This is a genomic window from Brevibacterium pityocampae, from assembly GCF_039541555.1.
Lineage (GTDB): Bacteria > Actinomycetota > Actinomycetes > Actinomycetales > Brevibacteriaceae > Brevibacterium > Brevibacterium pityocampae.
Genome location: NZ_BAABGL010000002.1, coordinates 230,687 through 285,896, shown reverse-complemented (window position 1 = coordinate 285,896; position 55,210 = coordinate 230,687). Strand labels below are relative to the sequence as shown.

Genomic DNA, 55,210 nt, shown 5'->3' with positions numbered 1-55,210 from the left:
GCCGGGGCCACGATCGCGACCACCGCACTCAAGCCCTGGGCCAACTGGATCACCCCTCCCGGGCGCACCCGCCGCTTCGACACGTACTTCTACGTGGCGCGCGGCGACGAGATCGGCGATCTGCGGCACCAGACCACGGAGGCGACGAACTCCGAGTGGATGAACGTCGAGCACATCCTCGCCGAGGAGGCCGCCGAGCGGCTCAAGCTCATGCGTCCGACCCTCGTCCTCCTCAACGAGGTGCACTCCTTCGGCAGCGTCGAGGCACTCATGGCCGCCGAGCGCGACATCGAGCCGGTGCGGCCGGCGATGCCCGGCAAGCACGGCTGACGCGCGCGATCGGGATACAGCCCAGCCCCACCCGGCGGGGCCCCACCCCAGGAGCACCGACCCTCACCCGTCATCCGTCCGCTGTGCGCCCACGTGGCCGCACAGCGGACGGACGGTGAAATCTCAGCGCCGTCCGAGCCACAGGCCACGGAGCGCACAACCTGCGCTGATACCCTCAATGAGATCCACATCACACCAGCGCGAAAGGGTCGCAGGTGCATTCTTCGCCCCAGGCTCACTTCTCCGATTCCACGAGCTCCACCTCGTCGGCCCCGCCGACGCCCCCTACGACACCCGCGCGTCCCGCGCCGCCTGCGCCCGGTTCCTCCGCACCTGAATCCTTCGCACCGAGCGGCTCCGCCGGCCCCGCGGCGGACCTCGGCGCGGTGTGGTCCCGGGCGGTCGCCTGCCGCGGCACCGCTCCGTTCCTCACCTTCATCACCGGCACCGGTGACTCGAACACGTGGTCGTACCGCCAGTTCGCCCAGCTCGTCGGGCTCACCGCGCAGCGCTTCCGGGCGCTCGGCGTCGCACCGGGCACTGCAGTCCACCTCAATCTCGAGAGCTCGCCGGCCTTCATCATGAGCTGGCTCGCCTGCGCCTCGCTCGGCGCCGTCGCCGTGGCGAGCGATCCCGAGGCCGAGGTGCCCGCCCTGCTCCGGGAGCTCTCCGGCACCCACCCCGTGCTCGGGGTTGTCGGCCTCCGCCGTCGCTGGACCTACCGCAACGCGGTCAGCCGCTCCGCGACCCCGGAGTTCCCCGTCATCGAGGTGTCCGAGGACGAGCCCGACACCCTGGCGGGCTCCCCGCTCTTCACCCCCGGGCCCGTCTTCGGCGCCGTCCGACGCCGCGACAGCGCGGGTCGATCCGGACACCCGCCCCGCCCCGCCGCGGGCTCCCGGGCAGCCGAGCGTCCCCGGCCCTGCGGTCCCACCGCCGCGGCCGCCGGCTCCCTGCCCGAGTCCGTACAGATCCGAGCACTCCCGGCCGGTGCGCTGAGCATCGTCGTCGGCGCTGAATCGGCTCACGACCCGACCGCAGCAGGGGCGCACCTCCTCACCCATGCCGACGGCCTCAGCGAAGCGCACGAGGCAGCGGCCGCCGCCGGGCTCGGCCAGGACCACCGCTGGCTCATCACCGGCGATCTCCACACCCTCGCCGCTCAGGCACGCGAGCTCACCGCCGTGATCACCGCAGGCGCCACCGTGGTGCTCGCTGCCCACTTCGCTCCCGAGGCCTGGCTCGAACAGGTGCGCACCCACGCGGTGACGCACACGTGCCTGACCGCGGACCGGGCCCGCGAGGTGCTCGGCGACGAGTCTGCCGGTGAGGATCTCGATCGCCTCGCAGCGCGCACCGGCATGCGCATCGGACGCGTCGCGTCGGACCCCGCAGTCGGCACGACATGGGCACTCGCCGCGCCCGACGCCGTCGTCGCCGTTCCCGCCGGTCTCTGAGCCGGGCCGGCTCGCGCCGGAGCCCCGGTCACGAGCGAGGCGGGGATCCGGCCGTCAGGTCAGCGGCAGGCCGCCCGGTCACGGGGCCAGCCGGTCAGCCGGTCAGCGGCAGGGTCCCCGCCTCGAAGTCGAGCACCCACTGCTTCCGGTCGTGGCCGCCGCGGTAGTTCCCGAAGCTGCCGTCGCTGCGGACGATCCGGTGGCACGGGAGGATCAGCGGGATCGGGTTCTTCGCGCACGCCGTGCCGACGGCCCGCACCGCCTTCGGGTTCCCCAGATGCGCAGCCATCTCCGCATAGCTCATCGTGCTCCCGAAGGGGATGTCGGCGAGCGCCTGCTGGACCTCGGCCCGGAAGCCCCGGGTGAGTCGGAGGTCGAGGGCGATGTCGAAGGACCTCCGCTCCCCCGCGAAGTACTCCCCGAGCTCCGCCACCACCGTCCGGGTCATCCCGCTGTCCTCGACGACCACGGGTCCGACCGCCTCGGCGACCTCGGTGAGAACGGCGGAGAGCTCCTCGGTGTCGAAGCCGATCCGGAGCAGGCCGCGGTCGGTGACGACGACGACGAGTTCGCCCATGGGCGAGGGCATCCGGGTGTAGGCGGCATCGACGAGCCCGGTGGCGTCACCGCGGGCGAGGACCTCGGCGTTGAGGGCAGCCACCATCGATTCCTCGAGCGCCGACGCGGGTCCGGAGAGCCGGTCCTCCGGCACGGCGCCCCCTGTTCCGGGACCCGGCTGCGAGTCGAGCCCGGCCGATGCGAATCCCTCGGGTGGTCCCGGGGTAGTGGGCACGGTGCGCGTCATGAGTGGTGCGCGGGTCATGGTCTCTCCTCCTCGATCATCCGCCGCAGTGCCGCGATCCCGTCCGCCGCCGCCCGGCGGGCGGCCGCCGGTGTGCCGCCGACCTGGGCAGCGACCTCGGCGTAGGGCAGCCCCCACACGTGGTGGTAGGCGACCGCCTCCCGCTGCCGGTCGGTGAGCCGCCACAGCAGAGCGAACACGTCGATCTCGCCCTCGCTCCCCCGGCCGGGGTTCTCCGGCCGGCCGCCGAGCGAGAAGCCGCCCGACCAGGTGCCGCCCGGCCCGGTGCCCACCGGCTCCGGCAGCTGCTCGACGGGGACCGCCCGCCGCGCGTTGCGCCGGTGCACGTCGATGCAGGCATGGCGTGCGATGGTGATGAGCCAGGCCTCGAGGTTGGCGTCCTCGGGCAGGGATGCGTATCCGCGCAGCGCGGCGAGGAACGCCTCGGAATAGGCGTCCTCGGCGTCCGCCGGCTGCGCGTGCATGGACCGGCAGAACCGCAGGATCCGCACCGAGTGCGTGCGGACGAGCTCGTCGAACGGTGGCTTCTTCATCATCCTGCAGACGTTGGGGAGGCCCGGAACGTGAGGTCGGTGGAGAGGTTTCTCACTCCTCGCCGAACAGCGCGCGGCCCACCGCGTCGGAGATCTCCCCGGAGCCCACCTGGGAGAGCCCGCCGTCGACGAGGAACTGCGCGCCGGTGACGTAGGCGCCGAGCGGTCCGGAGAGCACCGCGGCCATCGCCCCGATCTCCTCCTTCTCCGCGTAGCGGCCCAGCGGCACCGCCTTCTTCCACATGTCGTCGCCGGTCGGCCCGGCCAGCCGCGACATCCCCTCGGTGCCGGACACCGGGCCGGGGACCAGGGAGTTCGAGCGGATCCCGTGCCGGCCCCATTCCACCGCGAGATCCTTCATGAGCATCTCGATGCCGGCCTTCGCGGCCCCGACGTGCGCCTGGTAGCGGGTGGCCTTGAAGGCCTGGGAGGCGGAGATGAAGAGGATCGAGCCGCGGGTGCGCTGGAGGTAGGGGAACGCGCAGTGGGCCGTGTGGTAGGCGCCCATGAGGTCGATGTCGACGACGGTGCGGAAGGCGTTGGAGCTCATCTCCTCCGCCTTCGCGAAGAAGTTCCCGGCGGCACCGGCGACCGCGATGCTGATGTCGCCGAGTTCGGCGGCGGCATGGTCCATGGACGCCTGGAGGGCGTCCATGTCGCGCACGTCCGCGGCCCGGTAGGCGACCTTTGCACCGAGCGCGGCGAGCTCCTCGGCGGCGGCGGCGAGCTTCTCCTCGGTCCGGCCGCAGATCGCGACCGCGGCACCGCATCGGGCGAAGGCCTTGGCGATGCCGAGGTTGATGCCGGATCCGCCGCCGGTGATGAAGGCGACCTGCCCGGCGAGGAGATCGGAGGACAGGTGCCCGATCGGGTCATGGGCGGACTCGGCGCCGTGCGGCGCGGTCCCCTGCCGGCCGGTCATCACTGCGCTCCCTTGCGTGCGGCGAGAGCGGCGAGTCGCTTGTCGACGGCCTCGATCTGCTCGGGCCCGCCCATGAGCTCGGCGATGACCTCCTGCTCCGCATCGAATCCCTCGGCGAGGTCCGCGGTGGCGGCGAGGTCGATGAGCATCTTCGACCTCACCAGCGCGGTGCGGGACTTGTCGGCGATGGCGCGGCCCACCTCGAGCGCGCACTCGACCGGGTCGTCGACGACCTCGTCGGCGAGCCCGATCTCCCCGGCCCGGGCGCCGGAGAAGACCTCGCCGGTGAAGATCAGCAGCTTCGCCCGGGAGGGGCCGACGAGCCGCGGCAGCAGCTGGGTGCCGCACATGTCCGGGGCGAGGCCCCAGTTGATCTCCATCATCGACAGCTTGGTGTCGGGTGCCATGATCCGTACGTCGGCGCCCATCGCGATCTGCAGGCCTCCGCCGAATGCGACGCCCTGGACGCCGGCGATGACGGGCACCTCGAGCAGCTGCCAGATGTGCACAGCCTGCTGCGCGATCGCACGGGCCGAGCCCAGCCGCTCTCCGAGGGCCACCGCGGGGTTCTTCTCCCCCGACTTCATCTTGCCGAACTCGCCGAGGTCGAGGCCGGCGCAGAACGCGCGCCCGGTGCCGGTGAGCACGACCGCGGCGACGGAATCGTCGCCCCGCAGTCGCGTGCCGATCTCGACGAGGTCCTCGAAGACCTCGCGGGTGAGGGAGTTGAGCGTGTCGGGGCGGTTGAGCTCGACGCGGGCGAGGCGGTCCTCGATCGTCAGGGTCACCGTGCCATGGGAGGCGGTGTCGGTCATCATGCTCCTTCGCAGTGATGGTGCGGGTGCGGCGCCGCGCGGGCGGCCTGATCGGGCGTGATCAGGCCGGCAGGATCGTCGGACGGATCGGATCGGATCGGGCCGGGTGGATCGGATCGCTCCGGGCGGGGCCGGCGGCTCCTCCTACTCTAAACCGAAACCGAACGCTCGTTAAGAGGTGGGGTGCGCGCCGCACCGACCCGCACCTCTCCCACCCGCTCCACCGGTGCGCGACAATGGCACCGCACGCACCCGTCGTTTCGAAGGAGAGACCATGCGCGGCACCACCGTCGTCCTCGCCGAGCCCGGCCGCATCGACTACCAGGAGTACGAGGCCGTCGCGCCCCCGCCCGGCGGCATCCTCATGCGGATGGTGCGCGCGAACGTCTGCGGTTCGGAGATCCACATCCTCAAGGGGCACCATCCACTCGTCCGGCCCGGCTGCGTGCTCGGACACGAGGGCGTCGGCGTCGTCGAGGCGCTCGGCGACGGGGTGGACTCGGATTTCACCGGCGCACCCCTGGCCGTCGGCGACCGGATCGTCACCACGTACTTCCAGGCCTGCCGACGCTGCCCCGAGTGCAACAACGACACTCCGCACATCTGCCGCAACGCCTACACCCTGTGGGGCACCCCGGCGGTGGAGGCTCCTCACTTCAACGGCACCTTCGGCACCTTCTGCGCGATCGGCCCGAACCAGGCCGTGTTCAAGGTCCCGGACTCGGTGACCTCGACCGCGGTGTCCTCGGCGAACTGCGCGCTGTCGCAGGTGTACTTCGGCTGCGAGCTCGGCGAGGTGTCGCTCGGCCAGAAGGTCGTCGTGCTCGGCGCGGGCGGGCTCGGCGTGTGCGCCTCGGCCGTGGCGAGCCGCATGGGTGCCGAGGTGTTCGTCGCGGAGATGGCGCCGGCCCGCCTCGACAAGGCGCTCGAGTTCGGGGCGCACCACGGCATCGACCTGTCGCAGGCCGAGGACTCCGCCGGCCGGGTGGAGCTCATCCGGGAGGCCACCGCGGGCTCCGCCGACGTCGTCATCGACCTCACCGGGGTGCCGGACGGGTTCACCGAGGCGGTCCGCTCCACCCGCGCCGGCGGCATCATGGTGTCGATCGGCAACATCAGCCCGAACCGCTTCACCGAGTTCGACCCCGGTCTGTTCACCCGCTCCGGCGCGCAGATCCGCGCGGCGATCCGCTACCCCGGGGCCACCCTCGGACGGTCGGTGCAGTTCATCGCGGACACCCCGGAGCTCGACTGGGAGCACCTCGTCGACAAGGACTTCGCGTTCGACGACATCGGCTCCGCGCTCGAGGCGGCAGAGTCCCGGGCCGTCACCCGCGCCGGGATCGTCATCGACCCGAGCCTCTGAGACCGGGGCTGCAGCCCGCGCCTCCCGCAGATGCACAGGATCGCAATCTTCGAAGGTTTCGTTCTGGTGGTGTCAAGCTTCTAACGCATCAGGAACCTTCGAAAATTGAGTACTGGGGGTCAATCGACGTCGATGTCGAAGGGATCCTCGACGGGCCCGCCGGACACCTGCGCGGCGAGGCTGAGGAACCCGTGCGCGATGTGCTCGCTCACCGTGCGCGCGGCGGCGGCCGGATCCACGGCCCGCACCGCCTCGACGATCGCGAGGTGCTCGCCCTTGACGTCACTGAGCCGCTCGGCGCTGTCGAGCGTGAGATCCCAGGGGAAGGCGTGCCAGCGCGCCTCGATGTCGTCGCGCAGCCCGGGCAGCCCGCAGCGGTCGTAGAAGAAGAAGTGGAACTCCATGTTCTTCGCGTTCCGGGCCGCGGCGTCGCCGGCGGCGGAGGCCTCGTCGAGCTCGTCGAGGAGGCGCTCGGCCGTGCGCAGCTCGTGCCTCGAGATCCGCGGGGTGGCGCGCTCCATGGCATAGGCCTCGGTGAGGCGCCGAGTGATGTAGAGCGCCTTGAGGTTCTCCATCCGCACACCGGCGACGCGCACACCGCGGTGCGCCTCCGAGGTCACCAGCCCTTCGGCCTCGAGCGCCCGCAGCGCCTCGCGCACCGGGGTGATCGAGGACTCGAACCAGGCGGCCACCTCGTCCTGGCGCAGGCGCGCGCCGCGCTCGAGCTCACCGGCGAGGATCCGCCGGCGCAGCCCGGCGACGATGAGGTCGCGCTTCGTGGCGCCCCGGGTCGTGGTCGGCGCTGCGCCCATCGTGGGTCCTCCGCTGTGGGTCTGGATGATGTGAAGAATGGATGATCCGCGACAGATGACATCATCGACTCCCGTCGCGGCATGCAGTCCTCCCAATCTACCGCACAGTCACCCGATTCCAATACTGTCGGAGCCGGACTGTTGGAATCATGCATGATCTGTGCGATCATGTTTTCATCCGGATTCCGCATCCTGCGCCCGCGTCGGGACGCCCGCCTCCGGGCCCGCGCCCCATCACTTCCGTCCGTCACACCGCCGTGGAGGCACGATGAGCACCGCTCTCCCGCTCGCCGGGATCACCGTCGTCAGCTGCGAACAGGCCGTCGCCGCCCCGTTCGCCACCCGCCAGCTCGCCGACCTCGGCGCCCGCGTCATCAAGATCGAGCGGCCCGGCGTCGGAGACTTCGCCCGCGGCTACGACACCACGGTGCACGGCCAGTCGAGCCACTTCGTGTGGCTCAACCGGTCGAAGGAGAGCCTCGGCCTCGACCTCAAGGCCCCGGAGGCCGCCGGAATCATGGACGACCTCGTCCGCGAGGCCGACGTGTTCGTCCAGAACCTCGCCCCCGGTGCCGCCGAGCGCCTGGGCCTCGGAGCCGAGCGCCTGCGCGAGCTCAACCCGCGCCTCATCCACGTCTCCGTGTCCGGCTACGGCTCCGACGGTCCTTACCGCACCGCCAAGGCCTACGACGCGCTCGTGCAGTCCGAGGCCGGCCTCGTGTCCGTCACCGGGACGGAGGAGTTCCCGGCGAAGACCGGCATCTCCACCGCCGACATCTCCGCCGGCATGTACGCCTACTCCGGCATCCTCACCGCGCTCTACACCCGCGAGCGCACCGGTGAGGGCGCCGCGCTCGAGGTCAGCCTGTTCGACTCGCTCGTCGAGTGGATGGGCTTCCCGCTCTACTTCACCCGCTACGGCGGCTCGCGGCCGGTGAGGGCGGGCACCTCGCACGCGGCGATCGCCCCCTACGGCACGTTCGCGTGCGGCGACGGCGCCCAGGTCGTGCTCGCGATCCAGAACGAGCGCGAATGGCAGCGGTTCTGCGAGACCGTGCTCGGCCGCCCCGAGATCGCACTCGATCCGCGCTTCGACCGCGCCGCCCAGCGCTTCGCCCATCGCGAGGAGCTCGAGGCCGTGATCGACGAGGTGTTCGCCGGGTACTCCGGGGACGCGTGCGAGAAGCTCCTCCTCGAGGCGCAGGTCGCCCATGCCCGGCAGCGCGACATGTCCGAGGTCGCCGCTCACCCCCAGCTCGTCGACCGCGGCCGCTGGACCTCCATCGACACCCCGGCCGGCCCGATCGAGGCGGTGCTGCCGCCGGTGACGATGTCCGGCGTCGAGTACCGGATGGACCCGATCCCCGCCGTCGGCGAGCACAGCGACACGATCCTCGCCGGGATCGGCCGGACGCCCGAGCAGATCGCCGCCCTCCACGCCGAGGGCACGGTCTGATGAGCACCCCGACCGCCGACTTCCGGTACTCGGAGATCCTGCCGACCGGGCCCGCCGCGGTGCCCATGCGGCGGCTGGACATCGACGGGGTGGACATCGCCCGCGCCGAGGTGGCCGGCACCGAGCGCACCTTCCTCACCATCGCCCCCCACGTGTTCTCCGAGCTCGCCCGCACCGCCTTCACCGAGATCGCGCACTTCCTGCGGACCGACCACCTGGCGAGCCTGCGCCGCATCCTCGACGACCCGGAGTCGAGCGACAACGACCGCTACGTCGCCCTCGACCTGCTCAAGAACGCCGTCGTGTCCGCCGGCCGGGTGCTGCCGATGTGCCAGGACACCGGCACCGCGATCATCACCGCCAAGCGCGGTGCGGACGTCCTCACCGACGGCGCGGATGCCGAGCACCTGAGCCGCGGGGTGCACGCCGCCTTCCGCGACCTCAACCTCCGCTACTCGCAGCTCGCTCCCCTCTCCCTGTTCGAGGAGACGAACACCGGCACCAACCTGCCGGCGCAGATCGACATCGGGCTCGATGCGCACGGCGGCTACGAGCTCCTGTTCATGGCCAAGGGCGGCGGCAGCGCGAACAAGTCCTTCCTCTACCAGGAGACGAAGGCGATCCTCGACGAGCAGCGCCTGCTCGACTTCCTCGCGGAGAAGATCTCCTCGCTCGGCACCGCGGCCTGCCCGCCGTACCACCTCGCGATCGTCATCGGCGGGACGACCGCGGAGGCCGCGCTCAAGACCGCGAAGCTCGCCAGCGCCCACTCCCTCGACACCCTGCCGGAGACCGGCGATGCCGCGACCGGCCACGGGATCCGCGACCGCGCCTTCGAGGACAGGGTCCTCCGGCTCACGCAGACGCTCGGCTTCGGCGCTCAGTTCGGCGGCAAGCACTTCTGCCACGACGCCCGCGTCGTGCGGCTGCCGCGCCACAACGGCTCCCTGCCGGTGGCGATCGCGGTGAGCTGCTCGGCCGACCGCCAGCTCGTCGCCCGGATCGACGCCGACGGGGTATTCATCGAGGAGCTCGAGCACGACCCCGCCCGCTTCCTGCCGGCCGCCGGCACCGTGGAGGAGATCGAGTCCGGAGAGGTCACCCCGATCGACCTCGACCGGCCGATGGACGCGATCCGCGCCGATCTCTCCGCACGGGCCGTCGGCGACCGCCTGTCGCTCACCGGCACGATGATCGTCGCCCGCGACATCGCCCACGCCCGGCTCCGTGCGACGCTCGAGGCCGGTGAGGAGCTGCCGTCCTATTTCCGTGACCACCCGGTGTACTACGCGGGTCCGGCGAAGACGCCCGAGGGCATGCCGAGCGGCTCCTTCGGCCCCACCACCGCGAGCCGGATGGACGCCTATGTGCGCGATTTCCAGGCTGCCGGCGCCTCGCTCGTCATGCTCGCCAAGGGCAACCGCTCCGTCGAGGTGACGGAGGCCTGCCGCGAGCACGGCGGGTTCTACCTGGGATCCGTCGGCGGCCCGGCCGCCCGGCTCGCCGCGGAATGCATCACCGAGGTCGAGGTGCTCGACATGGCCGACCTCGGGATGGAGGCCGTGTGGCGCATCCGGGTCGAGGACTTCCCCGCCTTCGTCGTCGTCGACGACAAGGGCACCGACTTCTTCGCCCGCACCCGCGACGCCGGCCTGTCGCTCGGCCGCACCCGCACCGCGGCCCGGGACGGCACCCTGATCTGACCTCCGCACCACCGCCCAGCCCGAATACCGAACCCCACCCCCGTAAGGAGCTCCCATGACCATCAGCAGCGAAGAGACGATGATGATCACGACCGTCGCGGACTTCATCGACCGCGACGTCCGGCCCACCGTCAACGAGGTCGAGCACGCCAACGAGTACCCGACCCAGTGGATCGAGCAGATGAAGGAGATGGGCATCTTCGGGCTCGCGATCCCCGAGCCCTGGGGCTTCGGCAAGGTCTCCACCGAGGCCTACGTCCACATCACCCAGGAGCTCGCACGCGGCTGGATGTCGCTCGCCGGCGCGATGGGCGGCCACACCGTCGTCTCCAAGCTCATCCTCGAGTTCGGCACGGACGAGCAGAAGGAGAAGTACCTGCCGCGCATGGCCACCGGTGAGATCCGCGCGACCATGGCGCTCACCGAGCCCGGCGGCGGCTCCGACCTCCAGGCCATGCGCACCGTGGCGAAGAAGGACGGCGACGACTACGTCATCAACGGCACCAAGACCTGGATCACCAACGCGCGGAAGTCCGACCTCCTCGCGCTGCTGTGCAAGACCGACCCGGAGGCCGAGCCCCGTCACCGGGGCATCTCGATCATCCTCGTGGAGAAGGGCGAGGGCTTCAGCATCTCGCAGGACCTCCCCAAGCTCGGCTACAAGGGTGTGGAGAGCTGCGAGATCTCCTTCGACGGGCTGCGCCTGCCGCAGTCCCAGCTGCTCGGCAGCACCGAGGGCGTGGGCTTCAAGCAGATGATGAAGGGCTTGGAGATCGGCCGCATCCAGGTGGCCTCCCGCTCGCTCGGCGTGGCCCAGGCCGCGCTCGACGACGCGGTGAAGTACGCGCAGGAGCGCGAGTCGATGGGCAAGCCGATCTGGAAGCACCAGTCGGTGGGCAACCACCTGGCGACGATGGCGACGAAGCTCGAGGCCGCCCGCCAGCTCGTCCTCCACGCCGCCCGCACCTACGACTCCGGTGAGCGCGTGGACATGGAGGCCGGGATGGCGAAGTACTTCGCCTCGGAGATGGCCGCCGAGGTCGCGCTCGACGCGATCCGCGTGCACGGCGGCTACGGCTACTCGACGGAGTACGAGGTCGAGCGCTACTACCGCGACGCCCCGCTCATGATCGTCGGCGAGGGCACGAACGAGATCCAGCTCGGCGTCATCGCCAAGCAGCTCGTCAGCCGCAACAAGATCTGACACCCCCGCCCCTGCCAGACAGCACTATCCTGTGGTTCCTGAGAATGGATCCGCAGGATATTGCTGTCTCAACCAGGCGCCGGGCGGGCCCGCAGCCGGCGCCGACCCCGCGCCCACCTCGCACCTGGCGCGTGGCCCGGGTCCGCCAGGTCGACGCCCTGCCCGCGCCTCGCACCTCGCGCCCGGCCCCGTGATCCGAGCGGCTTCCCGCACCCCCGAGTAGGGGAAGCCCCAGTGCCCGCGCGCGGCGCACGGAGAAGAATCGAAGCACGAGGAACCGGGAGATCGACCCGGATCCCCACCCGATTCGAGGAGCTCCGATGAACACCCCGACCTTCCCTCCCTCCGTCGACCCCCACCCCCGCGCCACCCCTCCCGCCGGAGCCGGCCCTGACGGATACGGCGCCGACGAGGAGCGGATCCACACCATGTACACCGCCGGCGGGCCCGAGGGGCGCGTCACCCACCATCCGCTGCCGCAGACCCACCCGGGCGCCGGGTTCCAGCCCACCCCCGGGACGGTCGGCGCCCGGGACCACCACGGTCAGCGCTCGTTCCTCACCGCGGCACTCCTGTCGATCCTCGTCGGCAGCTTCGGCGTCGACCGGTTCTACCTGGGGAAGATCGGCACCGGCGTGCTCAAGCTCGTCACCCTCGGCGGCTTCGGCGTGTGGTGGATCATCGACGCGATCCTCCTGCTGACGAACAGCACCCGCGACGCCGAGGGCCGCGAGCTCCACGGCTACGCGGAGAACCGGACGATCGCCTTCGTCGTCGCCGGGGTGGTCGGCGGGCTCACGCTGCTCAACGGCTTCTGGTTCCCCGTCTTCCTGTTCTGACGCCCCGCCCCCGGCGCCACCGCCCGAGCGGCCCGTCCCGCAGCACTCCTCCCCAGGCACCCGGCACCGGCACCCCTCCCGAGGCGCCCTCCGGCATCCCCGCCGGCGGGCGCCTCGGCCTGTGTCCGATTCCACGACGCCGGGGTCGGGACTGCCGCATCGGTGTGATCGGGTCCACAATGGTGGGACGCAGGTACCGTCGCCGGCCGCGCCCCCACTGCTGCGGGCCCCACAGAAGGACGCACCATGACCCACCCCGGAACCCCGCGCGATCAGCAGCCCACCACCGGCGAGCAGGCACCCACCGGCGGCCACCAGACCGCCGACCCGTACACCCGGGCCGCCGCCCGCGCGGCCGAGGACCCGGAGGGCTTCTGGCTCGAAGCCGCCGGGCTCATCGACTGGACCACGCCGCCCACCCGCGCGCTCGACGACAGCCGCGCCCCGATCTACCGCTGGTTCCCCGACGGCGAGCTCAACGTCTGCTACAACGCGCTCGACCGCCACGTCATCGCCGGCCGCGGGGACGACGCCGCGCTCGTCTACGACTCCCCGGTCACCGACACCGTGCGCACCTACACCTACGCCGAGCTCACCGAGCTCACCGCACGCTTCGCCCGGGTGCTCGCGGACCGCGGGGTGGGCAAGGGCGACCGGGTGATCATCTACATGCCGATGATCCCCGAGGCGGTCATCAGCATGCTCGCCTGCGCGCGCCTCGGAGCCGTCCACTCGGTCGTGTTCGGCGGCTTCTCCGCCCACGAGCTCGCCGTCCGGATCGACGACACCGCCCCGAAGGCCGTGATCTCCACCTCGTGCGGGATCGAGCGCAGCCGGGTCATCGAGTACAAGCCGCTGCTCGACCGCGCGCTCGAGCTCGCCGAGGCGCGCCCGGAGTTCACCGTCATCGTCCAGCGCCCGCAGCACCCCTGCACGCTGGTCGAGGGCCGCGACCTCGACTATGCCGAGCTCATGGACGCCACCCCGGAGGGCGCGCCCTGCACCCCGGTCAAGGCGACCGACGAGCTCTACGTGCTCTACACCTCGGGGACGACCGGCAGGCCCAAGGGGATCGTGCGCGACTCCGGCGGGTACGCCACGGCGCTCGCCTGGTCCCTGCCGAACCTGTTCGACCTCCACCCCGGGGACACGATGTTCACCGCCTCGGACGTCGGCTGGGTCGTCGGCCACAGCTATATCGTCTACGCCCCGCTCATCGGCGGTGTCACCACGGTCCTGTTCGAAGGCAAGCCGATCGGCACCCCGGACGCCTCGACGTTCTTCCGCGTGGTCTCCGAGCATCGCGCGAACGTCTTCTTCGCAGCCCCGACCGCGATGCGCGTGATCCGCAAGGAGGACCCGGAGGGTGCGTTCATGCAGCAGTACGACCTGTCGAGCGTCCGCGGCTGGTTCCTCGCCGGCGAGCGGCTCGACCCGGACACCTACGCCTGGACGACCGAGAAGCTCGCCGCAGCCACCGGCCGCGACATCCCGGTCATCGACAACTGGTGGCAGACGGAGACCGGCTGGCCGATCGCCACGAACCCGATCGGGCTGCACCGCTTCCCGCTCAAGGCCGGTTCGCCCACCAAGCCGGTGCCGGGGTACCAGGTGGAGATCGTCGATGCCGGCGGCGAACCCGTGCCGGCCGGGCAGGACGGCCTCGTCGTCATCCGCCTGCCGCTGCCACCGGGCACCATGGCTACGGTGTGGGGCGACGACGAGCGCTTCGTCTCCTCCTACCTCTCCGCGTTCGAGGGGTACTACCTCACCGGCGACGGCGGCTACCTCGACGAGGACGGCTACGTCTACGTCATGGGTCGCACGGACGACGTCATCAACGTCGCCGGGCACCGCCTGTCCACCGGCACCATGGAGGCCGCGATCGCAGCCCACCCGGCGGTCGCCGAGTGCGCGGTGATCGGCGTCCACGACGAGACGAAGGGCCAGGTGCCGCGCGCCTTCGTCGTGCTCGCCGACGGGGCGGACACCGATGCCGAGGCGCTCGCCGGGGAGCTCGTCACGCTCGTCCGCAGCGAGGTCGGCCCGGTCGCCGCCCTCAAGCGGGTCGACATCGTGCCCGCGCTGCCGAAGACCCGCTCCGGCAAGATCCTCCGCAAGACCATGCGAGAGATCGCCGACCACCGCTCCGACGTGGTCGTCCCCTCGACGATCGAGGATCCCGAGGTGCTCGAGCGCATGCGCGGGGCGCTCGAGGGGTGAGCGGCGCGCCGGGCGCACGCCGGGGTGACGACGATCGGCCCTCGGCGGATGCGACCGACCCGTTCGAGGTGACGAGCGCGTTCCCGGAGCCGGTGTCCTTCGCCGAGTTCCGACGCCCGCACCCGCCGGTCCCGTCGCCCGGGCCCGAGGCACCTGCCCCGGACCCCGGTCCGGTCGCCTCGGCATCCGAGGTGCTCTCTCCGGAGCCGGCCGCTGCGGCGGCCTCCGGGGGCCGGGCCGAGCCCGTGCTCCCGGACTTCTCCGCGCTGGCCCGGGAGCCGCGCATCCGGGAGTCGGCTCAGGACCCGGATCCCGCCTCGCCCGCGGTCGGGTCCGGTCGGAAGCCGGCGAAGGTCCCGCTCCGACACCCGGACGGCCGTCGGCACATCCCCCAAGCGGAACGGGACCGGCCGGGTGAGCGGAAGCTGTCGTTCGTCGAGTTCGTGATGTGGGCCGTGCTCGGGTCGATCATCGTCTTCATCCTGGAGCAGATCTTCGGGGTGCTCTGATCCATCGCGGCGACGGGTCGCCGCGCCGTTCCGCGGCAGCACCGCACCGCACCGTCCCGGAATCGCACCTCGGCGTGCCGCGACCGCACCGAGAGACAGATTCACCACAGATGACCGGTCAGAGCATGAGGATGCCGCGCACGAGCGCCACCGCACCGCCGGCACCGGCGAGCGTGATCGCGAGCCGCCGAGCGACGTGCGTCGGGACGCGCCGGGAGAGCCATCCGCCGATCCGGATCCCGAGGACCACGGTGACGACGATCGCCCCGAACAGCTGCCAGGGCGGCAGCTGATCGAAGGTCGTGGCCCCGACGGCGACCTTCGTCCCGACGGAGAAGATCCCCATCGTCATGAAGGTCGGCTGCATGGTGGCGGCGAAGGAGCGCTGGTCCCAGCGGGCGAACCGCGAGTAGATGACCATCGCAGGTGCGGCGACCCCGGCGCTCGTGTTGAGGAACCCGCCCACGAACCCCGCCGTCCCGGTGAGTGCCGGCGACTGCACGTGCGGCACCCGCGGCATCCCGAAGGTCAGGCCGAGGGCGAGCAGCACGACGCCACCGATGACGATGTTGAGCCAGGCGGCGTCGAGCTCGCGGACGAGGAGCGCGGCGGGGACCGCGCCGAGCAGCGCGGTGGGGGCGAAGATCAGGTAGCGCTTCCAGTCGACCTCACGGATGACGGCGAGCATGATGAGGAAGCCGGAGACGATCGTCGTCGCGTTCGTCATGAACACGCCGAGCGCCGGTCCCAGCAGCAGTGCGAGCACGGGAGCGACGACGAGCCCCACCCCGGTGCCGGACAGCCGCTGGAGCACCGCGCCGACGAGGATCGCGGCGAGCGCGATGAGGATGACGGGGGTGCTCACCGGCGGACCCCGCGACGGGGCAGGGGCCGGTTCCGGGCGGGCACCTCGGGCGTGGTCAGCATCGTCTCGCAGTCTAGCCGCGGCGTGCGCGCAGGTGGGTGGCGTGCGACCGGACGGCCACAGCACTTTCCGACATCGGAGCAGATCCGCGTGCAGCGCTCGGTCGATCGCTCGTAGCGTGGAACCGAGCGATCAGAGGAGGTCTGCCGCGATGAACGAGAAGAACGACGAATCGGATCCCTTCGAGGTCTCCACCTCGTTCCCGGAGCCGCCGTCCTTCGACTCCATCGGTCTCCCGGCCGCGGGGCCCGGACCGGTATTTCCGCCGAACACCGAAGCCGAGTCCTCGGTCCCCTCCGACGAGCCTGCTCCGGCTCCCGGCGGTGAGCCCGCGACCGTAGAGCCGCCACCAAAATCCGACCCGACCGTCCGGCGAGGGCCCGGAGATGAGGAGCCGGGGCCCGATCCCGCTGATCCGACGACACCGGATCCGCCGCTGTCGTACTGGGATCGATGGTCGCGCGCGTTCGAGGCCAGCAGAACCGAGGCCAATCAGATCACCACCGCGCACACCTTCATGGGCCTGTTGCTCCTCTGGTTCATCCTGGGGGCCTTCGGGGTCTTCCGCTGAGGCCACCGGTCCGGCGCGAGCGGGACGGGCGAGGTGTGATGCGACAGACCTACCGGCCGGGAACACGCGGACCCGGGAATCGATTCTCCCTGGTGGAGGGCGACACTACGGCCGCCCGATCCCGATTCTCGAGGAGTGATTCGACATGACCGATCGCTATGCAGGCAAGTCCATCATCATCACCGGTGCCGGATCCGGTCTGGGCCAGGCGGTCGCGGAGCGTCTCGCCGCCGAGGGCGCCCAGCTCGTCCTCGTCGACCTCAACGCCGAGGGGCTCGAAGCGACGAAGCAGCTCGTCCTCGACGCCGCCCCGCAGGTGCAGGTCGAGGTCATCACCGCAGACGTCACCCGCGAGGAGAACGTCAAGAAGTACGTCGACGCGACGGTGGCGAAGTTCGGCAAGATCGACGGCTTCTTCAACAACGCCGGCATCGAGGGCAAGCAGAACCTCACCGAGGACTTCGGCGCCGAGGAGTTCGCCAAGGTCATCGCCGTCAACCTCAACGGCGTGTTCCAGGGCATGGCCCACGTCCTCAAGCAGATGCGCGAGCAGGGCTTCGGCTCGATCGTCAACACCGCCTCCGTCGGCGGCATCCGCGGCGTCGGCAACCAGTCGGGCTACGCGGCCTCGAAGCACGGCGTCATCGGCCTCACCCGCAACTCCGCCCGCGAATACGGCCAGTTCGGCATCCGGATCAACGCGATCGCCCCGGGCGCGATCATGACCGCGATGGTCGAGAACTCGCTCAAGCAGATGGATCCCGACAACTGGGAGTCCGCCGGCGAGCAGTTCGTGTCGGTCAACCCGATGAAGCGCTTCGGCAAGCCGGAGGAGGTCGGCGGCCTGGTGAGCTTCCTCCTCAGCGAGGACGCCGGGTTCATCAACGGCACCGTCATCCCGATCGACGGCGGCCAGCACGCGATGTACTGAGTTCCACCGCGGGCTGAGGCCCGCAGCGGGAAGAATCCCGCGGCACTCCTCGCTGAGTGCCCCGGCGGCCGCCGACCCCTCACGGGTCGGCGGCCGTCGTCGTGGCACAGGCGTTCAGGTGCCGGCGTCCCCCGCCGAGGCGCCCTCACCTCTCGATCCGGCGCACCATCTCCGGGGTGAGCTCGGACAGGTCCGCCGCCCCCATCAGCTGCATCGTCACCCGCATCTCCCGCTCGAGGATCTCGAGCACCTTGCGCACCCCGGCCTCACCGGCGGCCATGAGGCCGTAGAGATAGGCGCGGCCGATGAGCGCGAAGTCCGCCCCGAGCGCGAGCGCGGCGATGACATCGGATCCGGTCATGATCCCGGAGTCGAACATGATCTCGACGTCGTCCCCGGCGGCGGCCCGCACCTCGGGCAGGGCGTCGAGGGTGACCGGGGCCTTGTCGAGCTGCCGGCCGCCGTGGTTGGACACGATCAGGCCGTCGGCGCCGGTGTCGAGCGAGCGGCGGGCGTCGTCGGCGGTGAGCACGCCCTTGACGAACAGCTTCCCCGGCCAGATCTCCCGGATCCAGGCGAGGTCCTCGATGCTCAGCGTCGGGTCGAACATCCCGTTGATGAGCGAGGCGAGGTCCGAGGTGCTGCCCGACAGCGAGGCGAAGGTCAGCGGGTCCGTGGTGAGGAGGTCGAACCACCACTGCGGCCGGTACGAGGCGTCGAGCACGGTGCCGGCGGTGAGTTTGGGCGGCACCGTCATGCCGTTGCGGGTATCGCGCAGCCGCAGGCCTGCGACCGCGGTGTCGACGGTGACGAGCAGGGTGTCGAATCCGCTCGCCCACGCCCGCTCGATGAGCGCGCGGGACGCCTCGTGGTCGCGCCACAGGTAGAGCTGGAACCACTTCGTGGCCGCCGGGGCCGCGGCGGCGACGTCCTCGACGGACCGCGTGCCCATGGTCGACAGGGTGAAGGGCACGCCGGCGTGCTCGGCGGCGCGGACCCCGGCGACCTCGCCCTCCGTCTGCATCATCCGGGTGAACCCGGTGGGCGCGATCCCCACCGGCAGAGCGGACCGGCGGCCGGCGATCGTCGTCGACAGGTCGACCTCGGCGTTGCCGGCGAGGATCGCCGGGGTGAGCACGAGGTCGTCGAAGGCCGCGCGGTTGCCCTGGTGGGTGCGCTCGGCCCCGGCCGCCCCGTCGACGTAGTCGAAGGCCGCCCGCGGCGTGCGGCGGCGGGCGATCGTGCGGAGATCGGCGATGTCCCCGACCCGGCTCAGGCGTGCACGCCGACGGTTGAGGGTGAGATCGAACTGCAGGAGCGGGGCGAGCTCCTGCCAGCGCGGAAGGCGACGGGTGACGGCCATGATCCTCCGATACGGCGGCGGTGGGCGCCGGCGATGCCGACGCAGGCACCGGACCGGGCGGCCCGGGCTGCGGCCCGCGACGGTGCGGACCTCCTCCCAGCCTACGACCCAGTCGGTCCCGGTCCGCATCCCGCCTCCCGCGCCGGGTCCGCTCCTCGTCCGGGTCCTGCCGGACCGGGCCGACCGCCGTTGCGCGGGCCCGCGGCGTGGGCGAGGATGAGCCCATGACCACTGTCGTTCTCTTCCACTCCGCCGTCGGCCTCAACGACGGCATCCGCCTCATGGCGCGCGTCCTCACCGATGCGGGGCACACCGTCCATACCCCCGACTACTACGACGGGCACGTCTTCGAGACCCCCGAACCGGGGATCGCCTACCGCGACGAGGTGGGCTTCCCGGAGCTCGCCCGGCGCGCTTCGGCGCTCATCGAGGATCTCGAGGGGCCGCTCGTGTTCGGCGGGTTCTCGCTCGGCGCGGCGATGGCGCAGTCGATGGGCAAGCGCGACCCGCGCGCCGCGGGCTCACTGCTGTTCCATGCCGGCGGGGTGCCGAAGCCCACGAGCTGGCAGCCCCACGTGCCGCTCGAGATCCACCACAGTGTCGGCGATCCGTGGATCGAGCAGTGTGCGCCGCAGCGGCTCATCCGCTCCGCCGCAGAATCCGGCGCCCAGACCGCGCACTACGTCTACCCGGGCAGCGGGCACCTGTTCGCCGACCCGACGAACCCGGAGTACGACGAGGCGAGCGCGGCCCTAATGTGGCGCCGCGTGCTCGCCTTCCTCGACGACCTGCGCTGACCGGATCCCGCGAGGCGGGACACGATCACCGGCGGCACCCGGCAGGCGGGCGTCCGCCGGCCGCAGAACACGGCTCCCCGGTCGATCCAGTGCGGTCGACGCCCGGAAACCGCACTGCAGTGACCCCGGAACCGGACGAACCGCACTGGGACGGCCCCGGAGCAGCTCGCAGCTCAGTCCATGACGAGGCCGTTGTCGACCACGAGGTTCTGCCCCGTCACGGCCCGGGAGGCGGGCGAGGCGAAGAACGTGATCGCCGAGGCGAACTCCTCCGGCGTGGTGACGTGGCCCAGGGGCGTGCCGGCCGCGATCGCGTCGAACACCTCCGCCGGAGTGGCCGAGGAGGCGTCGGTGGTGCGCAGCAGCCCGCCGGACACCATGTTCACGCGCACCCCGGACGGGCCGAGGTCCTTGGCGAAGGTGCGGGTGAGCGACAGCAGGGCCGCCTTCGCCGCGGTGTAGTCGTGGTAGGGCACGACGGGGTTCTGGAACAGGTTCGTGCCGACGTTGACCACACGACCCGAACCGATCTCGCGGAACCCGCTCATCGCACCCTGGATGACGTTGAGCGCACCGCCCACCGTGCCGCGGTACTGCGCCTCGAGCGCGGCGTAGGAGATCTCGTCGGCGCCGTCGCGCTCGTCGCCGTTGAAGGAGAAGTCGACGAGCGCATTGTTGATCACCGTGGACACCGGCCGGTCGAACTCCGCGCGGGCGGCGTCGAACATCGCCACGACGGCGCGGAAGTCGGTGACATCGGCCTCGACGGCGAGCGCCTGGCCGCCGCGGGCGCGGATCGCCTCGGCGAGCTCGTGCGCGGCATCGGCGCTGTGCCGGTAGTTGATGACGAGCGCGGCGCCCTCCTGGAAGAACGCCTTGACGACCGCGGCCCCGAGGCCCCGGGCGCCGCCGGTGACGAGGACGACCTGCTCGGCGATCGGCAGGGCGCTGGTGGTGTGGGCGTGGGCGTTCGTCATGGCGACTCCTCCGGTTCTCACTTCCGCCCTGCTCACAGCCTCGTGCGCAGGGGCGCGTCTCCTCTCGAGCCTACCCGGCCCGGGACCCCGGCGGGGCCTGCGCGCACACCGGCCGCCGCAGGGTCCGGTGCGGGCACGGCGAACCGCGGACGGGGAGCCGGATGGGAACCTGCGGGGAGCCGTCGCCGAGGCGCGGGCCGGCCCGTGCTCGCACGCCGGCCGGGAGGTGTCTGTCAGCGGCGGCGGCGCTCGGCGCGCAGCCGCTCGCGGCGCGAGGCGAACACGACCTCGGCGGGAGAGTCGTGAGCCGCACCGGGCTCTCCTTCGGCTTCGTCCTCACGAGCCGCACTGCCCGGCCCGCTCCGCGGAGCCGTCGCCGCGGCAGGTCCTCCCTGGCGGCTGCGCCGTGCCGCATCGGCCCAGGTCTCTCCGGCAGGGAAACCCAGGGCCCGGCCCGGGGCGGTGAGCGGGGTGAGGACGACGAACCACAGGATCACGAGGAGGGCCGCACCGATGAGCACGTTCGCCCAGGCCGGCAGCCCGAGCACGGTGGACTGCAGCCACGACGCGACGGTCATCGAGAGCACCTCGGGCACTCCGATGAGCCCGTTGGTCAGCATGAAGACGAGGCCGACGGCGATGAACACGAGGCCGCCGATCACCTGCGTGGAGTGGAACTCCCGGCCGCCCACGGTGATCCTGCGGCCGCGCAGCCAGCGCAGGCGGGAGGCGCCGAGCCGCTGCCACACCGTGGCGATGACGAGCATCGGAGCGGCGATCCCGAGAGCGTAGACGAACAGCAGGAGCAGACCGGATGCCGCGGTGCCGGCCGAGGCCGCCATGGTGAGGACCGCTCCGAGGATGGGTCCGGTGCAGAAACCGGCGACGCCCGACACGATGCCGAGCACATAGGAGCTCAGCAGCCCGGGGACGCCCCCGGCCCGATCGGCTGATCCGGTGCCCCCGGCCCGATCGGCGGGCTCGGCGCCCCCGGCGGTACCGGACAGCCCGGTGTCCCGGCGGGCACCCCGCGGACCGGCGCTCGCCGTCGCAGCACGCGCACCGCCGGGAAGGCGGGCGCCCAGGTCGAAGCCGATCCCGAGGATCTGGAGGATCCCGAGGACGACGAGCACGGCCCCGGAGACGAGGATGAGGGTCGAGCGGTGCTCGGTGAGCAGGCTGCCGATGAGACCGGCACCGGCTCCCATCGGCAGCAGGATCGTGAGCAGGCCGAGGAGGAAGATCCCGGTGCGCAGGAGGAGCCAGCCGGCGCCCGCGGTGGTGAACGCGAAGAACGCCGGGACGAGGAGCGCGCCGCACGGGCTGAGCAGGGCGAGCACGCCTCCGAGGAAGGCCGCGATGATGCCGATGGTCATCGGATCGACCTCAGCCCTCGGACGCCGGAGCGGACCCGGCACCCGAATCATGACCTGATTCAGGGCCCCCGCCCGCCGGGTCGTAGGGCGCGGCCTCAGCGGCGAGCTCGATCGCGGCCTCGAACTCCTCGGCCGGCAGCGCCCCGGCCAGGGGCTGGCCGTTGATGAGGAAGCTCGGGGTGTTGAAGGCGCCGATCGAGCTCGCCTCCTCGACGTTCGCCTCGACCCAGGCGGAGGCCTCGGCGGATTCCATGTCCGCCCGGAAGGCCTCCTCGTCCAGGCCGAACTGCTCCGCCACCGCGACGAGCTCCTCCTCGGTGAGGTCGGCCGGACCCAGCTGCTCGCCGTCGCCGAACAGCGCCCCGTGGTACTCGCGGTACATACTCTGCCGGCCCGCCGCCCAGGCCGCCCGCGCGGCGCGGTTCGAATCCTCGCCGAAGAAGTCCATGTCCCGCCACTCGATGCGCAGGGTGCCGGCGTTGACGTACTGCTCGATGAGCGCGATCTCCGTCGTCGCGGCGTGCTGCGCGCAGTACGGGCACTGGCCGTCGGAGTAGACGACCATCGCGACCGGCGCATCGACCTGTCCGAGCGCGCAGGGGTCCTCGGCATCGCGCCGCGCGGTCGACTCGATCCGCTGGACCTCGTCCGCCCGGGGCCCGGCCTCGGCCGTCGCAGAAGCCTCGCCTCCGGCGACCGGCGCCTGCCCCCCGCCGTCCTCGTCGATGGCGAGGATGCCCACGGTGATGAGGGCGATGATGACGATATTGACAGGAATCGCCCAGAACCAGAACGGCCGGGAGGAGGGATGCATGTGCTCGATCCGAGATCGGGGACGGGGCCCCTCCAGGCTACGCCCCCGCGTCCACGTCCGCCGCTGGGCCCGCGTCGCCGTCCCGTCTCCCGCCGCCGCGCCCGGCCGGCGCGTGGCCCAGGTCACGTTCCGACGCCCCTGATTCCGGTAGTGCCCATTGTCTCAACGAATGCCGTGTCCGGCATGTTCTCCGGGGTATTAGGATGAGGGAGGCTCGCACCCGACCATCACCTGCATCGAACGGACCCTCTTGAACGGCAACTCGACTTTCCGGCATGACAACGTCGCCCTCCTCTCGATCACCGAGGTCACCGCACCGATCGAAGTGAAGTCCGAGGTCTTCGACGAGACCCTGGCGGACACCCTCGCGGAGCTCCGCCTCCCCAAGGGCCTCCTCCAGCGCGTCGCCGGCGTCCACGCCCGCCGCAACTGGGAGAAGCCCGGCGACTTCGCCACCGGCTCCGCCGAGGCCGGCCGCGCCGCCCTCGCGCAGGCCGGGATCTCCGCCGACCAGGTGGGTCTGATGATCAACGCCTCGGTCAGCCGCGAGAACCTCGAGCCCTCCGTCGCCACCCGCGTCCACCACGAGATGGGCCTCGGCCCGCAGGCGATGAACTTCGACATCACCAACGCGTGCTTGGGCTTCGTCAACGCGATGACTGTCGCCTCGACGATGATCGACTCCGGCCAGCTCGACTACGCCGTGGTCGTCGCCGCCGAGGACGCCCAGCGCGTGCAGCGGGCCACCGTCGAGCGGCTCGCCCGCCCGGGCATCACCCGGCACGAGTACCTCAACGAGTTCGCCTCCCTGACTCTGGGCTGCGGCGCCGCCGCCGCGGTCCTCGGCCCGGCCGATCGCCACCCGGAGGGCCACCGCGTGCTCGGCGGGGTGACCCGCGGCGCGACCTGGAACCACGAGCTCTGCGTGGGCGGCTTCGACGGCATGTTCACCGACACCAAGGGACTGCTCGACAACGGCATGGAGCTCGTCACCTCCGCCTGGCACGAGGCGCTCGCCGACGGCTGGGACTGGCAGCACATGGACCGCTACATCATGCACCAGATCTCCGACGTCCACATGAAGTCGGTGGCCACCGCCGCGGAGCTCGACACCACGCGCATCCCGAAGACCTACCCGCAGCTCGGCAACGTCGGCCCGGCCTCGCTGCCGATCACCCTGGCCCTCGAATCGGAGAAGCTCGAGCGCGGCGAGCGCGTGCTCTGCGTGGGCGTGGGCTCCGGCCTCAACACGGCGATGACGGAGATCGTCTGGTGAAGTTCGCAGCCGCACCCGCCGCCCTGCCCGGTCCGCTCCCCGAATGGGACCCGCAGTGGTCCCGGCTGGTGCGCGCGGACACCGTCGACGGCGAGCACACCTTCCACGTGCTCGACACCCTGCCCGCGCTCCGGGCCGCCGGACGCGAGCCCACCGGGACGATCCTCGCCCTCCACGGCAACCCCACGTGGTCCTACCTGTGGCGCCGCCTCGCCGCGGCGAGCCTGCGTTCGACGACCGGCCGCACCTGGCGCGTCATCGCCCCCGACCAGCTCGAGATGGGCTTCTCCGACCGGCTCGCACACGATGCGCTGCCGACCACCCACGGGCCCGGCTACCGCCGCATCGCCGAGCGCGTCACCGATTTCGACGCCGTCGTCCGCACCCTCCTCGCCGAGGTGCCCGCCACCGCCGCGGCCTCCGGTGCCGCGACTGAGCCCGCGACCCCATCGCCCACAGCCGGCTCCCCCGCCGCCGAGGCGCCCGCGCGGGAGGCCGGAACCGCGCCCGCCGGCGACCACCCGATCGTCACCATCGGCCACGACTGGGGTGGCGTCCTGTCGCTCACCTGGGCCGCCCGGCACCTCGATCTCGTCGATGCCGTGATCAGCCTCAACACCGCCGTGCACCAGCCCGAGGACGCGCCCCTGCCGGCGCCTCTCCAGGCTGCGCTCGCCGGGCCGATGCTGCCGACCTCGACGGTGCTCACGGACCTGTTCCTGCGGATCACGCTCGGCCTCGGCCAGGGCCCCATCCGCAAGGAGATCAAGGAGGCGTTCCGCGCCCCCTACCGGACCGCGGCCGACCGCCGCGGGATCGGCGCCTTCGTCGCCGACATCCCGGCGCAGGACACCCACCCGAGCCGCGCGGAGCTCGAGCGGCTCGGCGCGGACATCGCCGGCATCGACGTCCCCGCCCTCCTCATCTGGGGACCCAAGGACCCGGTGTTCCTCGAGCGCTACCTCCGCGACCTGCGCGGCCGCCTGCCGCACGCGGACATCCACCGCTTCGAGAAGGCCTCCCACCTCGTGTCCGAGGACGCCGACGTCGCCGGGCTCGCACTGCGCTGGCTCGAGAACCGCTTCCCCGCCGCCGAGACGCCGGCCGCGGATCCGACGCACGCCGCCTCCCGAGCCGCTGCCGGCACTCATGCCGCCTCCGGAGCCGCGGCAGAGTCCCCCGCCGCCGGCTCCCCGGACACGGAAGCCCCCGGCACCGGGGCTCCCACCGCCGCTCAGTCCTCCACCGACTCGCCGCTGATGTTCGACGCGCTCCTCGCCCGCGCCGGCGACCGCTCGATCGCGAGCGTCGACATGTCCCAGCAGCCGCCGCAGTCGGTCACCTGGGCCCAACTCGCCGCCGTGGTCGACGGGATCGCCCACGGCCTGCGCGACCTCGGGCTGCACCCCGGCGACCGGGTCTCCCTGCTCGTGCAGCCGGGCAACAACCTCACCGCCGCGCTCTACGCCGTGCTCCGTGCCGGCGGCGTCGCTGTCGTCGCCGATGCCGGGCTCGGCGTCGCCGGGATGACCCGCGCGATCAAGGCCGCCGACCCCCAGTGGATCATCGGCCAGGTCCCCGGCCTCACGCTCGCCCGCACCGCTGGCTGGCCCGGGCGCCGGATCTCCGTCAGCCCGCTCGACGCCCTCGAACGGACCGCGCTCGGTGTGGAGACGAGCATCACCGAGCTGTCCCGCACCGTCCCGAGGGCCCCGCTGGCCCGCCCGGACGCCGACGACGACGCCGCGATCCTCTACACCTCCGGCTCGACCGGCCCCGCCAAGGGCGTGCGCTACACCCATGCGCGGCTCGGGGCGCTCGGCCGGAAGCTCGCCGACCACCTCGGCGTGGAGCCCGGCTCCGGACTGGTCGCCGGATTCCCGCCGTTCGCGCTGCTCGGACCCGGGATCGGCGCCACGAGCGTCACCCCGGACATGTCGGTGACGAAGCCGCGCACGCTCACCGCCACCGCGCTCGCCGACGCGATCCTCACCGGCGACTGCACGATGGTCTTCGCCTCCCCGGCCGCGTACCGCAACGTGTGCGCGACCGCCGGCGAGCTCAGTGCGGAGCAGCGCGGCGCCTGCGCCTCCGTGGAGCTCGTGCTGTCGGCCGGCGCCCCGGTGCCGCTGCGCCTCATGGACGCGCTCGCCGAGCTGTTCCCGAACGCCGCGATCCACTCCCCCTACGGCATGACCGAGGGCCTGCTGCTCACCGACATCGACCGCCACGGGGTCGCCGCCGCCGCGGCGCAGTCACGCGACCACGGCGTCTGCGTCGGCACCCCGGTGCCGGGCGTGTCGCTCGCGCTCGCCCCGATCGACGCCGCGGGCCGGTCCTCCTCGACCCTGCTCACCGGGGCCGAGGCCGTCGACGTGCTCGGTGAGTTCGTCGTCTCCGCGCCCCACGCCAAGGCCGGATACGACCGGCTGTGGCTCACCGATGCGGACTCCAAGCGCGACGGGCTCGACGGCCGCATGTGGCACCGCACCAACGACATCGGGCACATCGACCCGGAGGGCCGGGTGTGGCTCGAGGGCCGCCTCCAGCACCTCCTCACCACCGCGGACGGCCCGCTCGGCCCCGGCGGCATCGAGGCGGTCGTCGACGAGGTGCCCGGCGTGCTGCGCTCCGCGGTCGTCGGGGTCGGCCCGCGCGGCACCCAGGCCGTGGTCGTCGTCGTCGAACCCGACGCCGAGGCGCCCGCCGGCGCCCGGCAGAAGCCCGGCCTCGCCGACCTCGAGCTCACCGACGCGGTGCGCACAGCGGTCGCCGGCCACTTCGCCGCCGACATCGCCGCCGTCCTCATCAGCCCCACCTTCCCCACCGACATCCGCCACAACTCGAAGATCAACCGGGAGCGCCTGGCCGGGTGGGCCGACGCCGTGCTGCGCGGCGAGCCCGTCGGCAAGCCCTGAGCCGGCAGGCGGGGCCTGCCCCCGCACGCCGTCGCCCACCCCGTTCCCGCGATCCGCAGGAGGCACACATGAAGGTACTCGTCACCGGTGCCTCGGGCCTGCTCGGCTCCTCGGTCGCCGCCGCGCTGCTGGCCGAGGGCCATGCCGTCACGACGCTGCAGCGGCGCGCCTCCGGCGTCACCGGTGCTCTCGACGTGCTCGGCAGCGTCACCGACCCGGGGCTCGTCGAGCAGGCGACGGCCGGGCAGGACGCGGTGATCCACCTCGCGGCGAAGGTCGCGATGACCGGGGACCCGGCGGCCTTCGAGGCCGTGAACATCGAGGGCACCCGCACCCTGCTCGCCGCCGCGCAGGCCGCCGGCGTCTCCCGCTTCGTCCACATCTCCTCGCCGTCCGTCGCCCACGCCGGCGACTCGCTCGTCGGCGAGCCCGCCGGGCCGGCCGACCCGGAGCACGCCCGCGGGGAGTACGCGCGCACCAAGGCCCACGGCGAGCTCCTCGCGCTCGCCGCCGATTCCCCGGCCTTCCCCGTGCTCGCGCTGCGCCCCCACCTCATGTGGGGCCCCGGCGACACCCAGCTCACCGAGCGCATCATCGACCGCGCCCGGGCCGGCCGGATGCCGATCCTCGGCAGCGGTGCAGCCCTGGTCGACACGCTCTACGCGACGAACGCCGTCGATGCGATCCTCGCCGCGCTCACCGCCGTCACCCGCACCCACGGCGAGGCGCTCGTCGTGACGAACGGGCAGCCCCGGCCGATCGGCGAGTTCATCACCCGGCTGGCGCTCGCCGGCGGGGCGTCCGCGCCCGGCCTGCGCATCCCGGTGGCTCCCGCGCTCGTCGCGGGAGCGGCGGTGGAGAAGGTCTGGGAGCTCGGCGAGCACGACGACGAGCCGCCGCTCACCCGCTTCCTCGCCGAGCAGATGTCGACCGCGCACTGGTTCGACCAGCGCCGCACCCGCGAGGTCCTCGACTGGACGCCGCGGGTGAGCATCGCCGAGGGCATGGCCGCGCTCGCCCGTCACTACAGCGGGACCTGAGCTCAACCCCTTTTCAACTCTCTCGAACGATCGCTAGGATGAGTCCGATGTCCGGGCCCGCCGCCCGGGCGCGATCGGCCGGACGACGGAGTTCACCCATGCCACCCGCACCGCATTCGGCGAGCGCGCTCGCCGCCGACACCCGCGCCCTGCTCGCGGAGTTCCCGCCGGAGGAGGTCCGCATCGAGGAGGACCGCTTCACCTTCCTCGAGGCCCGCTACGACGCCGGCCTCGCCGCGGTCCACTACCCGCCGGGATACGGCGGGCGCGGACTGCCGCGCGAGCACCAGGCCGAGGTCGACGCGATCCTCGCCGCGGCCGGCGCCCCGGACAACCGCCCGGCCCACATCATCGTCAACCTCGGCATGGCCGGCCCGACGATCCTCGGCGCCGGGACCACCGAGCAGAAGGACCGCTTCATGCGGCGTCTGTGGACCGGCCGCGACCGCTGGTGCCAGCTGTTCAGCGAGCCCGGGGCCGGCTCCGACCTCGCCGGGCTGTCCACCCGGGCCGTGCGCGACGGCGACGACTGGGTGGTCTCGGGGCAGAAGGTGTGGACGACGCTCGCGCACCTCGCCGATTTCGCGATCCTGCTCGCCCGCACCGACCCGAGCGTGCCCAAGCACCAGGGCATCACGTACTTCCTCCTCGACATGCGCTCGGCCGGGGTGACGGTGCAGCCGCTGCGCCAGATCACCGGCGAGGCGGAGTTCAACGAGGTGTTCCTCAACGAGGTCCGCATCCCGGATGCCATGCGCCTGGGCGAGGAGGGCGAGGGCTGGGCGCTCGCCAACCTCACCCTGTCGAACGAGCGCTCCGGCTCGATGAAGCGCCCCGAGCGCGAGGGCGGGCCGATCCGCACCCTCCTCGACACCTGGCGGGAGACCCCCGTCGAGGAGCGCGACCCCGCCTACCGGGACTCGATCGCGCGCGCCTGGGTGCGGGCCGAGGCGGTGCGGCTGGCCGGCATCGCGATCCAGCGCGCGATGGCCCAGGGTGATCCCACCCCGGAGGCGAGCGCACTCAAGCTCGCGAGCGCGGAGACGAGCAAGGCGATCGCCTCGCTCGCGCTCGAGACCGCGGAGGCCGGCGGGCTCCTCCACCCCGACGGCTACGACTTCCACCAGCCGGACTTCATGTCCGTGGACATCACCGGCCGCTCGGCCGGGTACGCGTACCTGCGCACCCGCGCGAACTCGATCGAGGGCGGCACGTCCGAGGTGCTCAAGAACATCATCGCGGAGCGCATCCTGCGGCTGCCGCGCGAACCGCGCACCGACACCCAGGTGCCCTTCACGGAGGTCCCCCGATGACGGACACCGACACGACCCCCGCCCCCGGGGCGCACACGGCTCCCGGGGCGGAATCGGCCCCCGATCTCGCCCTCGCCGGCGAGCTCGCCGCCGGTCTGCGCGCCGCGGTGCGCGGCCTCGGCGGCATCGATGCGGTGCGCGACTCCCTCGACGACCTCGCCCCGATCCGGCAGGCGCACCGGCAGATGATGGACACGATGGGCCTCGGCGGCGTGCTCGCCGAGGAGGAGCACGGCGGGCTCGGGGCCGGCATGGCCGCGATCGTCGCGCTCGGCCGGGCCGCCGGCGCGGTGCCCGCCGCTGATCTCCTGGGCCCCTACGTCAGCGCCCCGGTGGCCTTCGGCATGCTCGTCGTCGGCCACCCGGATGCGGGGGTCCGCTCGCTCGCCGGCGACACCCTGCGCCGGATGGCCGAGGGCACCACCTGCGTCGGCGCCGTCGCCGGCGGCCTGCTGTTCGACGCGGAGCTCTGCGAGGAGGTGCTCGTCCACCAGGACGAGACGATCCACCTGGTGCCGCGCGCCGAGCTCGAGCTCACCGCGCTGCCCGCCCTCGACCCGACCCGCACGCTCCACCGGGTCACCGAGTCCTCGGTGCTCGGCGCGGGGACGATCCTCGCCGACGGCGACATGGCGGCCGAGATCGTCGGCGCGTCGATCATCGCCGGGCGGGTGTACCTCGCCGCCGAGCTCGAGGGCGTCGCCCGGGCCGTGCTCGAGGAGACCGTGACCTTCCTCGGGGAGCGGATCGCGTTCGGCCGGCCGCTCGGGTCCTTCCAGGCGCTCAAGCACCAGCTCGCGGAGATGTGGTCCGAGGTCTCGCTCATCGGCCCGCTCGTCGACGAGGCCGCGCTCCTGCTCGACACCGGGGACGACCCGACGGAGGCGGCGATCTATGCGGCCGCCGCGCTGTCGTTCGCCGCGGACACCGCGACCCGGGTGTGCGAGCAGGCGCTCCAGCTCCACGGCGGGGTCGGCTACACCTGGGAGAGCCCGGTGCACATCTGGCTCAAGCGCGCAGCGGCCGGCCGGGTGCGCCTCGGCACGCCCCACACCCTGCGCGCCGAGCTCGCCGCCCTCACCGACATCTGAGACCGACAGACCCTACTTCCCGTACTCGTCGCGGAGCTTGTGCTTGAGCAGCTTGCCGGAGGCGTTGCGCGGCAGCTCGGGCACAACCTCGAGGCGCGTCGGCTTCTTGAACGAGGCGAGCCGGTCGGACAGGAAGTCCTGGATCTCCTCGAGCGTCGGGGGGTCGGCGGGGTCGGCGGGCACGACGATCGCCACCGGCGTCTCCACCCACTTCTCGTCCGGGGCGCCCACGACCGAGGCGTCGGCGACCTTGGGATGGGCGGCCACCGCGTGCTCGACCTCGATCGAGGAGATGTTCTCGCCGCCGGAGATGATGAGGTCCTTCGCGCGGTCGACGACGTACATGAAGCCCTCCTCGTCGCGCTTGACGAGGTCGCCGGAGTGGAACCAGCCGTCGTGCGTGGCCGCCTCGGTCTCCGCCTCCTTGTTCCAGTAGCCGGCCATGAGGCCCGGCCCGCGGTAGACGACCTCGCCCATCTCGCCCTCGGCGACGTCGTCGCCCTCGGCGTTGACGACGCGCACCGCCACCGGCCCGACGGCCTTGCCGATCGATCCCATCTTGCGGATCGAGTCGTGGTCGTGGAGCTGCGCGGTCACCGGGGACATCTCGGTCTGGCCGAACGCCGCACTGATCGTGGCGTTCGGGAAGGTGTCGGCCATGAGCTGCAGGGTCTGCTTGGACGCCGGCGAGGCGCCCCAGGACAGGGTCTTGAGCGGCAGGTCGCGCTCCTTGATCCCCGGCAGGGAGCACAGGGCCTGCCAGATCGTCGGGACGAGGAACATCGAGGTCACCTGCTCGCGCTCGATCATGTCCGCGAGCGCCGGGATGTTCGTGAGCACCTGCGGGGGCGCGAGCACGATCCGCATCCCGGTGAAGAACGCCGGGGTGAGGAAGCCGACGGCGGCGATGTGGAACAGCGGCACGACGACGAGGTTCGCCTCGGGGACCTCGGTGGGCGGCTGCGCGGAGCGCAGGATCGGGATCATCTGGCTGGCGAGGTTGAGGTAGCTCAGCATGACGCCCTTGGGCGCGGCCGTGGTGCCGGAGGTGTACATGATCATCGCGATCGAGTTCTCGTCGACGTCGACCGGCTCCGCTTCGCCGCCGGCGGCGAGGATGCCCGGCACGTCCTCGTCGAAGGAGATGATGTCGATCCCCGGTGCCGCACCGCCATCGGCGCCGATGCCCGCGACCGTCTTCGCCCCGAACCCGTCGACGAACATCGCCCGCGCGCCGGAGTCCTCGATGAAGTAGGCGACCTCGCGCGGCACCGAGCGGATGTTGAGCGGCACGGTGATCGCGCCGATCGTGTTGATCGCGACCATCGCGGCGATGTACTCCGCGCGGTTGAGGGCGAGGATGAGCACCCGGTCTCCGGGCTGCACGCCGCGCCGCTGGAGGTCGGCGGCGAGCGCCTGCACCTGGGCGCGCAGCTCGCCCCAGGTCACATGGCCCGCGTCCGAGGTGATGATGACCTCCTCGGGCCGATCGATCGCATGGAGCTCGAGCATGTTCATCCAGTGGAACCGGCGGGAGAGGAACGGCTGGCGGTTCGGAACGGCGGGAATGGTCACGGTGGCGCCTTTCTGCAGGTCATCGCTGCACATGTCGTCGCTGCACGTCGTCGTGCGGACACAGCACTGTGTCGTACCTCACAGCCTAGGGCAGGGTGCGTGATCGAGCGTTCGAAATTCGGTAAAAATCTGGCAACGACCGCGGCGGGTGCCGTCGACCGGACCCGCGCCGTCATTGGTGGCGGACGGCTGCTCGCCGGTGGTGCGCGCGGACCCGGAGGCGCGCCGCGCGCTCTACTTCGTCAGTCCGCCGAACAGCAGCGAGACCGTCATCGCGACGATGACGGTGTTGAAGACGAAGGCGAGCACGGTGTGCTCGCGGGCGGCCCGCCAGCCTGTGCGGGTGCGGATCCGGGCGCCGAGGGTCGAGGCCATCGTCGACATCATGAAGGCCATGGTGAGGTAGTCGCCGAACACCGGCGGCTCGAGCTGGTCGAAGTCGATCCGCTCCCCGCCGGAGTGCTGGCGCAGGTACCGCAGGGCATAGGAGTAGACCATGGCGAACCACGAGGCGGCGACCGTCGCCATGCCGAGGAGGATGAAGAGCGGCTCGGAGCGGAACATCTCCGTCCGGGCCAGGCTGACCGTGAGGACGGCGGCCACGATCGCGCCCGCCACCGTCCAGGAACCGGCGCCGCCGTAGCCGAACATCTTCGACATCAGCGAGGGTCGGTGCCGGCTCTGGACCGCGGCGATGCGCACGAGCTCGGGCCGGGGCGTGCGCGCGTAGACCACGTGGGTCCACGCGATGTAGCAGAGCACGAAGAGCACCCCGTGCGGTCGTCAAAGTAGCCACGTCTTGACCGGTTACTTCTGCTGGCTTCTTGTCTCATGAGAGTGGGCAGAGGGCTGAGCAGTGGTCGTACTCAGTGTGTCCGCCAGCCAGGAAATCACGTCGGCTGGGTGTCCGTTGGGCGCAGAGGTGAAGCCGATCGGCGTCACCTGCGCGGCCTGCTGTTTGGCGTAGGGCGCGGGTCGGGTGATGTACGGCTGGATAGGCAGTAGGTGCGCTGTCGTCGTGCCGGTTAGTGAAGCCGTTGCGCAGTGCCCGTGCCGGGCGTCCGGTGAACGCGCGGGTGATGACAGTCTCAGTGAATCTCGGATTGGCAAGAGCGGCCCGATGTGTCGGCGATGTTCCTGCCTCGTCGGTGCGCAGCAGCAGCGTGCCGACCGTGACCGCCTCGGCTCCCGCATCCAGGAGTGCGCGGACAGTGGCCGAGCCATCCACACCACCGGCAGCGATCACGGGCAACTGGATCGTGGAGCGAACATCGCGCACGAGCGCTCCGGTCGAAACCTCGCCCAGGCTCCGCGCGGGATCGTAGGTGGCGCTGTGCCCGCCAGCAGCCGGGCCTTGCACGATCAGCCCATCCACGCCAACAGCCTGCGCTTCCAGTGCTTCACCTGGCGTCGTGACGGTCGCGAGTACCTGCGATCCCGCCCGCTGCAGCGCGGCGATCGCGGCAGGATCGGGCAGCGCGAACGTCAGCGACACGACTGGAACCGGATGATCGATCAGCAGGCCGAGTTTGTCCTCCCAATGGTCGTCATCGGACACCGGGTCGGGATCGAGTTCGAGGCCGTAGGCGTCGGCCTCGACCTGCACCTCGGCGGCGTAGCGGCGGAACGCGTCACGGTCGAGATCGCTCTTGCTCGGCACGAACAGGTTGACCCCGAAGCGGTCGGTGTGCTCGCGCACCTCGGCGATCTGTGCGGCGAGTCCATCGCGGGTCTGGTAGCCGCCGGCGAGGAACCCGAACCCGCCCGCGCCAGCGACTGCGGTGACGAGCGCGGGCGTGGTCGGCCCGCCAGCCATCGGAGCGGCCACGATCGGCAGTGGAGTGTCCAGCAGGGGGGTGTAGTTCACGGATTCTCCTCTCGATACGGCCAACCATCGACGGTCTCGATCCCACAAGTGCTCGTCACAGGTGGCGGCGCCGCGGCGTCGGCGACCCTTCCATCCTACTTGGACATTCAGTATCCAAATACTCTAGGTTTGGTAGGGCGTACCCGTATCGACCCAGGAGGCAACAAGGATGACCGCTACTCGAACCGCACTCGTGACCGGAGCCAGCCGAGGAATCGGGCAGGCCACAGCCCGACGGCTGGCGTCGCTGGGCTTCGACGTGATCGCCCAGCATCGCGGCGATGACAGCGAGCTGGGTCCGATCCGTGAGATCGCCGCCGAGCACCAGACGACCGTGACCCCGGTACAGGCCGACTTCTCCGACCCCGGAGCGGTCGAGGCCCTGCTGCCACAACTCGATGCGGCACTCGACGGCCGCACGGTCGATCTCGCGTTCCTGAACGCCGGGATCGCGCCGTTTGGCGACTTCACCCAGCTGACGGAGTCGGCGCTGCGCGACCTGTTCCAGGTCAACACCATCGCCCCCTATGCACTCGCCGCAGGGCTGGCGGACAAGATGACGAGCCCTGGCGGGCAAGTCGTCTTCACCGGATCTGCCCTCACCCGCTACGCGTTCCCGGCATTGACCGGGTACGGGATGAGCAAGATCGCCCTGGAATATCTCGCCCGCAACATGGCCGCGAGCCTCGGGTCGCGGGGCATCACGGTCAACGTCGTCGCGCCCGGCGTCGTGGACACCGACATCAACGCCGGCTGGCTGCGCGGCAACGAGGAAGCAGCGGCCGGCACTCGTGAGTCGTCGGCGCTGGGGAGGATCGCCGAGGCCGATGACATAGCCGAGACGGTTGCCCTGCTTGCGCAGTCTTCGTCGCAGACGATCACCGGGCAGGTCATCGACGTGTCCATGGGCACCAGCCTGTAACCGACGAGGAGGCGAGCACTGATGAAGACCGTCGCGATCATCTACCACTCCAGCACGGGGAACGTGCACCAGATGGCCCTGGCCGCGCACACCCACGCCGAACAGCTCGGACACGGCGTCCTGTCCACCCGGCTTCCCGAACTGGACGACCCAGACGCTACCGTCGCCGCGCATCGGAAAGCCCTCGGCGACCTTGAAGCCGCCGATGCGGTTCTGTGGGGCACGCCCGGCCGGTACGGGGCAATGTCGGGGCCGATGAAGCACTTCCTCGACCAGACCCTGCCACTGCACCAGCGCGGCGCCCTGGCAGACAAGTACATGTCGACGTTCGTGTCCACCGCCTCCAACCACGGAGGACAGGAGTCCACGATCCTCGCGTTCAACAACGTGCTCTACCACTGGGGCGCGATCATCGTTCCCGCCGGAGCCGCAGGCGAGGCCCAGGCGATGCCGCTCAACGGCAACCCCTACGGTGTCTCCAGCGTCTCCAAAGCCCAGCCCGACGCGGTGCCGTCCGAGAACCTGGAAGCGATGAAGTTCCTGGTCGAACGGCTCCTCACGCTCGTGCCAGGCGAGTGACCCACGATCGTTCCGCCCCTGCCGCATCATCTGCGCGGCAGGGGCGGGCTGCTGCTCGCACCGTTGCTCAACCCGGACAATGCGGGTCTTCGTTGAGTAGGATCGACGTGTGAAACTGCCGCGCGGAACCGAGTGGATGGCCCACTGCCTCGTCGCGCTCTCCGCCTGCGAGGACATCGGCCCGCTCGCCAAGCACACCCTGGCAGAGATGTTCGATATCCCCGACGCCTACCTGAGCAAGCAGCTCCAGCAGCTCGTGCGCGCCGGCATCATCCGATCCTCCGCGGGAAACCGCGGCGGCTACTTCCTCGCGAGACCCGCGAGCACTGTGACCCTGCTCGACGTCATCAAGACCGTGCAGGGCGACGCCCCGCTGTTCGTATGTGAGGAGGTGCGCTGCCGCGGCATCTTCACCGACGACGCCGACGCCATCAGAGAGACCGGCCCCTGCGGTATCCACCACGCCATGGTCGAAGCCGAGAACCGCTGGCGCGACTCTCTCGCCACCGTCACTGTCGAAGCACTGACCCAACAGATCGGAGAACAGGGCGTCACCAGAATGCGCGACTTCGCCCGAGCACAGCGCGCCCATCAATAGTTGGCGCGGTGCCGCTACCCGAAAGGTAGAACGCCACGGGCCAGCCTGTGGGTCGTCAGTTCCCCAGGAGCGGCATCCCGTTGATCAAGCCGCGGAGGGCGAGTACGTCGCGTGGGATGAACTCTGCGACCGTCAGGCCAACCACGTCTGCGGCCGCGGTGAGGTCAGCGACGATCCGCCGCACGTCTGCGCGGGTAAGCCCACCGGGAACCATGCCCAGCCCGAGCGCGACCTCGTCACTGTCGACGACATCGACATCGAGGTGGATCGCAAGTTTCGTCGCCCCGGTGCCCGCCACCCACTCCAACAACCTGGCGCTGGAGCCTCGCAGATCGTCAGGCGTGAACACGGGCAGACCCCACGAGCCGACGTTTTCGTACGCGTCCTCGACCCAGTCGTGCAAGCCGACCAAGGCCAGCCGAGAGGCAGACACCGTCGCCGGAAGCATACTCGTGACCTCCGGGTCACCGTGGCCGAGCAGCGTGCTCACAGCCATGGCGTGGTAACCGTCGTAACCGGTGGCGTTGGTGTCAGTGTCGGGATGCGAGTCGATCCAGACCACGGCTAGATCCTCGCAATATTGCTTCGCGAGGGCGGCGAACGGAGCCACGCTCACCGAGCATTCCCCACCGAGGGTGAGGATGCGATCGGCCTCGTGCCGGGCGATAGCTTCCTGCGCGGCAGCCAGAGAGTCGATGACCTCCTGACGGGATTCAACGCCGTCGGTGGAGTCGCTCTCGCTGTCGGCGACGGGCACGACTTCGGTGGGGCCGTCGTGGTCGGGCAGGATCGCCTGCAGCACGCGCGAGCCGAACGCGTATCCGCACCTGGCCTCATCCAGGGAGAACTCCGACAGCATCTCGGCGACCCCGTTGCGGCCCGCGCCTTGCCACTGCGGCCAGACCAGGCGCAGCGTGCTCGTGGCCTCGGTATCGTTCACGTTCTCGGTCATGTAGTTCGCTTCTCCTCGTCAGGTCTCGGTGCGATGTCTCAGTCGCGGATGATCGCGGTGATCTCGATCTCGACGCGCATCTTCTCGTCACCGAGCGCTGCGACACCGATGTTGGTCCAGACCGGTGGCTGCTCGGGCATGTACTGGCGCAGCTTCGAGGCCATGTAGGCGACCGTCTCGGCATCGATGTCGACGTGGTAGGAGCGCACGTTGACCACATCCGCCCAGCCCGCACCGGCAGTGGCGAGGGTGCGCTCGATGTTCTCGAACGCCTGGTCGATCTCCTCGGTCAGGGTCCCGGGGAACTCCCACTCGTCATTCCAGCCGCCCTGACCTGCCAGCTCGACCCGGTCACCGATCTTCACAGCTTGCGAGTAGTGGAACAGTTCCCGATTGCGGTCGCCATAACCGGGGGTGGTGAAGAACTCGACGCCGCTCATTCTGTGGATGCTCCCCTCGTTCTCGGTGCAGCTTTTCGCACATGAGCTACTCACATGCGGTGACCAACAATCGTATCGACTGGCCACCGACCCGAGCGAACTCGCGGTCAAGACGCTCCCGTCTGCACGAACACACACCACTACATAGAGCAAAGAACCCAGAACACCATGTAGTACGGGATCAGGATCGATTCCGTGTATTCGGTGAGCCACGCCAGGCCCTCCGGACTCGCCTCGGTGCGGTCGGCCTCGCGGATGATGACGGGGACGAAGATCGCGGTGGCGCCGACGACGCCGACGAGCCCGGCGATGTTCGCGCGCACGGTGTCGGAGTAGCGACGCGGGATCGCGCGGGCGCCCGTCCGCTCCTCCCGGCGGCTGCGCCGCGTCGACGCGGTGTCGGTGTCGGCGGATCAGGTGTCAGCAGCGTCGGCACCGGCCGCGGCACCGGTGGTGGCGGTCCCGGCGTCATCGGCGGCGGGATCGGACCCTGCCGCCCCCGCCTCGGCCGAGGTGCCCTCGCCCCGGGTGGTCACGGCGCGTCCGGCCGGTCCCCCAGGGGCCCGTTGCTCGCCGGGCCGGGCCCCTCGGCCACCGGACCCGGCGCCTCGGGACCGGTCGCCCCGGGACCGGTCGCCTCGTGGCGGGCGGAGCGGTCGATCGGCCGGTTCCACGAGCCGTCGCGCTTCTGCGCCCGGCGCAGCTCGCGCGCCTCCGCGCGGGCGGCCTCCTCGATCTTGAGCCGCTTGTCGCGCTCCTCGTGGTCCTCGCTCGGGCTCCGGTACTCCCAGACGAGGAGCACGGCGACGAGCACGACGCCGGCGATCGTCCCCAGTCCCAGGCTGCCCCAGGGGCGCGGCAGGCTGCCGAGCCCGAACGCGAGGTGCACCCCGGAGGTGACGGCGGCGGCAGCGAGGATGGCGACGATGTAGCGCATGCGCTCATCATTCCAAGGCGGCACACAACCGGCAAACAGGCGGGCCGTGCCGTGCGTGCGCGCCGCTCGTGGCGGCCACCCGGAATCCGGACTGTTGAAGCCTCAGTCTCAGTTCACCGGACCTTCATCCCGGTTCGTCCGCCGACCCCTTGAGACCCGGCCGGGCACCTTGCCACGGTGGGTGGTGTCCAGCGAAGCCGAGCACACCGACAGGAGAGATCCCGAATGCTCACCCGCACCGCAGGAACCACTCTGGCCGCAGCCGGGCTCGTCGCCGGCGGAGCGCTCGTCGGCCCGACCGTCATCGCCCCGGAGACCTCCGGCACCGTCGCAGCGGCCCAGTCCGTCGAGGACCGGAGGCAGAACATCATCGACCGCGCGAAGCACTGGACCGACCAGGGCGTGCCGTACGACATGACGAAGTACGCCGCGGACCCCGACGGCGTGAACTACCGGACGGACTGCTCCGGGTTCGTGTCCATGGCCTGGGGACTCGACACCTCGCTGAGCACCGTCACCCTGCTCGAGGTCGCCCACGAGATCCCCAAGGACGACCTCCAACCCGGTGACATTCTCCTCAAGGGTGGGCCGGGCACCGCCGGGGCCGCCGGTCACGTGACGATCTTCAACGGCTGGGCGAACGCCGAGCGCACCGCCTACCACGGCCTCGAGCAGGCCGGGGGCACTGGCGCCGTCGAGCGCGTGATCTCCTACCCCTACGAGCAGGACGCCTCCTACGTGCCCTACCGCGGCAACGGGCTCTGAGTCCCCGCCCGCATCCCGTCAGCCGCCGCGGCACGGGATCCGGGCCCCGCACTTCCCCGAACCTCCCAGCCGGCGTCGCTACGATGGTCGCGATGTCCCAGCGCACCTCCGCCCGCCCTGCCTCGAGCCGTACCGCCCCCGCGGTGCGGCGCTCCGCCGCGTCCGGGCGGACGGGAGCAGGCGCCGGCCGCCGGTCACCGGGCTCCCGCGCACCCCGGCGCGCACCCCGGCGCTCGGGAGCCACCCGGGGCGCGGCGATCGGTCTCGCGCTCACCGCCGGGTTCCTCGGCGTGGTCATGGCGTTCAGCTGGGCCGGCGGCCTCGTCGCGCCCGTCCCCTCGCAGATCCGACAGTGGGAGTACAGCAGCGTGGACCGACTCAACCGGGCCCAGATCGACAACGCCCGCACGATCATCGCGGTGGGCCGCGGCGGCGACATGTCCGACGACGCGATCACCATCGCGCTCATGACCGCCATGCAGGAGAGCTCCCTGCGCAACCTCGACCACGGCGACCGCGACTCGCTCGGGCTGTTCCAGCAGCGCCCGTCCCAGGGCTGGGGCACCCCGGACCAGGTGCGGGACCCCGTGTGGGCCGCGAAGTCCTTCTACGGCATCAACGACCGGGGGTCCAACCCGGGGCTCGTGCACATCCGCGGCTGGGAGTCGATGACCCCGACGGAGGCCGCGCAGGCCGTCCAGCGTTCCGCCTACCCCGACGCCTACGCCCAGTGGGAGGGCCTCGCCGCGGAGCTCCTCAGCACGCAGGACGACGTGGCGCCCATCGTCTGAGTCCGCGGCGCAGGATCCGGAGGCACGATCCGGGGGTGGACGGGCCGGGCCGCACCCGCGGGAGCGCGGCGCACCGGTGCGGACACCGCGCACGCGGACGCGCCGACCGCACCCGCGCCCGAGGTGTAGCATTCCATCCATGACTCACCCGGTGCGCACGCACACCCATCCCGGAACCGACTCCCACAGCCACGGCGTCGAGGAGAGCAGCGGGTCCGCCGACGGGCTCGGGCACGTCGACGATCTCGCCGCGATCGAGCGCACCGCCGAGGTGTTCAAGGCCCTCGCCACCCCCTCGCGCCTGCGCATCCTCCTCGTCCTGTCCCACGGGCAGTCGACGGTGACGAACATCGTCGACATCACCGGGCTGTCGCAGCCGCTCGTGTCCCAGCACCTCAAGCTGCTGCGCGGGCTCCACCTGGTGAGCGTGCAGCGCCTGGGACGCGAGGCGATCTACTCCCTCATGGACGACCACGTCGCCCACATCATCCTCGACGCGATGGCGCACACCACCGAACCCCTCGAGGGCTGAGCGTCACCGGCGCCGCGCCGCCTACCGCCGCGCCGCCCGGCGCTGCGCCAGCCGCCGCCCGCCGGACACCCACCACACGCTCAGCGCCACGAGCGCCATCCCCGCGAGCTGGGCGAGCGTCGGCTCCTCACCGGCGAGGACGACGCCGAGCAGGAGAGCCGAAGCCGGCTGCAGAAGCATGAGCGATGCGCTGACCTCCGGTCGCACGCCGGTGGCGGCGGCGCTCAGCAGCAGCCACGGCAGCACCTGACCGAACACCGCGAGTGCGACGAGCCAGCCCACCGACTCGGCGGCCGGGACGACCGCCAGGGTGCCGGCCGCACCCCCGACGACGAACACGGTGAGCGCCGCGGCGCTCGTCGACACGGCGACGGGAACGGCGATGAAGCGGCCGTCGACGGCGCGGCAGCGGTGGTTGCCGTAGAGGTACACGCCGTAGCAGACCCCGGCGAGCACCCCGAGCACGCCGCCGCGCAGCGGGTCGACGGCGAAGGGGTCGGCTCCCAGGACCCCGGCGGCGAGCACCAGACCGGCGAGCATGACCGGCAGCGCGAGGAGGAACTGACGGGAGGGCCGGTTGCGGTGGAGGAGCCACAGCAGGCCGGGGAAGACGAACACCTGGGTGCTGATGAGGAGCGTGGACACCGCCGCCCCGGTGTCGAGCACCGACTGCGCCCACATCATGAAGTCGAGGCCGAGGAACACCCCACCGCCGGCGGCCAGGCCGAGCATCGCCGCGCGCGGTCGGCCGCGGCGCCGGATCTCGACGAGTGCCAGCGGGAGCAGCACGAGCGCGGCGAGGAAGCAGCGGTGGAACGCCGCGGTCGAGGCGTTCGCCTGGGAGAGCGCGACGAGCACCGCGGACGAGCCGAGCATCACCGCGCCCGCGACGACGAGCGCAGGCGCCGCCGGGACGGGTGCCGGCGCCGGTGATGCGGGCGCGGGGGTCATGCGGTGCTCGAACCGGGCTCAGGCCGGAGCGGGGCCGCCGGCCGGTCCCTCGCCGGTCCCGCCTGCCGCACCGGTCGCCGGGGCCGCGCGGACGGTGAGGCGCTGCTGGAAGGCGCGGATCCGTTCGAGCGCGGCATGCGTCCGGTCCGGTCCCACGGCGAGCGAGAGACGCACCCACCGGTTCCCGTTGACGTTGTCGAAGTCGAGGCCCGGGGTGAGCGCCACGTGCTCCTCCTCGAGGAGGGCCGCGCACCACTCGGTCGCGTTCCGGTACGGCCCGAGCACGTCGTCGATCCTGGCGTACATGTAGAAGGCGCCGTCGGCAGGGGCGATGTCGAGCCAGCCGAGGTCGTCGAGCGCGTCGAGCACGTACTGGCGGGCGGCGGCGAAGCCGGCCACGGCGAGCTCCCCCTCGGCGTATGCGGCCTCGGAGAACGCCTCGATCGCGGCGTGCTGGGCCGGCACCGGCGGGCACAGGGTGAGATTGCCGGTGATCGCGAGGCAGGGTGCCACGAGGTCCTGCGGCAGGATGGCCCACCCGAGCCGCCAGCCGGTCATGCCCCAGAACTTCGAGAACGAGGAGATGACGATCGCATCGTCGTCGAAGGCGAGCGCCGTCTCCCCGATCGAGTCGGTGAAGGTGATGCCGTGGTAGATCTCGTCGGAGATCAGGCGCACGTCGTTGGCCCGGCACCAGTCGCTGAGCTCGGTGAGCTGCTCGGCGTCGAGCATCGTGCCCGTGGGGTTCGCCGGGGAGGCGACGAGGAGCCCGGCCAGCGGCGATTCGGCGTGCGCGGCCGCGAGCAGCTCGACGGTGGGCTGGAACCGCTCGTCGACGCCGCAGTCGAGCTCCACGACCTCGCAGCCGAGCGCGGTGAGGATGTTCTTGTACGCCGCATAGCCGGGGCGGGCGAGTGCGACCCTGTCGCCGACATCGAACAGGGCGAGGAAAGTCATGGAGAACGCACCGGAGGACCCGGTGGTGACAAAGATCCGCTCGGCCGGGACGTCGAGGTGGTACCAGCGCCGGTAGTGCCCGGCGATCGCCTCGCGCAGCGGGCGCACGCCCTGGACCTGCGAGTAGCCGAGCTCGGTGCCGTCGGTGAGCACCTCGGCGGCGCGTGCCCGCACCCCGGCCGGGGCGCCCTGCGCGGGCTCGCCCACGCACAGCGAGATGACGTCGGCGCCCTCGGCCTTGAGCTCGGCGACGCGCTCGATGATGTTCATCACCGCGAACGGCGGGACGCCGCGGGCGCGCTCGGAGATGCGGGTGGCGGGACGCGCGGGATCGGTGCCGGGGGCGGTGGACGCCGCCCCGGCCGGAGGCGCGGGATCGGCGGCGGGGCGGGAGGACGGGGCGGTGGAGTCGGTCATGACCTCACTGTGCCACACGCGCCGGACCGGTGCCCGGACCACGCCGAGGTGCCCGTGCCCGGGCGGCGGGGACCGAGGTGCGGGCCGCTCACACCTCGCCGACGGGCCAGGTGTGGACGGGGGCCTCCGTGCGCTGGTGGGTGATGTAGAGCTCCATGAGGCGGGCGAGCGCGGCCCGGCGCTCGGGCGAATCGGGCTCGGTGACGCGCGGCTTGAGCGAGTTGAGGGTGCGCAGCTGCCAGGTGGCGCCGTTCTGCCGGGTGCGGGCGCGCTCCTCGATGATCGTCATGTAGTGGTCGATCATCTCCGCGTCCGCGTCGAGCATCTCGAGGCCCTTGCGGGCGCGCGGCGCGAGCCCGGTGCGGACGAGCTCGGCGACGTCGATCCGGCCGGCCTTCGGCCACACCACGCGGGAGTACAGGCCGGAGCGGGCGGCGGAGAAGAAGTTGCTCTCCGCGTCCGCGAACGACAGCCGCGACCACACCGGCCGGTTCTCCTCGGTGAGGTACTTGACGAGCCCGTAGTAGAAGGCGGCGTCGGCGACCATGTCGGCCACCGTGGGCCCGGCGGGCAGGAGCCGGTTCTCCACCCGGATGTGGGCGAGGTCGTCGGCGCTCGGGGCGTAGATCGGCCGGTTCCAGCGCCACACGGTGCCGTTGTGGAGGTTGAGCGCGTGGAGCGTCGGGGCATTGCCCTGCATGACGGGGGTGCCGGCGTCCTCGCGGGACTCCGGGAGCATCGGCGGGAAGTAGCGGACGTTCTCCTCGAACAGGTCGAACACGCTCGTGATCCACCGCTCCCCGAACCACACGCGCGGGCGCACGCCCTGGGTGACGAGCTCCGGGGTGCGGGTGTCGATCGACTGGGTGAAGACCGGGATGCGGTTCTCGTGCCACAGCTTGCGGCCCATGAACAGCGGGGAGTTCGCGCTCAGCGCCACCTGGATGCCGGCGATCGCCTGCGAGGCGTTCCATGCGCCGGCGAACCGGTTGGGCGCGACCTGGAGGTGGAGCTGCATCGAGGTGCACGAGGACTCGGGGGCGACATCGGCGAAGTCGTGCTGGTAGAACTCGCGGTCGGTGACGTCGATCCGCACGAGCTCGCCGCGGGCGTCGAGCACCGCGTTGCTCAGCGCCCGGTACCGGTTCTCCTCCGTCATCCACGCGGGGTCCTCGAGGAACTCGGTGGTCAGGGTGGGAAGGGTGCCGATCATCCCGATCTGCGCATCGTGCGCCCGGGCCCCGGCGTGGGCGGCGGCGAGGCGGGCGCGGAGACCGGATTCGAGCTCGCGCAGGCCGGTGCCCGACACCTGGAGGACCGGGTGGTTGAGCTCGATGTTGTAGGAGCCGATCTCGCTCTGGAACTCGTCCGAGTCGATCGCGGCGAGCACCTTGTCGTTGACGCGGAACGGCTGCATGTCGGCGTCGACGAGGTTGAGCTCGAGCTCCATGCCGATCGTCCCGTGGTCGACGAACGTCGCCTCCTGGAGGTAGGAGTCGAACGTCTCGAGGTCCGCGTTGAGGAGCTCCCGGTAGCGCGTCCGCTGCTCGGGGGAGTATCGCTGAGAGGAAACCGCATCGCCCATGACAGTAGACAACCACACTTGTGGACGCGCGCGCACCGGTTCTGCACGGATTCGGGTGGCCCCTCCCCTGCCGGACCCGGTGGACGGGGGCCGGGTACTAGAGTGAATCGGGCCAGCCGATCCCATCCGCGACCCCCAGGAGACCCCGTGACCCAGCCCGCCGCCCTCGCCGACCTCGACCGCAGCGCCCTCGTCGCCGCCGCGCAGGACTCCCTGCCGCAGATGCTCGCCGACATCGAGCGGGTGATCTCGATCGAGACGCCGAGCGACGACCAGGAGGCGGTGGCCCGCGGAGCGGCGGACTTCGCCGCGCTCATCGAGGAGCGCCTGGGCGTCGCACCGGAGTCGCTCGTCATCGACGGCACCACTCACCTGCGGCTGCGCTTCGGCGACGGCCCCGCGCGGGTCGTGCTCGTCAACCACCAGGACACGGTGTGGCCGCACGGCACGCTCGAGCGCCTGCCCTTCAGCACGGAGGACGGGATCCTCCGCGGGCCCGGCAGCTTCGACATGCTCACCGGTGCGATCATGAGCGTCTGGGCCACCCGGCTCCTCCTCGCCGCCGCCGGCGTCCCCGTGCCGGACACGGAGAGCACGACCACCGCCTCGGGCGCGGGAGCAGCGGCGACCGGCGGGGCCTCGGCAGACGCCGGCGCCTCGGGACCGGTCCCCTCCCCCGCCGAGGCGCTCGCCGGGCTGTCGATCCTCGTCACCGGGGACGAGGAGATCGGCTCGGTGACCTCCTCGGACCTCATCCGGGCCGAGGCGAAGGAGGCCCGCGCCGTGTTCGTCATGGAGGCCTCCGCCGACGGTGCGCTCAAGCTCTCCCGCAAGGGCACCTCGATGTACACGATCCTCGTCCACGGGAAGGCCGCGCACGCCGGGCTCGAGCCGGAGAAGGGCATCCACGCCGGGCTCGAGCTCGTCCATCAGATGCAGGTCGTCGCAGGCCTCGCCGACCCCGCGGAGCAGACCACCGTGACGCCGACGAAGTTCTCCGGCGGGACCACGACGAACACGGTGCCGGCGCTCGGGCAGTTCGACGTCGACGTCCGCGCCCTCACCGCCGAGGAGCAGCAGCGCGTCGACGACGCGATCCGCGGCCTCACGCCGAGCATCGACGGCACCCGGATCGAGGTGCGCGGCGGGATCAACCGGCCGCCGTTCGAGAAGGAGATGTCGGCGGCGCTGTTCGACCGCGCCGTCGCGCTCGCCGCGGAGATCGGGATCGAGGAGCCGCGCGGAGTGCCGGTGGGCGGCGCCTCGGACGGGAACTTCACCGCCGGCGACGGCGTCCCCACCCTCGACGGCCTCGGCGCGGTGGGCGACGGCGCGCACGCCGAGCACGAGCACGCGATCATCGAGCACATCCCGCCGCGCACCGCTCTCCTCGCCGCCCTCGTCGCCGACGGCCTGACGGACTGAGCGTCGCGAGCGGAGCGCCGAGGGCCGGCAGGACAGCGACACGTGCATGCGCCTCCCGGTGCACTCCAGTGCGGATACTCGCCGGTAATCGCACTGCAGTGCACCGGGCACCCCATCTGGGGCTCCGCTCGCGGGCCTGGCTCGGACCGCGGTCGCCTCAGGCGATGATGCGGCCGAGGTCCGCCTCGAGCGCGGCGGGGGTGCGGGCGGAGAACAGCCAGTCGCGGTGGACGGGATCCGGGACGATGCGCTCGCGCGCGGCGATGTCGTCTGCCCGGACGAGGTACCAGCGGTAGCCGTGCGGGGCGAGGAGCGCCTCGAGCGCCCGGCCGTCGGCCTGCCCGTGGAGCACCTCGCACAGGATGTCGGGACGGTGCCGGGCGAGGAGCTCCTGGCCGTGGGCGAGCACCGGGTCCTCCGCGCCCTCGACGTCGATCTTCATCACCACCTGCCCCGGCGCATCCGCGCGCTGTTCCGCTTCGACCTCGGGGAGCTCGGGCGGGAGCAGATCGTCGAGGGCGAGGAACTCCACCTCGAAACCCTCGGCGAACTCCATGTGCGCGGAGTAGAAGGAGGGGAGAGAGGAGCCGCCCTCCCCGCTCGGCACCCGCATCCGCGTGCCCGAGGCGCCCACCCCGGTGGAATGCACGCGCACCCGGTCGGCGATCCCGTTGCGATCGACGTTCTTATGCAGCCCGGCGACGACCGCCGGCACCATCTCGAAGGCGTGCGCCCGCAGCCCGGGGTTCGCCGCGGCAGCCGCCACGGTGAACACACCCGTGTACGCGCCGACGTCGAGGAGGACCGCGGCCCGGCGAGCGAGCGCGGTGACGATGTCGAGGGCGAGCGCATCGGCCGGATCGGGGCGGCGCCCGCCGCCCCAGTAGAACTCCTTGGCGATCTCGCAGCGGCCCGGGTCGACGAGCACGAAGCGGGCCCCAGCCGCCGTCCCGGCCACCTCGGCGAGACCGGCGGGGGCGGGCAGACGGCCGGCACGGATACCCGGGACCAGCCGGGCGGCCAGGCGCAGGAGAGGATGGAGCGGCCGGGCGGACAGCCCGGTCTTGACGAGGGGCTTGAGGCCGAACCAGCGCTGTCGTCGGCCGGCGAGGGTGCGTCTGTAATCCGTCATCGGATGTCTCCCGCGGTCCGCGCGGCATCTGCGACCGCGCTGTCCTGAATATCGCTGTCCTGAGTCGTCGTGCGTGCTGAGTCGTCGTGGTCCTGCCACGGTACTACGGGACGCCGAGGTGCGGTCAGCACCGCAGGAGGCCTCCGCGCGGCCGCACCGGACGGCCCCGTCCGGGGCGGCCCCCGCCGCGCCGGCCGACTCGCCCCGCATCCCCGCCGACCATCTGCCCCGCGTCCGCGCCGGTTGTTAGGGTGAGTGGAAGCGACCGACAGTCTCTCCCGCGCCTGCCCGCGTTCCGGGCCCGCGCCCGCCGCACCCGCGCAGAAGGAAGTGCCCCATGCAGCTCACCGGACTCACGCTCCACCGCCTCTCGATCCCCCTGGTCACCCCGTTCACCACCTCGTTCATGACGGAGACGGAGAAGGACTGCTACCTCGTCGAGGCGCGGTTCGACACCCCGTCGGGCCCGGTCACCGGCTGGGGCGAGTCGGTGGCGATGATCGCCCCGCTCTACTCCGAGGAGTACATCGACGGCGGCATGGCCGTCACCCGCGACTGGCTCGCGCCGATCCTCTTCGACGTCGAGGACCTCACCGCGGAGACCGTCGGCTGGCACCTGCGCCACGTCATCGGGCACCGGATGTCGAAGTCGGCCCTCGAGATGGCGGTCATCGAAGCGCAGCTCAAGCAGGCCGGCCTGTCGTTCCAGCAGTACCTGGGCGGCGTGGTCGACACGATCCCCTCGGGTGTCTCGGTCGGCATCCAGGACACCGTCGAGGACACCGTGCGGGTCATCGGCGAGTACCTCGAGGAGGGCTACGCCCGCATCAAGCTCAAGATCAAGCCGGGAGCGGACATCGAACCGGTGGCCGCGGTGCGCAAGGCGTTCGGCGACGACTTCCTGTTCCAGGTCGACGCCAACGCCGCCTACACCCTCGTCGACGCCGCGCACCTGAAGAAGCTCGACGACTACGGCCTGCTCCTCATCGAGCAGCCGCTCGGCGAGGCGGACATCCGCCAGCACTCCGAGCTCGCCAAGCTCATGGACACCCCGATGTGCCTCGACGAGTCGATCGTGTCGGCGGAGGCCGCCGCGGACGCCATCGCGCTCGGGGCCACCTCGGTCATCAACATCAAGCCCGGCCGTGTGGGCGGGTTCATCGAGGCCAAGCGGATCCACGACCTCGCCTCCGCCCACGGCGTCGCGGTGTGGCACGGCGGCATGGTCGAGACCGGCCTGGGCCGGGCCGCGAACGCGGCGATGGCCTCGCTGCCGGGCTTCACCCTGCCCGGTGACGTGTCCGGTTCGAAGCGCTTCTTCCACGAGGACATCACCGAGGAGATCGTCATGCACGACGGAGTCGTCGATGTGCCGACCGGGCCGGGCTTCGGCGTCACGATCGACCCGGAGAAGCTGCGCCGCTTCACCACCGACACGATCGAGATCACCCGGAAGTGACCGCGGAGCCGGGCGGGTCGCGACCCTGGGAGCCCAGGTCGGGCCGGACCTCACCCGGGCAGCCGGGACCGAGAGGGGCCTCACCCGAGCAGCCGGGACCGGGCGGGTCGGATGAGCCCGACCGTCCCTTCGCGGCCGCGCTGAACCGGGCGCGCACGGAGCATCGGGCGCTCGTGCTCGACGGCGCCTCGGGCACGGAGCTCGAACGCCGGGGCGCGGATGTGTCCGGCGACCTGTGGGCGGCCGCGCTCCTCGAATCCGATCCCGGCCTCGTCACCGCCATGCACGTCGCCTACCTCGACGCCGGGGCCGAGGTCGTCGAATCGATCTCCTACCAGGCGACGGTCCCGGGGCTCGTCGCCGCGGGGCATCCGGAGGACCGGGCCCGCGCGCTGCTCGCCCGCTCCTGGGATCTCGTCGCGCAGGCGGCCGCCGGCCGTCGCACCCCGGACGGCCGCCCGGTGCTCACGGCCTCCTCGATCGGGCCCTACGGCGCGTACCTCGCCGACGGCTCCGAGTACACCGGGGACTATCCGGCAGGTGTCGACGCCACGCACCTCCAGGAGTTCCATGCCGAGCGGATCGAGGTGCTCGCCGCGGCCGGCTGTCGGTTGTTCGCGTGCGAGACGATCCCGCACCCCGCGGAGGTCGCCGCACTCGTGGCCGTGATGCGCGAGCACCCGGAGGCCGAGTGGTGGCTCAGCCTCTCGATCCGCACGGACGCCCACGGCGGGATCGCACTGGCCGACGGCACACCCCTCGGCCAGATCCTCGCCGTGCTCCCGGCACCCGGTTCACCGGGAGCGCCTGCGGCCGTGGGCATCAACTGCTGTCCGGCCCACCTCGTCGCCCCGGCCCTCGCCGAGGTGCGAGCGGCCGGGTTCGCAGGCCTCGCCTACCCGAACTCCGGGGAGACCTACGACGCCGCGACCGGCACCTGGTCACCGCCGGACGGCGAGCACGCAGGCGATACGCCAACGGCCGGTCCGGTGCCGACCGAAGATCACCCAGCCATCGAGCACTCAGTCGGCGAGCACCCGACCGGCGATGCATCCGACCCGCTCAGCGATGCGAGCGACCCCGCCGGCGGGGGCACGGAGCCCCCGGACCCGGCCGGCTGCGCCGCAGCGGCCGGGACCTGGGTGGATGCCGGAGCGGCGATGATCGGCGGTTGCTGCCGGACCACGCCCGCACTCATCCGCGCCCTCGCACAGCGCACCTGACCGCGCACAGCGTTCCTGACCTCCGCGCTCACCCCATGTTCTGGGCGACCATCGTCTGCAGGCCGTATCCGATCCCCCCATGGACATCGGTGAGCTCGGTGTGGACGACCCCGCCCTGACCGGGGGTGACGATCGACTGGGAGTTCATCCGGATCCACTCGCCCTCGGGCTCGCGGTCGAGCACGACGTGGAGGTCGCAGTTGATGAGGCGGTGGCGGGCCGGGTCGACGGGCAGGCTGACGCCGCCGCCGGAGTCGGCGAGGACGAGCGCGCGCTGCCAGCCCGTGGGCTCCTCCCCCTCGACGAGTGCGTTGTGCTGCCGGCCCCACACGAGTGCGGGCGACCGGTCCCCGCCCTCGATGAAGCGCCATTCGACTGCGGTGCCATAGCCGCCGGTGTGGGCACCCGGGATCGTCGCGAGCCGCTCATCGGCAGCGGGGAGGTCGTCGGGCACCACCGTGGGGTCGTTTGGATCGCGCCGGCCCGGCACTGCCGGGTAATCCTCGGGAGCTGCCAGGATCCGCCAGGCGCGGGCGAGCAGCGCGGGGCGTCCACCTGCGGAGGCGGTGGCCGACACGAGCTCCATCGAGCGGCCGCTGCGGATGACCTCGGTGGTGATCTCGAGCGCGGCGACCGGCACGGGCCCGAGGATGTCGATACGGACGTCGGCGAGCCGCTGGCCCTCCTTGGGATCGACGGCGAGCATCTGCCGGGCGAGCAGCGCGGCCGGCGGGCCGGCGTGCTGGAAGTCGGGGCTCCACGGCCCCGCGGTCATCGGCGTCGACTCGAACCGGGTGTCGTCGAGCTGGCGGTAGAAGGCCTCCATCGGCAGTGCTCCTCACGTCGTCGGGGGGGTCTGTTCCGACCCTACTGCACCCGTGACGCACGTCACCGGCCCGGCGCCGCAGGTCACACATCCCGCGCCGATGGACACCGGCTCGGCGTCGCCGGCCACCGGCTCGGTGCGTCGACCGGCGCGAACCCGGCCGCCCCGGCGCACGCCGCGGCGTCCCCGGCCGGTTCGAGCTGGAGGGTGGTGTGGGTGAGCGCGGGGCTGAAGTGCGCGGCCAGGCAGGAGCGCAGATCGCGCAGGACCGGGCCGGCCCGCCCGGACTCGAAGCACGCCTCGGCGACGACGACGTGCGCGGTGAGGACGGGCAGGCGGGAGTCGATGAGCGCGATGTGGAGGTCGTGGACGTCGAGCACCTCGGGCCGCTCGGTGAGATGGCGGTGCACCTCGGCGAGCTCGATCTCCGCCGGCACGCTCTCGAGCAGGATCCGGACCACCGCCCGCAGGATGACGAGCGCGCGCGGGACTATGACGAGGGCGATGAGGATGCCGGCCACCGCATCCGCGCGGCCCCAGCCGGTGGTCCAGATGACGAGCGCGGCCGCGATCACGGCGACCGAGCCGAGCGCATCGGCGGCGACCTCGAGGAAGGCCGCACGGAGGTTGAGGCCGTCCGCCCGGCGGGAACGCAGGAGGAGGAGTCCGGCCATGTTCCCCGCCAGACCGATGGCACCGAACACGAGGAGCAGCCCGCCGGGCACCTCCGGGGGCGCGAACAGCCGCCGGATCCCCTCGACGAGGCCGTAGACGCCGACCCCGGCGAGCAGCAGCGCCTGCGCTCCGGCGGCGAGCACCTCGACGCGGCGCAGCCCCCAGGTCCGGCGGGCGGTCGCCGGGCGCCGGACGAGGCCGGCGGCGAGGAACGCCATCGTCAGGCCGCCGACGTCAACAAGCATGTGGGCGGCGTCGGTGAGCAGCGCGAGCGAGCCGGTGAGGACGGTCCCGATGAGTTCAGCGAGGAGGACCGTCGCGGTGATCGCGAGCACGAGGCCGAGGCGCCGGCGCGTCCCCGCCGCCGTCGCTTCACCGTGCGCCGAGCCGTTCGCGAGGTCGTCCGCCGGTCGCGCGTGATCGTGGCCGAGTCCCATGGGATCTCCCTTCACTGCGGTGATCCCATTGTATATCAATACATGGTTATATGTTGATACTTCGTCGGAGTGCGCTTCCACTGGCCGCCCACCGCGACGCTCGGATCCGCCCCTCGGATCCAGCCCTGCCCCGGGTGCTGCACGACTCCGCCCGCCGGTCCCGGGCACGACCGCACCCGGACATGACCGTGGCCCGCACACCACCCGGCTCGGGAGACGACCGTGACCCGGGGCGCTGCGGCTCCCGGGGCACGGTCCTCGGATCAGGTGCTGCCGTCGCGGCGGCCCGTCTCGTCGGAGTCGTCGTCCTCGGCGGAGTCGGACCCCGCCGCACTGGAGGTACCGGATGCACTGGAGGTACCGGAGGTGCCTGTACCGGGCCGGGCAGTTCCGGACGGTCCGCCCGCCCCGCCGGTCCGCTTGGCCCGCAGCGCCTCCTCGATGAGGGCGTTGACGTCGATGCCGGTCGAGCGCTTGACGTCGTCGCCGAGCCGACCGAGCCCGGCGGCGAAGTCACTGCCCGACGCGGTCCGCGGATCGGTGCCGCCGCGCACATCGGCCGGACCCCGGTCGCCGGCGCCGTCGTCACCGGGATCCCCGGCGCCGTCCGCTCCCGCGGCGTAGCGCTCGACGATGTCGGAGATCGCACTCGCCGCCTCGGAGGCGCTGCGCGGCATGCCGGTGCCGTCGGGGGCGAATCCGCCGGACTTCCCCGACGCCCGCTTGACCATGTCGGCGAGGTCGACCCCGGTGGTGCCGCGGAGCACCTCGAGCACCGAGGCGAGGTTCGACGACATGCTCTGCGCGAGCTTCGACTCCCCGTCCGTCGACACGATCGACAGGTCCTTGATGTTCGCGTAGGGCTCGACGAGCTTCCCGGCGAGGCTCGGCAGGGTGTGGAGCACCTGGTTGAGCACGGCTGCGTCGTTGAAGTGCTTGTACGCGGCGGCCTGCTTCTCCAGTGCCTCCGCCTCTGCGGCGCCCTGGGCGCGACGGGCCTCGGCCTCGGCCTCACCGCGGGCACGGATCGCGGAGGCCTCGGAGTCGCCCTCGAGGCGCACCGCCTCGGCGTCCTTCGACCGGCGCGCGAACTCAGCGGCCGCGTCGGCCTCACCGCGCGCCCGGGTGGCGGCGGCCTCGGCCTCACCGGCGAGCCGCACGGCCTCGGCATCCTTGGACCGGCGGGCGAGCTCCGCGGCGGCCTGCGCCTCGCCCTCGAGCTTGACGGCCTCGGCCTCCTTCTCACGGCGGTGGAGCGCGGCGGCGGCCTCGGCGCGGCCGCGGGCGTCGATCTCGTAGGCCTGCGCGTCGGCCTCGGCCTGGCGGCGGTACTTCTCCGCGTCGGCCGGCCGCTTGACCTCGGCCTCGAGCTGCTCGGCGCGGACCTCGGCCTGCTCCTTGGCGACGATCCGCTCCCGCTCGAGGAGCTTCTGCTGCTCGGCGGCCGCGGACAGCGGGCCGGCGTTGTCGGCGACGGCCTGGCGGACGTCGGCGTCCTCCTTGAGCTCGGCGCGGCGGAGCGCGAGCTTCTGCTGCTGCTCGGCGATCGCCTGGTCGGTGAGCGCCTGCTGGCGCTGCGTCTCCTCGTTCTGCAGAGCGGCTGCGACGGCGGCCTCGCGGTGGGCGTTCGCCTCGGCGATGGCGGCGTTCTTCGCGACCTCGGCGGCCTGCGGGCGGCCCCAGTCGCGCAGGTAGGAGCCCTCGTCCTCGACGGCCGAGATCTGGAAGGTGTCGATGACGAGGCCCTGGTTGTTCATCGAGTGCGCGGACTCCTCCTGCACCTGCGCGGCGAACGAGGCGCGGTCCTGGATGATCTGCTCGACGGTGAGCGTGCCGACCACGGCGCGCAGGGTGCCGGACAGGATCTCCTGGCTGTAGTGGTCGATCTGCGCCTGCTGGTCGAGGAACCGCTGGGCGGCCCGGCGCACGTCGTCGACGTTGCCGCCGACCTTGACCTGCGCGACGCCGCGCAGCCGCAGCGCGATGCCGTTCTTCGAGATGCCGTCGATCTCCACGGAGATCTGCCGCGATGACAGCGACATGACGAAGGCCTTCTGTACCACCGGGTACACCACGGCGCGTCCGCCGATGACCACGCGGCCGCCCTGCGCGACGTCCTCGCTCGAGGAGCCGCGGCCGGTGATGATGAGGGCCTCGGACGGGGAGGCGATGCGGTAGGACCGCAGCAGGACGAACAGCCCGATGAGGACGACGACGATGATCGCCGCGATGATGAGAACGGGGACGAGATCCGGCATGGGCGCGGCCTTTCGCGATGGACCGGTGCGAGCGGCCCGGGAGCAGTGATCCTCCCACTATGCCACGCGGTCCGTGGCGGCGGTGCGGGCGCGATGTTCCCGCTCCGACACCCGGGTGGCGGTGGCGGCGCCCCGTCGCGGCGGAGGCGTGGGTGCCGAGCACCGGCTCCGCGGTCACTGTGCATGACGGGGCATCGGCAGCGGTCCCTCACCCGGATGTCCGGCGAGGAGGCTGATCCGATTCGGGGGTATCGTTCCCATCACACCCGAGCAGGGCCGGCCGGAACAGCGGGCGCCTGCATGCCGGAGAGGAGAGAGCAGTGAAGACGCTGCTGGAGACGTGGATGACCCCGGAGACCAACCGGTGGGCATTCACCCATGTCCGAGAGATCATCCCCACCGCGAAGGTGGCACGGGGGAACAGCACGTTCGAGCTCACCGCGGCCGCGCGCAGCGCAGTGGCCCCGGACACCCCGCTGCGCCACAGCGGCGTTCCGGTCGAGAAGTACCTCGAGAGCACCGCCACCGACTCGATCGTGGTGCTCTCCCGGGGTGAGGTGCAGTTCGAGTGGTACGCCGAGAACACGTCCGCCGATGCCCTCCACATCAACTTCAGCGTCACGAAGTCCCTGCTCGGCCTGCTCGGAGGGATCCTTGCGGCCGACGGCGCGTTCGCCTTCACCGACCCGGTGACGAAGTACGTCCCGGAGGTCGCGGGCTCCGGCTTCGACGTCGGGATCCAGCCGCTGTTCGACATGGCGGTCCCGCTCGCGTTCTCGGAGGATTACGCGATGGGCGACCCGCGCATGATCGAGTACCGCCGCGCGACCGGCTGGATCCCGGGCGGGAGCGAGGGACTCCACGCCTTCCTGCCCTCCCTCGAGCGGCGGGCACCGGAGGGCGCCGAGTACCACTACGCCTCCCCGACGTCCGACATGGCCGGCTGGGTGCTCGAGCGCGCCACCGGGCGGCGGCTGCCGGATCTCTTCTCGACGCACCTCTGGACGCCGATCGGCGCCGAGTCCGATGCGGACCTCACCGTCGACGCCCACGGTGCGGGGCGGGCCGCCGGAGGTCTCTCCTGCTCGACCCGTGATCTCGCCCGCCTCGGCCACCACCTCACCATCGATCGCTCGCCGGTGCCGGAGGGCTTCGTCCGCGATCTCTTCACCGGAGACGCTGCGCGGTGGCGAGCGGGCGCCCACATCCGCGATTTCCCCAACGGCACCTACCGGAACTTCTGGTACGTCCCCGACACCGATGCTCCGGTCGTGTGCGCCGTGGGCATCCACGGCCAGATCCTCTATGTCGACCTCGCCGAGGGCGTCGTCATCGCCAAGCACAGCTCCTGGCCGACTCCCCTCGACGACGAGATGCGCACCGTCCAGTTCCGCGGGCTCAGGGACATCGCCGCCGCTGTCGTCGACGGAAGGCAGTGACGGTGGGCCGCCACGATGCGACCGGGCACGCCATGACTCCCGTACCGCACGGACCGTTCCACGGCCTGTCCGCCTTCCCGCTCA

54 protein-coding genes (2 of these 54 cut by a window edge) are annotated in these 55,210 nt (G+C 71.8%); 29 read left to right on the top strand and 25 right to left on the bottom strand.

Annotated elements, in window-relative coordinates:
- The 3 genes from ABD883_RS01630 to ABD883_RS01620 form a co-directional block, all read left to right on the top strand.
- Positions 1-330, top strand: partial view of an NUDIX hydrolase gene (locus tag ABD883_RS01630; RefSeq protein WP_265809224.1) — the 3' end only. It extends 375 nt beyond the left edge of the window; 330 of the gene's 705 nt are visible here — the last part of the coding sequence; the start codon falls outside the window, past its left edge; its stop codon occupies positions 328-330.
- A 178-nt stretch (positions 331-508) separates the two neighbouring features.
- Complete coding sequence (locus tag ABD883_RS01625; protein WP_345029305.1) at positions 509-667, top strand: hypothetical protein; 159 nt, start codon at positions 509-511, stop codon at positions 665-667.
- 49 nt (positions 668-716) lie between these two features.
- Entirely contained in the window at positions 717-1,787 is a 1,071-nt protein-coding gene (locus ABD883_RS01620; RefSeq protein ID WP_345029303.1) for an AMP-binding protein, read from the top strand.
- Between the two features lie 94 nt (positions 1,788-1,881).
- Here ABD883_RS01620 and ABD883_RS01615 read toward each other — a convergent pair whose 3' ends face one another.
- Genes ABD883_RS01615 through ABD883_RS01600 form a run of 4 tightly spaced genes read right to left on the bottom strand, consistent with a single transcriptional unit; the run spans position 1,882 to position 4,883 of the window.
- Positions 1,882-2,610 (bottom strand): methylated-DNA--[protein]-cysteine S-methyltransferase, encoded by a 729-nt coding sequence (locus ABD883_RS01615; RefSeq protein ID WP_345029301.1) that lies wholly within the window; start codon positions 2,608-2,610, stop codon positions 1,882-1,884.
- Complete coding sequence (locus ABD883_RS01610; RefSeq protein WP_345029300.1) at positions 2,607-3,146, bottom strand: RNA polymerase sigma factor; 540 nt, start codon at positions 3,144-3,146, stop codon at positions 2,607-2,609. Before ABD883_RS01610 ends, ABD883_RS01615 begins: the two co-directional genes overlap by 4 nt.
- A 49-nt stretch (positions 3,147-3,195) precedes the next feature.
- Positions 3,196-4,065, bottom strand: coding sequence for an SDR family oxidoreductase (locus ABD883_RS01605; protein ID WP_345029298.1), 870 nt, complete (start codon positions 4,063-4,065; stop codon positions 3,196-3,198).
- Positions 4,065-4,883 carry a crotonase/enoyl-CoA hydratase family protein gene (locus tag ABD883_RS01600; RefSeq protein WP_345029297.1) on the bottom strand — a complete coding sequence of 273 codons (819 nt, stop codon included), beginning with the start codon at positions 4,881-4,883 and terminating at the stop codon, positions 4,065-4,067. Before ABD883_RS01600 ends, ABD883_RS01605 begins: the two co-directional genes overlap by 1 nt.
- A gap of 271 nt (positions 4,884-5,154) precedes the next feature.
- Here ABD883_RS01600 and ABD883_RS01595 point away from each other — a divergent pair, with 271 nt between their 5' ends.
- On the top strand, positions 5,155-6,246 hold the full coding sequence (locus ABD883_RS01595) for a zinc-binding dehydrogenase (RefSeq protein ID WP_345029295.1): 1,092 nt from the start codon (positions 5,155-5,157) through the stop codon (positions 6,244-6,246).
- A 119-nt stretch (positions 6,247-6,365) separates the two neighbouring features.
- Here ABD883_RS01595 and ABD883_RS01590 read toward each other — a convergent pair whose 3' ends face one another.
- Positions 6,366-7,058 carry a GntR family transcriptional regulator gene (locus ABD883_RS01590; RefSeq protein WP_137318684.1) on the bottom strand — a complete coding sequence of 231 codons (693 nt, stop codon included), beginning with the start codon at positions 7,056-7,058 and terminating at the stop codon, positions 6,366-6,368.
- Positions 7,059-7,326: 268 nt separating this feature from the next.
- On the opposite strand from ABD883_RS01590, the gene ABD883_RS01585 reads away from it, so the two are divergent.
- The 6 genes from ABD883_RS01585 to ABD883_RS01560 all read left to right on the top strand — a co-directional run bounded on the left by ABD883_RS01585 (position 7,327) and on the right by ABD883_RS01560 (position 14,992).
- On the top strand, positions 7,327-8,514 hold the full coding sequence (locus ABD883_RS01585; RefSeq protein WP_345029293.1) for a CaiB/BaiF CoA transferase family protein: 1,188 nt from the start codon (positions 7,327-7,329) through the stop codon (positions 8,512-8,514).
- A complete protein-coding gene (locus ABD883_RS01580) occupies positions 8,514-10,217 on the top strand; it encodes a FumA C-terminus/TtdB family hydratase beta subunit (RefSeq protein ID WP_345029292.1) in 1,704 nt (567 codons plus the stop codon). Before ABD883_RS01585 ends, ABD883_RS01580 begins: the two co-directional genes overlap by 1 nt.
- Positions 10,218-10,272: 55 nt before the next feature.
- Complete coding sequence (locus ABD883_RS01575; protein WP_247424011.1) at positions 10,273-11,421, top strand: acyl-CoA dehydrogenase family protein; 1,149 nt, start codon at positions 10,273-10,275, stop codon at positions 11,419-11,421.
- A gap of 320 nt (positions 11,422-11,741) precedes the next feature.
- Complete coding sequence (locus ABD883_RS01570; protein WP_345029290.1) at positions 11,742-12,260, top strand: TM2 domain-containing protein; 519 nt, start codon at positions 11,742-11,744, stop codon at positions 12,258-12,260.
- A 246-nt stretch (positions 12,261-12,506) separates the two neighbouring features.
- Complete coding sequence (locus ABD883_RS01565) at positions 12,507-14,483, top strand: acetate--CoA ligase (protein ID WP_345029289.1); 1,977 nt, start codon at positions 12,507-12,509, stop codon at positions 14,481-14,483.
- Positions 14,480-14,992: a hypothetical protein gene (locus ABD883_RS01560; RefSeq protein WP_247424015.1), complete on the top strand. Its 513-nt coding sequence runs from the start codon at positions 14,480-14,482 to the stop codon at positions 14,990-14,992. The genes ABD883_RS01565 and ABD883_RS01560 overlap by 4 nt, the downstream gene beginning before the upstream one ends.
- A 118-nt stretch (positions 14,993-15,110) precedes the next feature.
- Here ABD883_RS01560 and ABD883_RS01555 read toward each other — a convergent pair whose 3' ends face one another.
- Entirely contained in the window at positions 15,111-15,857 is a 747-nt protein-coding gene (locus tag ABD883_RS01555; protein WP_247424017.1) for a sulfite exporter TauE/SafE family protein, read from the bottom strand.
- A gap of 211 nt (positions 15,858-16,068) precedes the next feature.
- On the opposite strand from ABD883_RS01555, the gene ABD883_RS01550 reads away from it, so the two are divergent.
- Complete coding sequence (locus tag ABD883_RS01550; protein ID WP_345029287.1) at positions 16,069-16,488, top strand: hypothetical protein; 420 nt, start codon at positions 16,069-16,071, stop codon at positions 16,486-16,488.
- A 145-nt stretch (positions 16,489-16,633) separates the two neighbouring features.
- Positions 16,634-17,419: a glucose 1-dehydrogenase gene (locus ABD883_RS01545; RefSeq protein WP_247424022.1), complete on the top strand. Its 786-nt coding sequence runs from the start codon at positions 16,634-16,636 to the stop codon at positions 17,417-17,419.
- A 145-nt stretch (positions 17,420-17,564) separates the two neighbouring features.
- Here ABD883_RS01545 and ABD883_RS01540 read toward each other — a convergent pair whose 3' ends face one another.
- Positions 17,565-18,782 (bottom strand): alpha-hydroxy acid oxidase, encoded by a 1,218-nt coding sequence (locus ABD883_RS01540; RefSeq protein WP_345029283.1) that lies wholly within the window; start codon positions 18,780-18,782, stop codon positions 17,565-17,567.
- Positions 18,783-19,006: 224 nt separating this feature from the next.
- On the opposite strand from ABD883_RS01540, the gene ABD883_RS01535 reads away from it, so the two are divergent.
- A complete protein-coding gene (locus tag ABD883_RS01535) occupies positions 19,007-19,579 on the top strand; it encodes a dienelactone hydrolase family protein (RefSeq protein ID WP_345029282.1) in 573 nt (190 codons plus the stop codon).
- 173 nt (positions 19,580-19,752) lie between these two features.
- Here the strand turns inward: ABD883_RS01535 and ABD883_RS01530 are convergent, their stop codons facing one another.
- The 3 genes from ABD883_RS01530 to ABD883_RS01520 all read right to left on the bottom strand — a co-directional run bounded on the left by ABD883_RS01530 (position 19,753) and on the right by ABD883_RS01520 (position 22,746).
- Complete coding sequence (locus ABD883_RS01530) at positions 19,753-20,556, bottom strand: 3-oxoacyl-ACP reductase (protein WP_137318674.1); 804 nt, start codon at positions 20,554-20,556, stop codon at positions 19,753-19,755.
- Between the two features lie 233 nt (positions 20,557-20,789).
- Positions 20,790-21,932: a cytochrome c biogenesis CcdA family protein gene (locus tag ABD883_RS01525; protein WP_345029279.1), complete on the bottom strand. Its 1,143-nt coding sequence runs from the start codon at positions 21,930-21,932 to the stop codon at positions 20,790-20,792.
- A 10-nt stretch (positions 21,933-21,942) separates the two neighbouring features.
- Positions 21,943-22,746, bottom strand: coding sequence for a DsbA family protein (locus ABD883_RS01520; protein WP_345029278.1), 804 nt, complete (start codon positions 22,744-22,746; stop codon positions 21,943-21,945).
- A 250-nt stretch (positions 22,747-22,996) separates the two neighbouring features.
- On the opposite strand from ABD883_RS01520, the gene ABD883_RS01515 reads away from it, so the two are divergent.
- From ABD883_RS01515 to ABD883_RS01495, 5 genes are all read left to right on the top strand, one after another.
- Positions 22,997-24,022, top strand: a complete 1,026-nt coding sequence (locus ABD883_RS01515) for a 3-oxoacyl-ACP synthase III (RefSeq protein ID WP_345029275.1) — start codon at positions 22,997-22,999, stop codon at positions 24,020-24,022.
- A complete protein-coding gene (locus ABD883_RS01510; RefSeq protein WP_345029273.1) occupies positions 24,019-26,940 on the top strand; it encodes an alpha/beta fold hydrolase in 2,922 nt (973 codons plus the stop codon). The genes ABD883_RS01515 and ABD883_RS01510 overlap by 4 nt, the downstream gene beginning before the upstream one ends.
- A 68-nt stretch (positions 26,941-27,008) precedes the next feature.
- Positions 27,009-27,980 (top strand): NAD-dependent epimerase/dehydratase family protein, encoded by a 972-nt coding sequence (locus ABD883_RS01505; protein ID WP_137318669.1) that lies wholly within the window; start codon positions 27,009-27,011, stop codon positions 27,978-27,980.
- Between the two features lie 98 nt (positions 27,981-28,078).
- Positions 28,079-29,293, top strand: coding sequence for an acyl-CoA dehydrogenase family protein (locus ABD883_RS01500; RefSeq protein ID WP_345029271.1), 1,215 nt, complete (start codon positions 28,079-28,081; stop codon positions 29,291-29,293).
- Positions 29,290-30,384 carry an acyl-CoA dehydrogenase family protein gene (locus ABD883_RS01495; RefSeq protein ID WP_345029270.1) on the top strand — a complete coding sequence of 365 codons (1,095 nt, stop codon included), beginning with the start codon at positions 29,290-29,292 and terminating at the stop codon, positions 30,382-30,384. The genes ABD883_RS01500 and ABD883_RS01495 overlap by 4 nt, the downstream gene beginning before the upstream one ends.
- Positions 30,385-30,396: 12 nt before the next feature.
- Here ABD883_RS01495 and ABD883_RS01490 read toward each other — a convergent pair whose 3' ends face one another.
- From ABD883_RS01490 to ABD883_RS01480, 3 genes are all read right to left on the bottom strand, one after another.
- Positions 30,397-31,959 (bottom strand): AMP-binding protein, encoded by a 1,563-nt coding sequence (locus ABD883_RS01490; protein ID WP_345029268.1) that lies wholly within the window; start codon positions 31,957-31,959, stop codon positions 30,397-30,399.
- A 234-nt stretch (positions 31,960-32,193) separates the two neighbouring features.
- Complete coding sequence (locus ABD883_RS01485) at positions 32,194-32,721, bottom strand: DUF1345 domain-containing protein (RefSeq protein WP_265809205.1); 528 nt, start codon at positions 32,719-32,721, stop codon at positions 32,194-32,196.
- A gap of 67 nt (positions 32,722-32,788) precedes the next feature.
- Entirely contained in the window at positions 32,789-33,826 is a 1,038-nt protein-coding gene (locus tag ABD883_RS01480; RefSeq protein WP_345029267.1) for a nitronate monooxygenase, read from the bottom strand.
- A gap of 169 nt (positions 33,827-33,995) precedes the next feature.
- On the opposite strand from ABD883_RS01480, the gene ABD883_RS01475 reads away from it, so the two are divergent.
- The 3 genes from ABD883_RS01475 to ABD883_RS01465 all read left to right on the top strand — a co-directional run bounded on the left by ABD883_RS01475 (position 33,996) and on the right by ABD883_RS01465 (position 35,925).
- Entirely contained in the window at positions 33,996-34,748 is a 753-nt protein-coding gene (locus tag ABD883_RS01475) for an SDR family NAD(P)-dependent oxidoreductase (RefSeq protein ID WP_137318663.1), read from the top strand.
- A gap of 21 nt (positions 34,749-34,769) precedes the next feature.
- A complete protein-coding gene (locus tag ABD883_RS01470; protein WP_137318662.1) occupies positions 34,770-35,327 on the top strand; it encodes an NAD(P)H-dependent oxidoreductase in 558 nt (185 codons plus the stop codon).
- Positions 35,328-35,436: 109 nt separating this feature from the next.
- Positions 35,437-35,925, top strand: coding sequence for an RrF2 family transcriptional regulator (locus ABD883_RS01465; protein ID WP_137318661.1), 489 nt, complete (start codon positions 35,437-35,439; stop codon positions 35,923-35,925).
- 55 nt (positions 35,926-35,980) lie between these two features.
- On the opposite strand, the gene ABD883_RS01460 is transcribed toward ABD883_RS01465, so the two are convergent.
- From ABD883_RS01460 to ABD883_RS01440, 5 genes are all read right to left on the bottom strand, one after another.
- Positions 35,981-36,877, bottom strand: coding sequence for an arginase family protein (locus tag ABD883_RS01460; RefSeq protein ID WP_345029265.1), 897 nt, complete (start codon positions 36,875-36,877; stop codon positions 35,981-35,983).
- 38 nt (positions 36,878-36,915) lie between these two features.
- Positions 36,916-37,317: a Rid family hydrolase gene (locus ABD883_RS01455; RefSeq protein ID WP_247424052.1), complete on the bottom strand. Its 402-nt coding sequence runs from the start codon at positions 37,315-37,317 to the stop codon at positions 36,916-36,918.
- Positions 37,318-37,457: 140 nt separating this feature from the next.
- On the bottom strand, positions 37,458-37,640 hold the full coding sequence (locus ABD883_RS01450; RefSeq protein WP_137318658.1) for a hypothetical protein: 183 nt from the start codon (positions 37,638-37,640) through the stop codon (positions 37,458-37,460).
- A 90-nt stretch (positions 37,641-37,730) separates the two neighbouring features.
- Positions 37,731-37,853: a hypothetical protein gene (locus ABD883_RS01445; RefSeq protein WP_265809202.1), complete on the bottom strand. Its 123-nt coding sequence runs from the start codon at positions 37,851-37,853 to the stop codon at positions 37,731-37,733.
- On the bottom strand, positions 37,850-38,254 hold the full coding sequence (locus ABD883_RS01440) for a hypothetical protein (protein WP_137318657.1): 405 nt from the start codon (positions 38,252-38,254) through the stop codon (positions 37,850-37,852). The genes ABD883_RS01445 and ABD883_RS01440 overlap by 4 nt, the downstream gene beginning before the upstream one ends.
- Positions 38,255-38,479: 225 nt before the next feature.
- Between ABD883_RS01440 and ABD883_RS01435 the strand changes: the two genes are divergently transcribed.
- The 3 genes from ABD883_RS01435 to ABD883_RS01425 all read left to right on the top strand — a co-directional run bounded on the left by ABD883_RS01435 (position 38,480) and on the right by ABD883_RS01425 (position 40,342).
- Positions 38,480-39,019: an NlpC/P60 family protein gene (locus ABD883_RS01435; RefSeq protein WP_345029261.1), complete on the top strand. Its 540-nt coding sequence runs from the start codon at positions 38,480-38,482 to the stop codon at positions 39,017-39,019.
- 92 nt (positions 39,020-39,111) lie between these two features.
- On the top strand, positions 39,112-39,810 hold the full coding sequence (locus ABD883_RS01430) for a hypothetical protein (RefSeq protein ID WP_265809200.1): 699 nt from the start codon (positions 39,112-39,114) through the stop codon (positions 39,808-39,810).
- Between the two features lie 139 nt (positions 39,811-39,949).
- The gene (locus ABD883_RS01425) at positions 39,950-40,342 is read left to right on the top strand and encodes an ArsR/SmtB family transcription factor (RefSeq protein ID WP_137318654.1); all 393 of its coding nucleotides are present in this window, start codon (positions 39,950-39,952) and stop codon (positions 40,340-40,342) included.
- 21 nt (positions 40,343-40,363) lie between these two features.
- On the opposite strand, the gene ABD883_RS01420 is transcribed toward ABD883_RS01425, so the two are convergent.
- The 3 genes from ABD883_RS01420 to ABD883_RS01410 all read right to left on the bottom strand — a co-directional run bounded on the left by ABD883_RS01420 (position 40,364) and on the right by ABD883_RS01410 (position 44,252).
- Positions 40,364-41,293, bottom strand: a complete 930-nt coding sequence (locus tag ABD883_RS01420) for a DMT family transporter (protein ID WP_345029259.1) — start codon at positions 41,291-41,293, stop codon at positions 40,364-40,366.
- Positions 41,294-41,311: 18 nt separating this feature from the next.
- Positions 41,312-42,667: a pyridoxal phosphate-dependent aminotransferase gene (locus ABD883_RS01415; protein ID WP_425548404.1), complete on the bottom strand. Its 1,356-nt coding sequence runs from the start codon at positions 42,665-42,667 to the stop codon at positions 41,312-41,314.
- Between the two features lie 88 nt (positions 42,668-42,755).
- Positions 42,756-44,252, bottom strand: a complete 1,497-nt coding sequence (locus tag ABD883_RS01410) for a glutamate-cysteine ligase family protein (protein WP_345029257.1) — start codon at positions 44,250-44,252, stop codon at positions 42,756-42,758.
- A 147-nt stretch (positions 44,253-44,399) separates the two neighbouring features.
- Here ABD883_RS01410 and ABD883_RS01405 point away from each other — a divergent pair, with 147 nt between their 5' ends.
- Complete coding sequence (locus ABD883_RS01405; protein WP_345029256.1) at positions 44,400-45,677, top strand: M20 family metallopeptidase; 1,278 nt, start codon at positions 44,400-44,402, stop codon at positions 45,675-45,677.
- Between the two features lie 157 nt (positions 45,678-45,834).
- Here ABD883_RS01405 and ABD883_RS01400 read toward each other — a convergent pair whose 3' ends face one another.
- Positions 45,835-46,809, bottom strand: a complete 975-nt coding sequence (locus tag ABD883_RS01400; protein ID WP_345029253.1) for an FkbM family methyltransferase — start codon at positions 46,807-46,809, stop codon at positions 45,835-45,837.
- A gap of 337 nt (positions 46,810-47,146) precedes the next feature.
- On the opposite strand from ABD883_RS01400, the gene menC reads away from it, so the two are divergent.
- Positions 47,147-48,268: an o-succinylbenzoate synthase gene (gene menC, locus ABD883_RS01395; RefSeq protein WP_345029251.1), complete on the top strand. Its 1,122-nt coding sequence runs from the start codon at positions 47,147-47,149 to the stop codon at positions 48,266-48,268.
- Complete coding sequence (gene mmuM, locus ABD883_RS01390) at positions 48,265-49,491, top strand: homocysteine S-methyltransferase (RefSeq protein ID WP_345029249.1); 1,227 nt, start codon at positions 48,265-48,267, stop codon at positions 49,489-49,491. Before menC ends, mmuM begins: the two co-directional genes overlap by 4 nt.
- Before the next feature lie 28 nt (positions 49,492-49,519).
- Here the strand turns inward: mmuM and ABD883_RS01385 are convergent, their stop codons facing one another.
- The 3 genes from ABD883_RS01385 to ABD883_RS01375 form a co-directional block, all read right to left on the bottom strand.
- A complete protein-coding gene (locus ABD883_RS01385; RefSeq protein WP_345029248.1) occupies positions 49,520-50,317 on the bottom strand; it encodes a thioesterase family protein in 798 nt (265 codons plus the stop codon).
- 83 nt (positions 50,318-50,400) lie between these two features.
- Positions 50,401-51,429, bottom strand: coding sequence for a cation diffusion facilitator family transporter (locus tag ABD883_RS01380; protein ID WP_137318646.1), 1,029 nt, complete (start codon positions 51,427-51,429; stop codon positions 50,401-50,403).
- A gap of 263 nt (positions 51,430-51,692) precedes the next feature.
- Positions 51,693-53,687 (bottom strand): SPFH domain-containing protein, encoded by a 1,995-nt coding sequence (locus ABD883_RS01375; protein ID WP_295690017.1) that lies wholly within the window; start codon positions 53,685-53,687, stop codon positions 51,693-51,695.
- 320 nt (positions 53,688-54,007) lie between these two features.
- Here ABD883_RS01375 and ABD883_RS01370 point away from each other — a divergent pair, with 320 nt between their 5' ends.
- Positions 54,008-55,126 carry a serine hydrolase gene (locus ABD883_RS01370; protein WP_345029244.1) on the top strand — a complete coding sequence of 373 codons (1,119 nt, stop codon included), beginning with the start codon at positions 54,008-54,010 and terminating at the stop codon, positions 55,124-55,126.
- Positions 55,127-55,158: 32 nt separating this feature from the next.
- Positions 55,159-55,210: the 5' portion of a dihydrodipicolinate synthase family protein gene (locus ABD883_RS01365; RefSeq protein WP_345029242.1), read on the top strand. The gene runs 881 nt beyond the window's last position; 52 of the gene's 933 nt are visible here — the first part of the coding sequence; it begins with the start codon at positions 55,159-55,161; its stop codon lies off the right edge, out of view.

What these genes read in the sequence shown, in the direction of transcription:
- ABD883_RS01625 (WP_345029305.1), top strand. Translation starts at nt 509, where the DNA reads ATGAGATCCACATCACACCAGCGCGAAAGGGTCGCAGGTGCATTCTTC.
- ABD883_RS01615 (WP_345029301.1), bottom strand. Translation starts at nt 2,610, where the DNA reads ATGACCCGCGCACCACTCATGACGCGCACCGTGCCCACTACCCCGGGA.
- ABD883_RS01610 (WP_345029300.1), bottom strand. Translation starts at nt 3,146, where the DNA reads ATGATGAAGAAGCCACCGTTCGACGAGCTCGTCCGCACGCACTCGGTG.
- ABD883_RS01605 (WP_345029298.1), bottom strand. Translation starts at nt 4,065, where the DNA reads ATGACCGGCCGGCAGGGGACCGCGCCGCACGGCGCCGAGTCCGCCCAT.
- ABD883_RS01600 (WP_345029297.1), bottom strand. Translation starts at nt 4,883, where the DNA reads ATGATGACCGACACCGCCTCCCATGGCACGGTGACCCTGACGATCGAG.
- ABD883_RS01595 (WP_345029295.1), top strand. Translation starts at nt 5,155, where the DNA reads ATGCGCGGCACCACCGTCGTCCTCGCCGAGCCCGGCCGCATCGACTAC.
- ABD883_RS01590 (WP_137318684.1), bottom strand. Translation starts at nt 7,058, where the DNA reads ATGGGCGCAGCGCCGACCACGACCCGGGGCGCCACGAAGCGCGACCTC.
- ABD883_RS01585 (WP_345029293.1), top strand. Translation starts at nt 7,327, where the DNA reads ATGAGCACCGCTCTCCCGCTCGCCGGGATCACCGTCGTCAGCTGCGAA.
- ABD883_RS01580 (WP_345029292.1), top strand. Translation starts at nt 8,514, where the DNA reads ATGAGCACCCCGACCGCCGACTTCCGGTACTCGGAGATCCTGCCGACC.
- ABD883_RS01575 (WP_247424011.1), top strand. Translation starts at nt 10,273, where the DNA reads ATGACCATCAGCAGCGAAGAGACGATGATGATCACGACCGTCGCGGAC.
- ABD883_RS01570 (WP_345029290.1), top strand. Translation starts at nt 11,742, where the DNA reads ATGAACACCCCGACCTTCCCTCCCTCCGTCGACCCCCACCCCCGCGCC.
- ABD883_RS01565 (WP_345029289.1), top strand. Translation starts at nt 12,507, where the DNA reads ATGACCCACCCCGGAACCCCGCGCGATCAGCAGCCCACCACCGGCGAG.
- ABD883_RS01550 (WP_345029287.1), top strand. Translation starts at nt 16,069, where the DNA reads ATGAACGAGAAGAACGACGAATCGGATCCCTTCGAGGTCTCCACCTCG.
- ABD883_RS01545 (WP_247424022.1), top strand. Translation starts at nt 16,634, where the DNA reads ATGACCGATCGCTATGCAGGCAAGTCCATCATCATCACCGGTGCCGGA.
- ABD883_RS01540 (WP_345029283.1), bottom strand. Translation starts at nt 18,782, where the DNA reads ATGGCCGTCACCCGTCGCCTTCCGCGCTGGCAGGAGCTCGCCCCGCTC.
- ABD883_RS01535 (WP_345029282.1), top strand. Translation starts at nt 19,007, where the DNA reads ATGACCACTGTCGTTCTCTTCCACTCCGCCGTCGGCCTCAACGACGGC.
- ABD883_RS01530 (WP_137318674.1), bottom strand. Translation starts at nt 20,556, where the DNA reads ATGACGAACGCCCACGCCCACACCACCAGCGCCCTGCCGATCGCCGAG.
- ABD883_RS01525 (WP_345029279.1), bottom strand. Translation starts at nt 21,932, where the DNA reads ATGACCATCGGCATCATCGCGGCCTTCCTCGGAGGCGTGCTCGCCCTG.
- ABD883_RS01520 (WP_345029278.1), bottom strand. Translation starts at nt 22,746, where the DNA reads ATGCATCCCTCCTCCCGGCCGTTCTGGTTCTGGGCGATTCCTGTCAAT.
- ABD883_RS01505 (WP_137318669.1), top strand. Translation starts at nt 27,009, where the DNA reads ATGAAGGTACTCGTCACCGGTGCCTCGGGCCTGCTCGGCTCCTCGGTC.
- ABD883_RS01500 (WP_345029271.1), top strand. Translation starts at nt 28,079, where the DNA reads ATGCCACCCGCACCGCATTCGGCGAGCGCGCTCGCCGCCGACACCCGC.
- ABD883_RS01495 (WP_345029270.1), top strand. Translation starts at nt 29,290, where the DNA reads ATGACGGACACCGACACGACCCCCGCCCCCGGGGCGCACACGGCTCCC.
- ABD883_RS01475 (WP_137318663.1), top strand. Translation starts at nt 33,996, where the DNA reads ATGACCGCTACTCGAACCGCACTCGTGACCGGAGCCAGCCGAGGAATC.
- ABD883_RS01470 (WP_137318662.1), top strand. Translation starts at nt 34,770, where the DNA reads ATGAAGACCGTCGCGATCATCTACCACTCCAGCACGGGGAACGTGCAC.
- ABD883_RS01460 (WP_345029265.1), bottom strand. Translation starts at nt 36,877, where the DNA reads ATGACCGAGAACGTGAACGATACCGAGGCCACGAGCACGCTGCGCCTG.
- ABD883_RS01455 (WP_247424052.1), bottom strand. Translation starts at nt 37,317, where the DNA reads ATGAGCGGCGTCGAGTTCTTCACCACCCCCGGTTATGGCGACCGCAAT.
- ABD883_RS01440 (WP_137318657.1), bottom strand. Translation starts at nt 38,254, where the DNA reads ATGCGCTACATCGTCGCCATCCTCGCTGCCGCCGCCGTCACCTCCGGG.
- ABD883_RS01435 (WP_345029261.1), top strand. Translation starts at nt 38,480, where the DNA reads ATGCTCACCCGCACCGCAGGAACCACTCTGGCCGCAGCCGGGCTCGTC.
- ABD883_RS01430 (WP_265809200.1), top strand. Translation starts at nt 39,112, where the DNA reads ATGTCCCAGCGCACCTCCGCCCGCCCTGCCTCGAGCCGTACCGCCCCC.
- ABD883_RS01425 (WP_137318654.1), top strand. Translation starts at nt 39,950, where the DNA reads ATGACTCACCCGGTGCGCACGCACACCCATCCCGGAACCGACTCCCAC.
- ABD883_RS01420 (WP_345029259.1), bottom strand. Translation starts at nt 41,293, where the DNA reads ATGACCCCCGCGCCCGCATCACCGGCGCCGGCACCCGTCCCGGCGGCG.
- ABD883_RS01415 (WP_425548404.1), bottom strand. Translation starts at nt 42,667, where the DNA reads ATGACCGACTCCACCGCCCCGTCCTCCCGCCCCGCCGCCGATCCCGCG.
- ABD883_RS01410 (WP_345029257.1), bottom strand. Translation starts at nt 44,252, where the DNA reads ATGGGCGATGCGGTTTCCTCTCAGCGATACTCCCCCGAGCAGCGGACG.
- ABD883_RS01400 (WP_345029253.1), bottom strand. Translation starts at nt 46,809, where the DNA reads ATGACGGATTACAGACGCACCCTCGCCGGCCGACGACAGCGCTGGTTC.
- menC (WP_345029251.1), top strand. Translation starts at nt 47,147, where the DNA reads ATGCAGCTCACCGGACTCACGCTCCACCGCCTCTCGATCCCCCTGGTC.
- ABD883_RS01385 (WP_345029248.1), bottom strand. Translation starts at nt 50,317, where the DNA reads ATGGAGGCCTTCTACCGCCAGCTCGACGACACCCGGTTCGAGTCGACG.
- ABD883_RS01380 (WP_137318646.1), bottom strand. Translation starts at nt 51,429, where the DNA reads ATGGGACTCGGCCACGATCACGCGCGACCGGCGGACGACCTCGCGAAC.
- ABD883_RS01375 (WP_295690017.1), bottom strand. Translation starts at nt 53,687, where the DNA reads ATGCCGGATCTCGTCCCCGTTCTCATCATCGCGGCGATCATCGTCGTC.